57 protein-coding genes (1 of these 57 only partly in view) are annotated in these 54,977 nt (G+C 66.3%); 26 read left to right on the top strand and 31 right to left on the bottom strand.

Going from position 1 to position 54,977, the window contains the following annotated elements; all coding sequences use genetic code 11:
• Window positions 1-277, bottom strand: the 5' end (the start) of a protein-coding gene (locus tag F792_RS0103445) for a UvrD-helicase domain-containing protein (RefSeq protein ID WP_018168379.1). 1,775 nt of this gene lie to the left of the window's left edge; 277 of the gene's 2,052 nt are visible here — the first part of the coding sequence; it begins with the start codon at window positions 275-277; its stop codon lies off the left edge, out of view.
• An 86-nt stretch (window positions 278-363) separates the two neighbouring features.
• Between F792_RS0103445 and F792_RS0103440 the strand changes: the two genes are divergently transcribed.
• Genes F792_RS0103440 through F792_RS0103430 form a run of 3 tightly spaced genes read left to right on the top strand, consistent with a single transcriptional unit; the run spans window position 364 to window position 1,882 of the window.
• Window positions 364-747 (top strand): thioredoxin family protein, encoded by a 384-nt coding sequence (locus F792_RS0103440; protein WP_018168378.1) that lies wholly within the window; start codon window positions 364-366, stop codon window positions 745-747.
• Window positions 744-1,301, top strand: coding sequence for a 1,6-anhydro-N-acetylmuramyl-L-alanine amidase AmpD (ampD, locus tag F792_RS0103435; RefSeq protein WP_018168377.1), 558 nt, complete (start codon window positions 744-746; stop codon window positions 1,299-1,301). Before F792_RS0103440 ends, ampD begins: the two co-directional genes overlap by 4 nt.
• On the top strand, window positions 1,298-1,882 hold the full coding sequence (locus F792_RS0103430) for a histidine phosphatase family protein (RefSeq protein ID WP_018168376.1): 585 nt from the start codon (window positions 1,298-1,300) through the stop codon (window positions 1,880-1,882). Before ampD ends, F792_RS0103430 begins: the two co-directional genes overlap by 4 nt.
• 18 nt (window positions 1,883-1,900) lie before the next feature.
• On the opposite strand, the gene F792_RS0103425 is transcribed toward F792_RS0103430, so the two are convergent.
• A complete protein-coding gene (locus F792_RS0103425; protein ID WP_018144666.1) occupies window positions 1,901-2,218 on the bottom strand; it encodes a DUF2322 family protein in 318 nt (105 codons plus the stop codon).
• Between the two features lie 161 nt (window positions 2,219-2,379).
• Here F792_RS0103425 and F792_RS0103420 point away from each other — a divergent pair, with 161 nt between their 5' ends.
• Window positions 2,380-3,141, top strand: a complete 762-nt coding sequence (locus tag F792_RS0103420; protein ID WP_018168375.1) for an inositol monophosphatase family protein — start codon at window positions 2,380-2,382, stop codon at window positions 3,139-3,141.
• Between the two features lie 55 nt (window positions 3,142-3,196).
• Here F792_RS0103420 and F792_RS0103415 read toward each other — a convergent pair whose 3' ends face one another.
• From F792_RS0103415 to F792_RS0103340, 16 genes are all read right to left on the bottom strand, one after another.
• Window positions 3,197-3,523, bottom strand: coding sequence for a helix-turn-helix domain-containing protein (locus F792_RS0103415; RefSeq protein WP_018144664.1), 327 nt, complete (start codon window positions 3,521-3,523; stop codon window positions 3,197-3,199).
• Window positions 3,520-4,512: a tRNA dihydrouridine synthase DusB gene (dusB, locus tag F792_RS0103410; protein WP_018168374.1), complete on the bottom strand. Its 993-nt coding sequence runs from the start codon at window positions 4,510-4,512 to the stop codon at window positions 3,520-3,522. Before dusB ends, F792_RS0103415 begins: the two co-directional genes overlap by 4 nt.
• A 110-nt stretch (window positions 4,513-4,622) precedes the next feature.
• Window positions 4,623-5,270 carry a DUF3426 domain-containing protein gene (locus tag F792_RS0103405; RefSeq protein WP_018168373.1) on the bottom strand — a complete coding sequence of 216 codons (648 nt, stop codon included), beginning with the start codon at window positions 5,268-5,270 and terminating at the stop codon, window positions 4,623-4,625.
• Between the two features lie 228 nt (window positions 5,271-5,498).
• Entirely contained in the window at window positions 5,499-6,380 is an 882-nt protein-coding gene (gene prmA / locus F792_RS0103400; RefSeq protein WP_018168372.1) for a 50S ribosomal protein L11 methyltransferase, read from the bottom strand.
• Window positions 6,381-6,411: 31 nt separating this feature from the next.
• On the bottom strand, window positions 6,412-7,758 hold the full coding sequence (accC, locus tag F792_RS0103395) for an acetyl-CoA carboxylase biotin carboxylase subunit (protein ID WP_018168371.1): 1,347 nt from the start codon (window positions 7,756-7,758) through the stop codon (window positions 6,412-6,414).
• A 51-nt stretch (window positions 7,759-7,809) separates the two neighbouring features.
• A complete protein-coding gene (gene accB / locus F792_RS0103390) occupies window positions 7,810-8,268 on the bottom strand; it encodes an acetyl-CoA carboxylase biotin carboxyl carrier protein (protein WP_018168370.1) in 459 nt (152 codons plus the stop codon).
• A 9-nt stretch (window positions 8,269-8,277) separates the two neighbouring features.
• A complete protein-coding gene (gene aroQ / locus F792_RS0103385; RefSeq protein WP_018168369.1) occupies window positions 8,278-8,718 on the bottom strand; it encodes a type II 3-dehydroquinate dehydratase in 441 nt (146 codons plus the stop codon).
• Window positions 8,719-8,907: 189 nt separating this feature from the next.
• Window positions 8,908-9,570 carry an OmpA family protein gene (locus F792_RS0103380; protein WP_018144657.1) on the bottom strand — a complete coding sequence of 221 codons (663 nt, stop codon included), beginning with the start codon at window positions 9,568-9,570 and terminating at the stop codon, window positions 8,908-8,910.
• Window positions 9,571-9,672: 102 nt separating this feature from the next.
• Window positions 9,673-10,521 carry a shikimate dehydrogenase gene (gene aroE, locus F792_RS0103375; protein WP_018168368.1) on the bottom strand — a complete coding sequence of 283 codons (849 nt, stop codon included), beginning with the start codon at window positions 10,519-10,521 and terminating at the stop codon, window positions 9,673-9,675.
• A complete protein-coding gene (gene hemB, locus F792_RS0103370; RefSeq protein WP_018168367.1) occupies window positions 10,518-11,534 on the bottom strand; it encodes a porphobilinogen synthase in 1,017 nt (338 codons plus the stop codon). The genes aroE and hemB overlap by 4 nt, the downstream gene beginning before the upstream one ends.
• Before the next feature lie 23 nt (window positions 11,535-11,557).
• A complete protein-coding gene (gene hemF / locus F792_RS0103365) occupies window positions 11,558-12,487 on the bottom strand; it encodes an oxygen-dependent coproporphyrinogen oxidase (protein ID WP_018168366.1) in 930 nt (309 codons plus the stop codon).
• A 16-nt stretch (window positions 12,488-12,503) separates the two neighbouring features.
• Entirely contained in the window at window positions 12,504-13,109 is a 606-nt protein-coding gene (locus tag F792_RS0103360) for an L-threonylcarbamoyladenylate synthase (RefSeq protein ID WP_018168365.1), read from the bottom strand.
• Window positions 13,096-15,666 (bottom strand): DNA topoisomerase I, encoded by a 2,571-nt coding sequence (locus F792_RS0103355; RefSeq protein ID WP_018168364.1) that lies wholly within the window; start codon window positions 15,664-15,666, stop codon window positions 13,096-13,098. The genes F792_RS0103360 and F792_RS0103355 overlap by 14 nt, the downstream gene beginning before the upstream one ends.
• A gap of 141 nt (window positions 15,667-15,807) precedes the next feature.
• Window positions 15,808-16,293, bottom strand: a complete 486-nt coding sequence (locus tag F792_RS0103350; protein WP_018144651.1) for a DUF494 family protein — start codon at window positions 16,291-16,293, stop codon at window positions 15,808-15,810.
• Entirely contained in the window at window positions 16,290-17,429 is a 1,140-nt protein-coding gene (dprA, locus tag F792_RS0103345) for a DNA-processing protein DprA (RefSeq protein ID WP_018168363.1), read from the bottom strand. Before dprA ends, F792_RS0103350 begins: the two co-directional genes overlap by 4 nt.
• A gap of 21 nt (window positions 17,430-17,450) precedes the next feature.
• Window positions 17,451-18,617, bottom strand: coding sequence for a LysM peptidoglycan-binding domain-containing protein (locus F792_RS0103340; RefSeq protein WP_018168362.1), 1,167 nt, complete (start codon window positions 18,615-18,617; stop codon window positions 17,451-17,453).
• 142 nt (window positions 18,618-18,759) lie between these two features.
• Between F792_RS0103340 and def the strand changes: the two genes are divergently transcribed.
• The 13 genes from def (at window position 18,760) to msrA (ending at window position 32,955) form a co-directional block, all read left to right on the top strand.
• Window positions 18,760-19,293 (top strand): peptide deformylase, encoded by a 534-nt coding sequence (def, locus tag F792_RS0103335; RefSeq protein WP_018168361.1) that lies wholly within the window; start codon window positions 18,760-18,762, stop codon window positions 19,291-19,293.
• Window positions 19,293-20,258, top strand: a complete 966-nt coding sequence (gene fmt, locus F792_RS0103330; protein WP_018168360.1) for a methionyl-tRNA formyltransferase — start codon at window positions 19,293-19,295, stop codon at window positions 20,256-20,258. Before def ends, fmt begins: the two co-directional genes overlap by 1 nt.
• The gene (rsmB, locus tag F792_RS0103325; protein WP_018168359.1) at window positions 20,258-21,616 is read left to right on the top strand and encodes a 16S rRNA (cytosine(967)-C(5))-methyltransferase RsmB; all 1,359 of its coding nucleotides are present in this window, start codon (window positions 20,258-20,260) and stop codon (window positions 21,614-21,616) included. Before fmt ends, rsmB begins: the two co-directional genes overlap by 1 nt.
• A complete protein-coding gene (locus F792_RS0103320; RefSeq protein ID WP_018168358.1) occupies window positions 21,616-22,194 on the top strand; it encodes a DUF4390 domain-containing protein in 579 nt (192 codons plus the stop codon). Before rsmB ends, F792_RS0103320 begins: the two co-directional genes overlap by 1 nt.
• A complete protein-coding gene (locus F792_RS0103315) occupies window positions 22,179-24,380 on the top strand; it encodes an ATP-binding protein (RefSeq protein ID WP_018144644.1) in 2,202 nt (733 codons plus the stop codon). Before F792_RS0103320 ends, F792_RS0103315 begins: the two co-directional genes overlap by 16 nt.
• A complete protein-coding gene (locus tag F792_RS0103310) occupies window positions 24,377-25,756 on the top strand; it encodes a sigma-54 dependent transcriptional regulator (RefSeq protein WP_018168357.1) in 1,380 nt (459 codons plus the stop codon). The genes F792_RS0103315 and F792_RS0103310 overlap by 4 nt, the downstream gene beginning before the upstream one ends.
• Window positions 25,757-25,779: 23 nt before the next feature.
• A complete protein-coding gene (gene trkA / locus F792_RS0103305) occupies window positions 25,780-27,159 on the top strand; it encodes a Trk system potassium transporter TrkA (protein WP_018144642.1) in 1,380 nt (459 codons plus the stop codon).
• Between the two features lie 282 nt (window positions 27,160-27,441).
• Window positions 27,442-28,896 (top strand): TrkH family potassium uptake protein, encoded by a 1,455-nt coding sequence (locus tag F792_RS0103300; RefSeq protein WP_018168356.1) that lies wholly within the window; start codon window positions 27,442-27,444, stop codon window positions 28,894-28,896.
• 40 nt (window positions 28,897-28,936) lie between these two features.
• On the top strand, window positions 28,937-29,296 hold the full coding sequence (locus tag F792_RS0103295) for a tetratricopeptide repeat protein (protein WP_018168355.1): 360 nt from the start codon (window positions 28,937-28,939) through the stop codon (window positions 29,294-29,296).
• On the top strand, window positions 29,293-30,270 hold the full coding sequence (locus F792_RS0103290) for a lysophospholipid acyltransferase family protein (protein WP_018168354.1): 978 nt from the start codon (window positions 29,293-29,295) through the stop codon (window positions 30,268-30,270). Before F792_RS0103295 ends, F792_RS0103290 begins: the two co-directional genes overlap by 4 nt.
• 10 nt (window positions 30,271-30,280) lie before the next feature.
• Window positions 30,281-31,108 carry a DNA-formamidopyrimidine glycosylase family protein gene (locus F792_RS0103285; RefSeq protein WP_018168353.1) on the top strand — a complete coding sequence of 276 codons (828 nt, stop codon included), beginning with the start codon at window positions 30,281-30,283 and terminating at the stop codon, window positions 31,106-31,108.
• Between the two features lie 42 nt (window positions 31,109-31,150).
• Window positions 31,151-32,311, top strand: coding sequence for a PQQ-dependent sugar dehydrogenase (locus F792_RS0103280; protein WP_018168352.1), 1,161 nt, complete (start codon window positions 31,151-31,153; stop codon window positions 32,309-32,311).
• 11 nt (window positions 32,312-32,322) lie between these two features.
• Window positions 32,323-32,955, top strand: coding sequence for a peptide-methionine (S)-S-oxide reductase MsrA (gene msrA, locus F792_RS0103275; protein WP_018168351.1), 633 nt, complete (start codon window positions 32,323-32,325; stop codon window positions 32,953-32,955).
• A gap of 39 nt (window positions 32,956-32,994) precedes the next feature.
• Here msrA and F792_RS0103270 read toward each other — a convergent pair whose 3' ends face one another.
• Window positions 32,995-33,762: a gamma-glutamyl-gamma-aminobutyrate hydrolase family protein gene (locus F792_RS0103270; protein WP_018168350.1), complete on the bottom strand. Its 768-nt coding sequence runs from the start codon at window positions 33,760-33,762 to the stop codon at window positions 32,995-32,997.
• A 49-nt stretch (window positions 33,763-33,811) separates the two neighbouring features.
• Window positions 33,812-34,837, bottom strand: coding sequence for an amidoligase family protein (locus F792_RS0103265; RefSeq protein ID WP_018168349.1), 1,026 nt, complete (start codon window positions 34,835-34,837; stop codon window positions 33,812-33,814).
• 73 nt (window positions 34,838-34,910) lie between these two features.
• On the opposite strand from F792_RS0103265, the gene folB reads away from it, so the two are divergent.
• The 6 genes from folB (at window position 34,911) to fetB (ending at window position 39,696) form a co-directional block, all read left to right on the top strand.
• The gene (gene folB / locus F792_RS0103260; protein WP_018168348.1) at window positions 34,911-35,276 is read left to right on the top strand and encodes a dihydroneopterin aldolase; all 366 of its coding nucleotides are present in this window, start codon (window positions 34,911-34,913) and stop codon (window positions 35,274-35,276) included.
• Window positions 35,277-35,556: 280 nt separating this feature from the next.
• A complete protein-coding gene (locus tag F792_RS0103255; RefSeq protein ID WP_026305888.1) occupies window positions 35,557-36,270 on the top strand; it encodes a TorF family putative porin in 714 nt (237 codons plus the stop codon).
• Window positions 36,271-36,338: 68 nt separating this feature from the next.
• Entirely contained in the window at window positions 36,339-36,677 is a 339-nt protein-coding gene (locus F792_RS0103250; protein ID WP_012981610.1) for a P-II family nitrogen regulator, read from the top strand.
• A gap of 34 nt (window positions 36,678-36,711) precedes the next feature.
• Window positions 36,712-37,965 (top strand): ammonium transporter, encoded by a 1,254-nt coding sequence (locus tag F792_RS0103245; RefSeq protein ID WP_018144631.1) that lies wholly within the window; start codon window positions 36,712-36,714, stop codon window positions 37,963-37,965.
• A gap of 313 nt (window positions 37,966-38,278) precedes the next feature.
• Entirely contained in the window at window positions 38,279-38,899 is a 621-nt protein-coding gene (locus F792_RS0103240) for an ATP-binding cassette domain-containing protein (RefSeq protein WP_018168346.1), read from the top strand.
• Window positions 38,890-39,696 (top strand): iron export ABC transporter permease subunit FetB, encoded by an 807-nt coding sequence (gene fetB / locus F792_RS0103235; RefSeq protein ID WP_018168345.1) that lies wholly within the window; start codon window positions 38,890-38,892, stop codon window positions 39,694-39,696. The genes F792_RS0103240 and fetB overlap by 10 nt, the downstream gene beginning before the upstream one ends.
• 138 nt (window positions 39,697-39,834) lie before the next feature.
• Here fetB and F792_RS0103230 read toward each other — a convergent pair whose 3' ends face one another.
• From F792_RS0103230 to speE, 3 genes are all read right to left on the bottom strand, one after another.
• Window positions 39,835-40,119: a type II toxin-antitoxin system RelE/ParE family toxin gene (locus F792_RS0103230; RefSeq protein WP_018168344.1), complete on the bottom strand. Its 285-nt coding sequence runs from the start codon at window positions 40,117-40,119 to the stop codon at window positions 39,835-39,837.
• Window positions 40,119-40,346, bottom strand: coding sequence for a ParD-like family protein (locus tag F792_RS0103225; RefSeq protein ID WP_018144627.1), 228 nt, complete (start codon window positions 40,344-40,346; stop codon window positions 40,119-40,121). Before F792_RS0103225 ends, F792_RS0103230 begins: the two co-directional genes overlap by 1 nt.
• Before the next feature lie 293 nt (window positions 40,347-40,639).
• A complete protein-coding gene (speE, locus tag F792_RS0103220; protein ID WP_018168343.1) occupies window positions 40,640-41,491 on the bottom strand; it encodes a polyamine aminopropyltransferase in 852 nt (283 codons plus the stop codon).
• Window positions 41,492-41,808: 317 nt separating this feature from the next.
• Between speE and speA the strand changes: the two genes are divergently transcribed.
• The 3 genes from speA (at window position 41,809) to typA (ending at window position 46,235) form a co-directional block, all read left to right on the top strand.
• Window positions 41,809-43,713, top strand: coding sequence for a biosynthetic arginine decarboxylase (gene speA / locus F792_RS0103215; RefSeq protein WP_018168342.1), 1,905 nt, complete (start codon window positions 41,809-41,811; stop codon window positions 43,711-43,713).
• A gap of 4 nt (window positions 43,714-43,717) precedes the next feature.
• A complete protein-coding gene (locus F792_RS0103210) occupies window positions 43,718-43,960 on the top strand; it encodes a YcgL domain-containing protein (protein WP_018144623.1) in 243 nt (80 codons plus the stop codon).
• A 457-nt stretch (window positions 43,961-44,417) separates the two neighbouring features.
• Entirely contained in the window at window positions 44,418-46,235 is a 1,818-nt protein-coding gene (typA, locus tag F792_RS0103205; RefSeq protein ID WP_018168341.1) for a translational GTPase TypA, read from the top strand.
• A 385-nt stretch (window positions 46,236-46,620) separates the two neighbouring features.
• Here typA and F792_RS0103200 read toward each other — a convergent pair whose 3' ends face one another.
• From F792_RS0103200 to F792_RS0103165, 8 genes are all read right to left on the bottom strand, one after another.
• Entirely contained in the window at window positions 46,621-47,427 is an 807-nt protein-coding gene (locus tag F792_RS0103200) for an NF038132 family protein (protein ID WP_018168340.1), read from the bottom strand.
• 380 nt (window positions 47,428-47,807) lie between these two features.
• On the bottom strand, window positions 47,808-48,227 hold the full coding sequence (locus F792_RS0103195; RefSeq protein ID WP_018168339.1) for a type IV pilin protein: 420 nt from the start codon (window positions 48,225-48,227) through the stop codon (window positions 47,808-47,810).
• Window positions 48,228-48,267: 40 nt separating this feature from the next.
• The gene (locus F792_RS0103190) at window positions 48,268-51,540 is read right to left on the bottom strand and encodes a pilus assembly protein (RefSeq protein ID WP_018168338.1); all 3,273 of its coding nucleotides are present in this window, start codon (window positions 51,538-51,540) and stop codon (window positions 48,268-48,270) included.
• A 69-nt stretch (window positions 51,541-51,609) separates the two neighbouring features.
• Window positions 51,610-52,128, bottom strand: coding sequence for a PilX N-terminal domain-containing pilus assembly protein (locus tag F792_RS0103185; protein ID WP_018144619.1), 519 nt, complete (start codon window positions 52,126-52,128; stop codon window positions 51,610-51,612).
• Window positions 52,129-52,141: 13 nt separating this feature from the next.
• The gene (locus tag F792_RS0103180; RefSeq protein ID WP_018144618.1) at window positions 52,142-53,248 is read right to left on the bottom strand and encodes a PilW family protein; all 1,107 of its coding nucleotides are present in this window, start codon (window positions 53,246-53,248) and stop codon (window positions 52,142-52,144) included.
• A 2-nt stretch (window positions 53,249-53,250) separates the two neighbouring features.
• A complete protein-coding gene (gene pilV / locus F792_RS0103175) occupies window positions 53,251-53,718 on the bottom strand; it encodes a type IV pilus modification protein PilV (RefSeq protein WP_018144617.1) in 468 nt (155 codons plus the stop codon).
• Window positions 53,719-53,736: 18 nt separating this feature from the next.
• A complete protein-coding gene (locus F792_RS0103170; protein ID WP_018168337.1) occupies window positions 53,737-54,219 on the bottom strand; it encodes a GspH/FimT family pseudopilin in 483 nt (160 codons plus the stop codon).
• Window positions 54,220-54,360: 141 nt separating this feature from the next.
• Window positions 54,361-54,885, bottom strand: a complete 525-nt coding sequence (locus F792_RS0103165; RefSeq protein ID WP_018168336.1) for a GspH/FimT family pseudopilin — start codon at window positions 54,883-54,885, stop codon at window positions 54,361-54,363.
• Window positions 54,886-54,977 lie beyond the last annotated feature (92 nt).

Here is a 54,977-nt window from a genome sequence, read left to right as displayed (position 1 = left end):
GGAAATTGAGCCCGAAGGTGTGAAAGGTGGAGACGCTAAGCCCGCGTGCCTGCTCGCGCGCCAGGCGGCCCTGCACCCGCTCGCGCATCTCGCGCGCCGCCTTGTTGGTGAAGGTGATGGCAACAATGCGGCGCGCCTCGAGCCCGCGCTGCTCGATCAAGTGCGCGATCTTCTCGGTGATCACGCGCGTCTTGCCCGACCCCGCTCCGGCCAGCACCAGCAGTGGGTGGTCCGTGGTGGTCACGGCGGCCTGTTGTTGAGGATTCAGTTCAGACACCGGGGTGATCGATTCCTTCTCAGCGGGGCGCGTAAACTAACCCACGATCCAGCATTCATAAAGACAGTAACGGTGAGGGTAAGCCATTGACCGATGTGTCGGGCACTGCAGCCGCGGCCGGGACGGACGGGTCGCTCCCGCGTCTGACCCAGTTTGATTTTCATCAGCGCCTGATGGATGTGCCGGGCTCGGCGGTGATTCTGTTCACGCGCCAGGGCTGTGGCGCCTGCAAGGTGATGGGTCGGGTCCTGGCGGAGTGGCAGGCGGCCGCGGATGCGCCTGCCTTGTTCGTGGTGGACGCCGAGACGGATACCGCCCTGGTGCGCGAATTCGAGGTCTTCCATCTGCCGGCGCTGTTCGTGTTCCAGGCGGGCGCCTACCACGGTCGCCTGGAGGCCCCGCCCCGGTTGCCCCTGCTGCGCGAGGCGCTGACCGCCTGCCTCGCGCGCCCACCCGAGGAGGCACCATGACCTCGAGCGACATCGACTGGTGGCCGCCCGCGCGCGTGGTGGAAAGCCCGAACCAGGATGCCCGCCCGCCGGGACAGGACCCGGAGTTGATTGTGGTGCATGCGATCAGTCTTCCGCCCGGCGAGTTCGGCGGACCGCATATCGCCGAGCTCTTCCAGAACCGGCTGGATCCGCAGGCCCATCCCTACTTTGCCGAGATCGCGGCGTTGCATGTCTCCGCCCATGTGCTGATTAACCGCGACGGGTGGGCCACCCAGTTCGTGCCGTTCTCCCGCCGTGCCTGGCATGCAGGGGCGTCGCAGTGGTGCGGACGCGAGCGCTGCAACGATTTCTCCATCGGGATCGAACTCGAGGGGACCGACGAGGATCCGTTCACCCCGGCGCAGTACGCCGAACTGGCGCGGTTGGTGGGCTGGCTCCGGGCACGCTACCCCGGTATTGGCGCGGATGGGCTGGTGGGTCACAGCGACATCGCGCCGGGGCGCAAGACGGACCCCGGGCCCTGCTTCGACTGGACGCGCCTGCGGCGGGAATTGCAGGCGGTGACGGCATGATCGTGGATTTGTTGCGCCACGGGGAGCCGGAGGGCGGTCAGCGCTATCGCGGTCATGGCTGCGACGATCCGCTGAGCCCGCGCGGGTGGGCCCAGATGGAGCAGGCGGTGAAAGGCGAGGCCGGCTGGCAGTACGTGGTCAGTTCGCCGATGCAGCGTTGCCGCGCCTTCGCTGAACGCTTCGCCGCCGGACAGGATTTACCGCTGTCCCTGGCGCCGGATCTGCGCGAGGTGGGCTTCGGCGACTGGGAGGGGCGGACCCGGGTTGAGCTTCAGCGTGACCGGCCGGAAGAGTACCGCGCCTTCTACGCCGACCCAGTCCACGCGCGGCCGGCAGGGGCCGAGCCGCTGGCGGACTTTCGGCGGCGGGTGGAGACCGGCTTCGAGGCGGCGTTGCGGCCCCTGGAGGCCGAGCGCGTGCTGCTGGTCGTGCACGCCGGGGTGATCCGCGCCCTGGTGGGCTGGGTGATGGGGGTGCCGGACGCGCGGCTGTTCCAGTTGGAATGCGACTATGCCAGCCGCACCCGCCTGCACCGGCACCCGACCCGGGGCTGGCGCCTGATCCACGCCAACCGGGTTTGAGTCGGACGCCGCTCCGGTCTACCCGGCCTGGTTGCTGCGTTTGGGGACGGCCTTCACCGACAGGTAGAAGTCGTTGTTCAGCACGTCGATCAGACGATCGATGTTCGGGTGCTTGCCGGGGTTGGCGCGGGCGTCATCGGCGTGGTTGCCGTACATCAGCAGCCCCGAGTTGGCCGCCTTGGGGCCGATGCCGCCGAAGTCCAGCGCCAGCTGATAGTAGATCTGCAGCGACAGGCTCTGGCCTTCCACGTTTTCGATGGTCGCGGTGGGGTTGTAGTCTTCGCCAAACAATTCCAGGCGTTCGATATTGCTGACGTCGGGCAGCTTCTTGGACATGTCGGGCTCCTCGAAATAATGGCGGCATTATCGGGGCATGACCCGGTGGCGACAACCAACCCGCGAAGGCGGCAGGGTCGCGCCGGGTCAGCGACGAAGGCGCCACATGCTAAGATAGCGGCTTTTGTCGAGGGGACACGAACATGTCGCGAAGCGCGTTCATGGAGGCCGCCCAGGCCGCCGCCGATGCCGCCGAGAAGGTAATCCGCCACTATTACGAGGCGGGTGTCGACGTCGAAACCAAACCCGACGATACCCCGGTGACCCGGGCCGACGTGGAGAGCGAACAGGCGATCCGCCAGGTGATCCGCGAGCACTTCCCGGATCACGGTTTCTACGGCGAGGAGACCGGGCAGTCGGACATGGATTCCGACTATGTCTGGCTGATTGACCCGATCGACGGCACCAAGAGCTTCGTGCGTCGCTACCCGTTCTTCTCCACCCAGATCGCGCTGATGTACAAGGGCGATCTGATCCTGGGGCTGTCCAATGGCATCCAGTTCGGCGAGCGGGCCTGGGCGGAAAAGGGCCAGGGCGCGTTCCTGAATGGCGACCCGATCGCGGTCGAGAAGACCACCGATCTGGGGCGGGCCTCCCTGTCCACCGGTAACCTCAAGTCCCTGGCGCAGAATGCTGAAGGCTGGAAGGCACTGGGCAGCATCACGGCCGAGGTGAACCGCACCCGTGGCTACGGCGACTTCTACCACTACCACCTGCTGGCGCGCGGCAGCATCGACCTGATCGTCGAGTCGGACGTGAATATCCTGGATATCGCCGCACTGGCGGTGATCGTGCGCGAGGCGGGGGGCGTGTTCACCAACCTCTCTGGCGGCGAACTGGACCTGCAGACCGCGAATGTCCTGGCCGCGGCCACCCCGGAACTGCATCGTACGGCCCTGACCCGCTTGGGCTGGAAGGGCTAGTCAGCGCCTTCCCATGCGCCCCGATCGGGGCGCATGGGGTTGCCGGCGCCGGGGGTTATTCTCCGGCGCCGTTCCCGTTGGTTCCCACCAGTCCGTGGGTGCGCAGCTTCTTGCGCAGGGTGGCGCGGTTGAGCCCGAGCAGGGCCGCCGCGCGGCTCTGGTTGCCCCCGCAGCGCTCCAGCACGCTGGCCAGGAGGGGACGCTCCACCTCGTTCATCACCAGCGCGTATAGATCGTGGCTGCTCTGCCCATCCAGGGTCTCGAAGTACTGGTCCAGTGCATGGCGCACGGACTCGGCCAGCACACAGTCGGACGGGAGGACGCCTGCAACCGGCGTCTCGTGGACCTCTGGGTCCTGTTCGAGTGGCATGTTCATGCTCATGCAGCCTCGCTTGCGATTCCCGTCAGGTGGGCCCGAAGGCGCCACAGTTGTTCGCTGGCCGTGGGGGCGGCGAGAAGATCAGCCCGGGCCGCCCGGGTGCGGGCCTCGTCGAGACCCAGGCCCTGAAGATACCAGCCCAGGTGCTTGCGCGCGATGCGCACGCCCTGCGGTTCGCCGTATTGGGCGTGCAGTTCGCCAATGTGCTCCTCGATCAGGGCCAGGCGGGCGGCGCGCCCGGGTGCCGGCGGTATCGGTTCGCCCGCCAGCGCGGCCCGGATCTGGCCCGGGAGCCAGGGCTGGCCCTGGGCGGCACGCCCGATCATCACGCCCGCCGCACGGGTCGTATCCAGTACCTGCAGGGCCTTTTCGGGGCCGGTGATGTCGCCATTGGCGAGCACGGGGATGGAAACGGCCCGGACGATGCGCGCGATGGCGGCGTAGTCCGTCTCTCCGCGATAGGCATCGGCCCGCGTGCGGCCATGCACGGTCAGCATCGCAATGCCGCAGTCCTCGGCAATGGCCGCGATGGTCTCGCCGTTGATCCGTTCGCGGTCGAGGCCCAGGCGCATCTTCAGGGTCACCGGGACCGTGACCGCGGTGGTGAGCGCCTGGAGCAGTTCGCGCACCCGTTCCGGCTCGCCCAGTAGCGCCGATCCGGCGGCCTTGCTGCAGACCTTCTTGGCCGGACAGCCGAGGTTCAGATCAATCACGTCGGCACCGCGGCGCACGTTCTCGCGCGCAGCCTCGGCCAGGGCCTCGGGTTCGTTACCCAGCAACTGTACGATGCGCGGGCGCGGCTCCTGGCGATGATCCAGGCGGTGGCGGCTCTTGTCGCTGGTCCATAGTCGGGTGTCGGAGGTCACCATCTCGGATACCGCCGCGCTGGCCCCCATGCGGCGGGCCAGTAACCGAAACGGACGGTCGCTGACCCCGGCCATCGGCGCCAGAAACACGACAGGGTCGGGGAAGTGGTGAGTTCCGAGCTGCATCGGGGCTATCGGGTCGGGAGCAAGCGGGCCAGTCTAGCAGCTAACCTGCGCGGTTTCCGGTGCGGTCGATCGCGAAACCATGTGAATGCGCGCGAGCTTGGACCCGAGAATTACCGTGGCTGGATTTCGATGCCGGTGATGTGGCCATGAGGGCTGGCAACGGCCAGACGCACGGAATGGGGGGAGTGGGCATTCATCGGTGCGTGGGTGTCGGTGTAGTCGTCGGGGGTTAGCCGGAGGGTGCCATGGGGCGTCCCAAGCTGGTCGGTCAGGCGAATATCGACGATCGGCCAGGCCTGCCGGATCGGGCTCTCGAGCACGAATTGCAGGTGCAGAGTGCCATCGCTGGTGGTGAAGAAATCGGGCGCCGAGGTGCGGACTTGGCCAGGGGCGCGCCGCGGGTGCCAGGTCGGGCAGGGGATGGCCGCGCACACTTGCGCCCGGGCTTGGTCCAGCTGGGGACTCTGGTCCGGTGCCACGGGCGGGATTGCCAGTAGTTGCGCGCCCAGCAGCAGCATCAGGGCGGCGGCCAGCATGACCCCCGGCCAGGAGCGTCGGCGTATCGTGTTTGCCGAGCCCAGGGGGCTTGCGTGGCGTTCGATGTTGAGGGGTATTGCAGCGCCCGGGGCCCGCTCGATGGCGTGGAGGGGCGCCTGCCGTGCCGGGAGGAGCCCCTGGCCCAACACGCGTTCGCCCGCGCCGCCGATCTCCAGTGCCGGGAACAGATCGAACTCGGCATCGCAATTGGAGCAGTGCACTCGCCTCTGGCGGAGCTTGGCCCCGCGGGCGAGGGCGTGGGTGACGCCGCATTGGGGGCAGCGGGCCAGCATCCTACGGGCTGGGCGTCAGGTGTCGCGAGGATTCGCCCGATGGGGCCTGCTGATGGGCTTGCGGCGCGTTGCTGCAGCCGGGCGATCCTGTGCTTGCGGCGCCTTGCCGTTGAGAGCGATCGACTCGGCCGGGCGCGTCCATGACTCAGCGTCTCCCTAGCGCCGGCGGCCGCCGAGCAGGGCCCAGCCTTCGCGGCAGTCCTCGACGCCGATATCGAAGGTGTCAGAGTAGGCCGCGATGACTTCGTCTGCCTGGCGTTCGAGCAGCCCGGCGAGCAGGATGCGTGCGCCCGGTTTCGCCGCCCGAGCCAACTCCGGTGCCAGATCGATCAGCGGCTTGGCGAGGATGTTGGCCAGCACCAGGTCATAGGCCGCGTCGGGCACAGGGTGATCGGTCAGCCCCGTCTCCAGCTGTGCGGGCGGGATGGCGTTGGAGTCGGCATTGCTGCGGGTGGCTTGCACGGCCTGTTCATCGATGTCGATGCCCAGTGCATGGCGTGCGCCCAGCTTCAGGGCGGCGATCGCGAGGATGCCTGAGCCGCAGCCGTAGTCGAGGACCTCTTGATCGCGCGGTGGCTGCTGGGCCAGGGCGGCCAGGCACATCGCGGTGGTCGGGTGATTGCCGGTCCCGAAGGCAAGGCCGGGGTCCAGGCGCACGAAGGTGCCTTCCTCGATCGCCGGTTCGTCCTCCCAGGAGGGCACGATCCAGAGTGCGCCGCCGCAATGGATGGCGCCAAGACCGTCCAGCCCGGCGCGGACCCAGTCCTGGTCCTCGATCGCCTGGACCTGGATCGCCTCCGGGGCCTGCGCTTGGCGCGCCAGCGCGGCGGCGGCGAGGTCCGCCTGGGTGGTGTCCGGGAACACCGCCTTCAGGCGCACGGTGGACCACAGGGGATGGGTGCCCAGGGGCGGCTCGAAGAGGGGTTCGTCTGCGGCGTCGAACAGCTCGACGCTGACGGCACCCAGTTCGAACAGGGTGTCCTCCAGCGGCTCGGCTTGTTCCGGGCTGATCTGGCATTCAAGTTCGGCAAGGCTCATGGCATCAGGCTCGTGGCGCGAGGGGGAAGGGTCAGGCCTGTGCCTTGAGCTTCTTCTCGAGATAGTGGATATCGGTCTCGCCGCGCTGGAAGTTCGCGTCGATCATCAGGTCGTGGTGCAGCGCGACGTTGGTCTGGATGCCGTCCACCACGATCTCGCCCAGGGCGCCGCGCATGCGCGCCAGCGCGATCTCGCGGCTGTTGCCGTGGGCGATCAGCTTGCCGATCATGGAGTCGTAGTACGGCGGCACCATGTAGCCGTTGTAGATGTGGGTATCCATGCGGATGCCCGGTCCGCCCGGCGCGTGGTATTGCTGGATGGTGCCGGGGCTGGGCATGAAGGTACGGGGGTCTTCCGCATTGATGCGGCACTCGATCGCGTGACCGGTGATGCGCACGTCGTCCTGCGTGTAGCCCAGGGGTTCCCCGGCGGCGATGCGGATCTGTTCGCGCACCAGATCGATGCCGGTGACCTGCTCGGTGACGGTGTGCTCGACCTGCAGCCGGGTGTTCATCTCGATGAAATAGAAGCCCCCGTTCTCGTACAGGAACTCGAAGGTCCCGGCGCCGCGGTAGCCGATCTCCTGACAGGCGCGGATCAGACGTTCGGCCATGGCCTGGCGCTGGTCATCGGTAATGCCAGGGGCCGGTGCCTCCTCGATGACCTTCTGGTGGCGTCGCTGCATGGAGCAGTCACGTTCGCCCAGGCACACGGCGTTGCCGTGGCTGTCGGCGAGGATCTGGAACTCCACGTGGCGCGGGTGTTCCAGGTACTTCTCCATGTACAGGGCATCATTGCCGAACCCCTGCTGCGCCTCGTTGCGGGTCAGCGATATGGCGTTCAGCAGCGCGCCCTCGGTGTGTACCACACGCATGCCGCGCCCGCCCCCGCCGGCGGCGGCCTTGATGATGACCGGGTAACCGATCTCGCGCGCCAGCGCCAGGTTGGTGTCCGCGTCGTCGCCCAGGGCGCCGCCGGAGCCGGGGACGCAGGGCACGTTGGCCTCCAGCATCGACTGCTTCGCGGAGACCTTGTCGCCCATCAGACGGATGGTCTCGGCGCGCGGACCGATGAAGGCGAAGCCCGAAGACTCCACTCGTTCGGCGAAGTCCGCGTTTTCCGACAGGAAGCCGTAGCCCGGGTGGATCGCTCCGGCGTCGGTGACCTCGGCGGCCGCGATCAGCGCGGGAATGTTCAGGTAGCTCTCGCCCGAGGCCGCGGGGCCGATGCAGACCGACTCGTCCGCCAGGCGAACGTGCTTCAGGTCGCGGTCGGCGCTGGAATGCGCGGCGACGGTGGCAATGCCCATTTCGCGGCAGGCACGCAGGACCCGCAGGGCGATCTCGCCGCGGTTGGCGATCAGAATTTTCTCAAACATGCTCGAACCTGTTTCCAGCGAAGCCGGGGATGTGACGCCCGACGGATGGGTTCATCCGATGATGAACAGCGGCTGCCCGTATTCCACCGGGTTGCCGTTCTCGACCAGAATGTCGCGGATGGTGCCGCCCTGGTCGGCCTCGATCGGATTGAGCATCTTCATGGCCTCGATGATGCAGAGGGTCTCGCCGGCCTCCACCGTCTGGCCGACCTCGACGAATGGCTTGGAGCCCGGGCTCGGGGCCCGGTAGAAGGTGCCGACCATGGGTGCGGTGACCCGATGACCGTCCATTTCCGGTGCGGCCTCCGTCGCGCCCGCCGGGGCTGCGGTCGGGGCCGCCGCGGCGGCGGGCGCCGCTGGGGGCAATGGGGCCGCCGGGGCGGCGGCCATGGGCGTCCCACTGGCGGAGCGGGTGATGCGCACCGACTCCTCGCCTTCGTGGATCTCGATCTCGTGGATGCCGCTCTCGTCGAGCAGGTCGATCAGTTTCTTGACCTTGCGAATGTCCATGGAAGCCTCTTAGTCCTTGATAGCTGCAAGCGCCGCATCCAGCGCCAGCCGGTAGCCAATGACGCCAAAGCCACTGACCAGGCCGGCGGCGACATCGCTCAGGCGCGAGGTCTGGCGGAAGGGCTCGCGGGCGTGGATGTTGCTGATATGGATCTCGTAGAACGGGATGGCGACGCCCAGCAGGGCATCGCGCAGGCTGACACTGGTGTGGGTCAGGCCGCCCGGATTGATCAGGATGTGCTCCACGCCCTCGCCGGCGGCGGCGTGGATGCGGTCGATCAGGTCGCCTTCGTGATTGCTCTGGAAGCAGTCGAGGGTTGCGCCGGTCTGTTCCGCCCGGGCTTTAAGGTCGGTCTCGATGTCCGCCAGGGTCTGTACGCCGTAGCGCTCCGGCTCCCGCTGTCCCAGCAGGTTCAGGTTGGGGCCGTTGAGCAGCAGTATGGACGCCATGGCAGGGGGAATCGGTAGCGATCCTGTCGAGAATGGACGCGATTGCACCGAAAAATCACGATGCAGCGAATGATCGGGATTCTGCCGCAGGAAGGGTAGGAGTGTCCAGCGCGAGGCGCTGGAGACGTCGCCAGAATGGGGTCGGCCCGGCCTCGGCGAGCGTCGGGGTGCCGGGCCGGAACGTGCGGGTTAGTCGGCGGTGAGCGGGAACAGGGTGAGTTCGACGCGGCGGTTCTGTTCGCGGCCCGCATCGGTGTCGTTGGTAGCGACCGGCTGGTGCGGCCCGAGGCCGATGGTGTGCACCCGCACCGGCTGTACGCCACGGCGGATCAGGGCCTGACCCACGCTCTCGGCACGGCGCTCGGAGAGGTCCATGTTGTATTCCACCCGGCCGGTGCTGTCGGTGTGCCCGGCGACCTCGATCCCGGTCTGGTCGAACTCCTCCAGCACCAGTGCGACCGAGTCGAGGACGTCATGGAATTGCGGCTTGATCTCGCTGCGATCGAAATCGAAGGTGATGTTGCTTGGCATGTTGAGGATGATGTTGTCGCCATCGCGGGTCACGCTCACGCCGGTGCCGCGCAGCTGTTCGCGCAGGGCATCCTCCTGGCGGTCCATGTAGTTGCCGATGGCGCCACCGGCCAGGGCCCCGATGCCGGCGCCAATCATGGCGCGCTGGGTGCGGTTGCGACTGCTGGTGACGCTGCCGAGCACCGCACCGGTGGCGGCCCCGATGCCGGCCCCGATGGTGGCTCGGGAGACGCGTTCTTCCCCGGTGTACGGATCCGTGGTGGTGCAGCCCACCACCAGTACCAGGGCGCTGGTGACGGCCAGGGCGAGAATGCGTTGCATGATGAATCTCCCAGTATTCGCTGGCCCCGTGCGGATACGGGGCAATAGGTTCAGCTTGCGCTGTGGCGCGTGAACCGTCCATGAACCCGGGTTGTGGGTGGGCTATTCGGGAGCGATTTCGTGACGCAGTTGACGCAGAATGGGATCCGTCTCGGGGTGCACCCCGCGCCAGATGGAGAAGGCCTCGGCCGCCTGTTCCACCAGCATGCCGAGGCCGTCGCTGCCGCGTACACAGCCTGCGCCGGCGGCCCAGTCCAGGAAGCGCTTGGCGCCGGCGCCGTAGACCAGGTCATAGGCCAGGCTGTCCGCGTGGACGAGCTGGTCGGGGAGCGCCAGTGCATCGTCGCCGAGGCCGGTGGCGGTGGCGTTGACCACCAGGTCGAACGGGCCCTGCGGCAGGGCGTCCAGGCCGCAGGCGGAGAGCCGGGTGGCCGGGGCGATATCCCGGAAGGCATCCACCAGTCCCTCGGCGCGGGCCACGGTGCGGTTGGCGATGATCAGCACCTCTGGTGCGCCTTCCAGCAGGGGCTGCAGCAAGCCGCGGGTGGCGCCTCCGGCCCCCAGGATCAGGACCTGGCGATTGCGCACGTCGAAGCCGAGGCGGTCGAGATCCCGACAGAATCCGACGCCGTCGGTGTTGTCGCCGTGGATCCGGTGGTCGCCGTCCCGCCACAGGGTGTTGACTGCCCCGGCATGGCGCGCCCGGTCGCTCAGCACCCGGGCCAGGGCGAAGGCCTCTTCCTTGAATGGAACGGTCACGTTGAGGCCCTTGAGCCCCTCGGCGAACCAGGCGTTGACCTCCTCGGCGAACTGCCCGGGGGTGCCCTGGCGGGCTTCGTACACGAGGTGTTGCCCGGTCTGTTCGGCGAACAGGGTGTGGATGCGCGGGGACAGCGAGTGGTGAATGGGGTTGCCCACCACCGCGTAGCGATCCGGACGCGGCTCGCTCATCGCGCCGCATCCTCCACCAGCCATTCGGCCACGGTGCGCGCATAGTAGGTGAGGATGCCGTCGGCCCCGGCGCGCTTCATGCCGGTCAGGGCCTCCAGCACGCAGGCACGCTCGTCCAGCCAGCCGCGCTCAGCGGCGGCCTTGAGCATCGCGTACTCGCCGGAGACGTGGTAGACGAAGGTCGGGCGCCGGAATTCGTCGCGGATGCGGCGCACCACGTCGAGGTACGGCATGCCCGGTTTGACCATCACCATGTCGGCCCCCTCGGCGAGATCCAGCGCGACCTCGTGCAGGGCCTCGTCGCCGTTGGCCGGGTCCATCTGGTAGGTCTCCTTGCCGCCCTTGCCGAGGTTGCCGGCCGAGCCCACCGCGTCGCGGAACGGGCCGTAGAAGGCGGAGGCGTATTTCGCGGAGTAGGCGAGGATGCGCGTGTGCACGTGCCCGCCGTCCTCCAGGGCGCCGCGGATCGCGCCGATGCGCCCGTCCATCATGTCGGAGGGGGCCACCACGTCGGCACCGGCCGCTGCGTGCGACAGCGCCTGCTTCACCAGGGCCTTGGTGGTGATGTCGTTCACCACGTAGCCGTCGTCGTCGATGATGCCGTCCTGACCGTGGGTGGTGAACGGGTCCAGGGCGACGTCGGTGATCACGCCGAGATCCGGGTGCGCCGCCTTCAGTGCGCGCACCGCGCGCTGGGCGAGGCCCTCGGGGTTCCAGGCCTCCTGTGCGTCCAGGCTCTTCTTCTCGCCCGGAACCACCGGAAACAGCGCCAGTGCCGGGATGCCCAGGCGCACGGCGGCGGCCGCCTCTTCCAGCAGCTGGTCGATGGAGACGCGTTCCACGCCAGGCATCGACGGCACCGCCTCGCGCACGCCCTCGCCCTCGGTGACGAATACCGGCAAGATCAGGTCGTCCGCGCGCAGGTGGTGTTCGCGCATCAGGCGGCGGGAGAAGCCGTCGCGGCGCATTCGGCGCGGGCGGCCGGCGGGATAGGGGGCGATCGGTGCGGTCATGCCAGGTCCTTGCGTGTTTGGAGTCAGCCGGCAGTCTCGGCGAGCCAGTCGCGCGGCTTCAGATAGCGTTCGTACAGTTCGGCCTCGGGCGTGCCGGGCGCCGGCTGGTAGTTGTACTCCCAGCGTACCAGCGGCGGCAGCGACATCAGGATCGACTCGGTGCGCCCGCCCGACTGCAGGCCGAACAGGGTACCGCGGTCGTAGACCAGGTTGAACTCGACATAGCGCCCGCGGCGGTAGAGCTGGAACTGGCGCTCGCGCTCGCCAAAGTCGGTGGCGCGGCGGCGCTCGACGATCGGGGCGTAGGCGTCGAGGTAGGCGTTGCCCACGCTCTGCATGTAGCCGAAGGCATGCTCGAAGCCGCCCTCGCTGAAGTCGTCGAAGAACAGCCCGCCCACGCCGCGCGGTTCGTCGCGGTGCTTGAGGTGGAAGTACTCGTCGCACCACTTCTTGTGCGCCGGGTAGATGTGCTCGCCGAACGGGCGGCAGGCGGCCTCGGCGGTACGGTGCCAGTGGGTGCAGTCCTCGTCGAAGCCGTAGTAGGGCGTCAGGTCGAAGCCGCCGCCGAACCACCAGATGGGGTCTTCGCCGGGCTTCTCGGCGATGAAGAAGCGCACGTTGGCGTGCGAGGTCGGAACAAAGGGGTTGTGCGGGTGGATCACCAGGGACACGCCGGTGGCCTGGAACGAGCGCCCGGCCATCTCCGGACGGTGGGCGGTGGCCGAGGCCGGGAGGTTGTCGCCCATCACGTGGGAGAAATTCACCCCGGCCTGCTCGAACACCGCGCCCTCACGCAGCACGCGGGTGCGCCCGCCGCCGCCGGCGGGGCGCTCCCAGGCGTCCTCCTCGAAGCGGGCCCGGCCGTCCAGGCCCTCGAGGCCCTGGCAGATGCGGTCCTGCAGGCCCTGCAGGTAGTCGATTACGCGCTCGATGGAGACGTTGTCCTGGCTCATGCTGCGTCCCGGTTGATCAGTGGTGGGTGTTCGCGTCGGGTTCCGGTCCGCCCCGGAGCCAGGCCCCGGTGCGGGCGTCGCGGATCGCGCTGGGGGCTTCGCGCCCGCCACATTCTGCCTGCAGGATCGCATCGATGCCCGCCCCGAGTTGTGAGGTAACGCAATCCCAGGTGCGGCAGGGCGCCGCGCCGGCGCGGTTCGCGCTGGTCGAGACCAGCGCGCTGTCGGCGGCGGCGCACAGCGCACGTGTGGCTGGATGGGCGGTTACGCGCACGGCCAGGCTGTCGTGTTCGCCACGCAGTAGGATGGGGCAGTCAGGGGTTACGGGTAGCAGCCAGGTTGTGGGGCCGGGCCAGCTCGCGTCGATCTCGGCCTGGCGGTCGGCGGGCAGCGGGGCCAGCCAGGGGGCAAGGCGGTCGAGCCGGTCGCTGACCACGATCAGCCCCTTGGCCGCCGGTCGACCCTTCAGTGTCAGGATGCGTTCGATGGCCTCCGGCGCGTCCGGGCGGCAGCCAAGGCCGAAGACCGCCTCGGTGGGGTAGGCGATCACCCCGCCGTCGCGCACGTGGTGCGCGACGGGATCGATCTCGGCGGTCAGCAGCGGGGCGTTATTCCGATCCACGATCGCCGGAGGGCTCGGCACTCAGGCGGTTGTCGCCAGCGCCGGCGGACTTCGCAGTAGACGATTTCTTCGCCGGGGTCTTCTTGGCGGTGGTCTTCTTCGCGCCCGTCTTGCTGGCGGTGGCCTTCTTCTTGGTCGCCGGTTTTTTCGCGGATGTCGACTTGGCGGTCGACTTGGCCGACGTCTTGCTGGCGGTCTTGCCCTCGGTCTTGCTAGAGGACTTGGCAGCGGTCTTGCCCGTGGACTTGGTCGCCCCCTTGCGTCCGCGGCCCTTGCGTTCCGGGGCGGCGGCGATCAGTTCCTGGCACTGTTCCAGCGTCAGGGACTTGGGGTCGGTCTCTTTCGGGATCTTGGCGTTCTTGTTGCCGTCGGTCACGTAGGGGCCGTAGCGCCCGTTCAGGACCTGGATGCCTTCCGCGTCGAAGCTCTTGATGAAGCGTTCGGCGTCCTTTTTCTTCTTCTCGGCGACGACCTCCAGCGCGCGTGGCAGCTCGATGCTCCAGACATCGTCGTCCGGGCCCAGCGACGCGTACTTGGAGCCGTACTTCACGTACGGGCCAAAGCGGCCGATGTTGACCACCACCGGTTCGCCCTCGGGGGTCTCGCCGAGATCGCGCGGCAGCTTGAACAGCTCCAGCGCCTCCTCGAGGGTGACCTTGTCCATCTTCTGCCCGGGCAGCAGGCCGGCGAAGCGCGGCTTCTCTTCGTCGTCCTTGGTGCCGATCTGCACGATCGGTCCGAACCGGCCCAAGCGTACGCTGACCGGGCGCCCGCTTTGCGGGTCGGGGCCCAGCTCGCGCGATTGCACGGCCTCGGCGCGGGTCACGTTCTCTTCTTTTTCCTTCACCCGGTCGCGGAAGTCGCCCCAGAACGCTTCCAGCACCGGGACCCAGTCCTTCTCGCCGCGCGAGATGGCATCCAGCTCGTCTTCCAGCTTCGCGGTGAAGTCATAGTCCACGTAGCGGTCGAAGTGCTGGGTCAGGAAGCTGTTCACGATCCGGCCGGTGTCGGTCGGGATGAAGCGCTTGCCATCCATCTCCACGTACTCGCGCGACTGCAGGGTGGAGATGATGCTGGCGTAGGTGGAGGGGCGGCCGATACCGTATTCCTCCAGCGTCTTCACCAGGCTGGCCTCGGTGTAGCGAGGCGGCGGCTCGGTGAAGTGCTGGTCGGCGGTGACTTCGTTCAGTTTGACGCTGTCGCCCTCGGCCATTTCCGGCAGGCGCTTGTCCTCGTCGTCGTCCTGCGTGTCGTCGCGGCCCTCCTGGTAGACCGCGATGAAGCCGGGGTCGACCAGGGTGGAGCCGGTAGCGCGGAACTGGTGCTGGGTCTCGCCCGGGACCAGGTCAGCAGCGACGGTGTCGAAGGTCGCGTGGATCATCTGGCAGGCGACGGTGCGCTTCCAGATCAGGTCGTACAGGCGTGCCTGGTCGCTGCTCAGGCGATCGCGTATCTCGTTCGGCACGTGGCGCACGGAGGTCGGGCGGATGGCCTCGTGGGCCTCCTGCGCGTTCTTGGACTTGGTCTTGTACTGGCGCGGGCTGTCGGGGACATTGTTGGCCCCGTAGCGCTCCTCGATCAGACCGCGGATTTCGCCGATCGCCTCGCCGGCCAGGGCCACCGAGTCGGTACGCATGTAGGTGATCAGGCCGATCGCGCCGGAGCCGAGGTCGATTCCCTCGTAGAGCTGCTGGGCGGTGCGCATGGTGCGGCTGGCGGTGAAGCCGAGCTTGCGCGAGGCCTCCTGCTGCAGGGTCGAGGTGGTGAACGGCGCGGCCGGGTTGCGGCGGCGCTGCTTCTTCTCGACCTTGGCGACCCGGAGCTCGCCGCTGGCGGCGTCGGTCAGGCGTTTCTGGGCGTCGTGCGCCAGCTCGGTGCTGTTGAGGTCGAACTGGTCCAGCTTGTTGCCGTCCAGGTGGGTCAGGCGCGCGGTGAATGACTGGCCCTGGCGTTCGGTCAGGGCGTCGAGCGTCCAGTACTCGCGTGCGACGAAGGCCTCGATCTCGTTCTCGCGCTCGGCAATCATGCGCAGGGCCGGGCTCTGCACGCGCCCGGCGGACAGGCCGCGCTTGATCTTGCGCCACAACAGCGGCGAGAGGTTGAAGCCGACCAGGTAGTCCAGCGCGCGGCGCGCCTGCTGGGCGTCGATCAGCGGCTGGGCCAAGTCGCGCGGGTGCTCGATCGCTTCCTGGATCGCCTTCTTGGTGATCTCGTGGAACACCACCCGGTGCACGTCGCGGTTTTCCAGCAGGCCGCGTTCGCGCAGGACCTCGTGGAGGTGCCAGGAGATCGCCTCGCCTTCACGGTCGGGGTCAGTCGCGAGGATCAGGTCGTCGGACTTCTTCAGCGCCTTGGCGATCGCCTCGATCTGTTTCTCGCTGCGCTCGATGATGTCGTACTTCATCCGGAAGCCGTCTTCCGGATCCACCGCGCCCTCCTTGGGTACGAGATCGCGTACGTGGCCATACGAGGCGAGGACCTGGTAGTCGGGACCCAGGTACTTCTCGATGGTCTTGCCCTTGGCGGGGGACTCTACAATGACGAGGTGCTTGCTCATGTGGCTCGGGACCGTCTCCGTGGCAGCGGGTTCCGTGTCGGGGCGGTGGCGGTTGCAAGAGTGCAACCGGGTTCACGGGCGCTAAAGACTAGATGAGGAAAACGCCCGTGGCTACCGCGTAACCATCGAAAGACGGTGAAGTCAGTGCAGATAATCCACGGCACTGGGGCCCGAGTCGTCGCGCATGACCTCTTCCAGGCGGGAATAGGCGATCGCGTCGTCGGGCTGGTTGAACAGCACCATCAACACCACCCAGCGCAGCTGGTCGAGGTCGATCTCCTCGGCATCCAGCTCCATGACGCGATCCAGCACCAGCTCGCGGGTGCCGGCCGTCAGCAGGCCGTTCTGCTCCAGGTGCAGCAGGAAGCCGTGAGACTCGGTGTCCAGGCGCTTGCGCTCCTCGGGGGCGTAGATCCGCTGGGCGGCACCGTCCCCGCCGCGGCCTGCCAACGGGGCCTCGCTCATCAGGCGGTCCAGCCAGCCGAGGGCGCGATCGATCTCGCGCCGGGCGAAACCGGCCTCCACCAGGTGGCGCTCCAGTTCCGAGCGGTCCGGCTCCTCGTCGGATTCCTCGTCGATGGTGTGCTCAAAGAGATACATGAGCACATCCAGCACGTTCTCGTTCATGATTCGGGGGATCCTGCGTCGAGGCGCTGGAAGCGCCCGTGGTCGAGGGCGGCCACGCGGCCATGGAGTTCAAGCAAAACCAGCATGGATGAAAGCTGTTCGATGGTCAATTTGGTGCGCTCGCGCAGGGTTTCCAGTGGGACCGGGTCGAAACCCATCGCGTTCAGAACGCGTTCCTGCTCCGGGTCCAGCGGTTCGCTGGTGGGTTCCGCCGGAACAACTGGGGCGTTGGGCGCCACGCCTAGCCAGTCCGCGAGGTCGTCGAGGATCTCGTCGGCCGACTCCACCAGTTGGGCGCCGTCGCGGATCAGTTGGTGGCAGCCCCGGCTGGCGGGGCTGAGTACCGAGCCCGGGACCGCATAGACCTGGCGCCCCTGCTCGGCGGCCAGCCGCGCGGTGATCAGCGAACCGCTCTTCAGGGCCGCCTCGACGACCAGGGTGGCCAGCGAAAGCCCGCTGATCACCCGGTTGCGCTGCGGGAAGTTCCGCGCCAGTGGCCGGGTATCGGTGGGCCATAACGAGACGACCAGGCCATGGTCCGCGATGCGATGGGCGAGCCGGCGATGCTGGGCGGGGTAGATGCGGTCGGGCCCGGTGGCGACCACCGCGATGGTGCGCCCGCCGGGTGCGGCCAGGGCGCCCTCGTGGGCCGCGCCGTCGATGCCGCGCGCCAGGCCGCTGGTGACCGTGAGCCCGGCCGTGGCCAGCTCGCGCGCGAATTCGCTGGCCAGGCGCTCGCCCTGCGGGGTCGCCTCGCGGCTGCCGACGATCCCTACCTGCGGGGCGCGCAGCAGTTCCGGGTTGCCGTTCAGGTACAGCACTGGCGGTGGGTCGGGGAGCTCGGCCAGCAGGGGCGGATAGGCGGGGTCGTCGAGGCACAGGAGGTGATGCCGGGGATCGGCATCGAGCCAGGCCCGGTCGGCTTCGGCCCCTTTGTCGCGGGCCTGGCGCGCGGCATCGTCCAGCCGGAGGTCGATGCCCGCGCGCTGCCATTCGGCGGTGGGGGCGTCGAGGGCGTTGCCCGGAGTGCCGAAGGCCTCGACCAGTTGCAGCATGCGCCGCGGGCCGAGGCCGGGGGTGTTGATCAGGCGTAGCCAGTCCTGGTGCGGAGCGGCCGCCGTTCCGGCATCACGCATGAAGCCGGGCCGCAAGTCCGGTCAGGGGGCGCGAACCTTGTCACCCTCGCGCAGGGTGCGTTCGGCCTCGGTTACCAGCACGTAGGAGACCTTCTCGAAGGTCTGGAAGACCATCACGGTGCCGACTTCTTCTTCCGGCAGGGTGACCACGTCGTTGGCGCGATCACTGATCGGGTCGCGCACCTCGCGTCCGGCGGTGAAGGCCGCAAAGACGTGACCGTTCTCGATGCCGTCGCGCTCGCCGCGGTTGATGATGGCGGCCTGCAACTGGCCGATCTGGCTGATGGCGTCGAACAGCGAGATGATCGTGCCCTCGGCGCCGGCCGGCGCGCGGCCAATGTCGAACAGCCGGTCCTGCTCTTCGGCATACGGCACCAGGCGGTCGCCACGGATGGCCTCGCGTTCGCCCTTGCGGATATCGGCGCGGGCGACGTTGCCCGGCTCGATGATCTCCGCCTCGCCCACCGGCAGGGTCGCGACGCCCAGCTCCTCGCCGGTATCCGGGTCGATCAGCATGCCGTCGTGGCGCACGATGTGGTAGAGCTCGTACTGTTCGGTGTCTTCGGCGTTGCGCACGTAGACGCGGTCGCCGGGGCCGAAGATCACGCGCTCGTCCTGCGAGGCGAGGACATACGGCGCGTTCTCCAGGGTCTCTTCGTCCAGCACCTGCGGCCGGAACATGAACGACTGCAGGGTGGAGATGGGGGAGATGTCCTCGTCGCGCTCCACCACCCGGGCCTCGGGCGACAGGCGATGGGTCGGGCGCACGCGCGGGCCGCCGTCGACCATGATGCGCGGCTGGCCATCCACGTAATGAATGCTCAGCACGTCACCCGGATAGATCAGGTGGGGGTTCTCAATCTCGGGGTTGACCAGCCAGATCTCCGGCCAGTACCAGGGGTCCTGCAGGAACATCGCGGAGATATCCCAGAGCGTGTCGCCCTTCTTGACGACGTAGCGTTCCGGCGCGGATTCGCGGATCTCCGGCTCGGCCTCGGCCTCGGCGGAGCTGCGTCGTTCCAGTGCGTTGCGCGACTCGCGGGCGGCAGCTTGCGTTTCGCTGGTGTCGGATACAGCCGTTTCGGCGCTGCCATTCTCTGGCGTGGCCGCGCAGGCGCTCAGCAACAGCGTTACACTGAAGAGAATGCCCGGCAGAACGAAGGTCGTGGTGGCCCTGGTCTTGTACATTTTAGTGTCCCCTGTCAGGTCCGCGCGCTCCCCGAGCCTTCCTGTGGCCCGGCCCCAGTCGGATGACGCAACTCCGCGGATATTGCGGTCCAACGTTAGCAGAATTGCGACGTCTGTACAGTACAAAGTTTGAGGTTTTTTCATGGCCAAGCGTGAAATCCTGCACTTCCCCGATCCCCGGCTACGCCTGAGGGCCGAGCCGGTCGCCGAGGTGGATGACGAGATCCGTACCCTGGTGGACGACATGTTCGAGACCATGTACGAGGCCCCGGGCATTGGCCTGGCGGCCACCCAGATCAACGTGCAAAAGCGAGTGCTGGTGGCGGATGTCTCCGATGATCAGAGCGCGCCGCATGCCTTGATCAACCCCGAGATCCTGGAAACCTCCGGCGAGGAGGAGATGGACGAGGGCTGCCTGTCCGTGCCCGGTTTCTACGAAAAGGTGCAGCGTGCCGACCGCATCCGCGTGCGCGCCCTGGGGCGCGATGGCCAGCCCTTCGAGCTGGACATCGACGGGCTGCTCGCGGTGTGCATCCAGCACGAGATCGACCACCTCGACGGCAAGCTGTTCGTCGATTACCTGTCCAGCCTGAAGCGCAGCCGCATTCGCAAGAAGCTGGAGAAGCAGGGCGTCCGCACCGGGGCGGGTGACAAGGCCGCGGTCCCCGCGGTCTGATGGGGGTGGCGGACACGGACGTCGACTCCCTGCGCATCGTCTATGCCGGGACGCCCGATTTTGCAGTCCCGGCGCTGAAGGCCCTGATCGAGAGCGGGCATGCGCCGGTCGCGGTCTACACCCAGCCGGACCGCCCGGCGGGGCGCGGGCGCAAGCTGCGCCCCGGGCCGGTCAAGCAGGTCGCCGAGGCCGCGGGGCTGCCGGTGGTGCAGCCGGAGAGTCTCAAAACCCCTGAGGCCCAGGCGGCGCTCGCGGCCTGGCGCCCGGATATCCTGATCGTGGCGGCCTACGGGCTGATCCTGCCGCGCGCGGTGCTCGCGATCCCGCCGCTGGGGGGGCTCAATATCCACGCCTCGTTGCTGCCGCGCTGGCGCGGCGCGGCGCCGATTCACCGTGCCATCCTCGCGGGGGATGCCGAGACCGGGGTCTGCCTGATGCAGATGGCCCCGGGGCTGGATACCGGCCCGGTGCATGCCTGCCGGGGTGTGACGATTACACCGGAGACCACCACTGGAAGCCTGCACGACGTTCTCGCCCGTGAAGGCGCCGAACTGCTGGTCGAGCAGCTCCCGGCGATTGCCGCGGGCGAGTCCGCGCCCTGGCCACAAGATGACGAGCAGGCCACGTATGCCCGCAAGCTGGAGAAACAGGAGGCCTGGATGGACTGGTCGCAACCGGCCGTCGCCCTGGATCGCCAGGTACGTGCCTTCAACCCCTGGCCGGTGGCCCAGACCGGCTGGCAGGGGCAGGTGGTGCGGGTGTTTAACGCGACCCCTCTTGCCGAACCGGCCGATGCGGCGCCGGGGACGATTCGAAATACTGGGGTGGACGGCGTCGACGTGGCCACGGGCGACGGCATCCTGCGGCTGCAAACGGTGCAGCTGCCGGGACGTCGCCCGGTCGCGGCGGCCGACTGGGCTCGTAATGCCGATCTGGTTGGCCAGACCCTGACGGGGGCGGTCTGATGGCAGGCAAGCAAAAGCGTGTGGTGCCCTCGCGGGTGGATTCGCGTTCGCCGCGTCAGCGTGCGCTGGAGGCGGTCGAGCGCGTGGTGCTGCAGGGGCAGTCGCTGACCCGGGCGGTGGAGCTGGTGACCGAGGGGCTCGCGTCGCGCGATGCCGCCTGGGTGCAGGCCCTGGCCTACACCACCCTGCGCTGGTATCCGCAGCTGGAGGGGCTGGTCGGCGGGTTTCTCGAGCGACCGCTGCGCAAGAAGGATGCCGTGATCGGCGTGCTGCTGGCGCAGGGCCTGGCCGAGGTGCTGCATTTCGGTACGCGGGATCATGCGGCGGTGCGCGAGACGGCCGAGCTGGCGCGCGAGATCCATCGACCCGGCGCGGTGGGGCTGATCAACGCGGTTCTGCGCCGTGCCCTGCGCGAGCAGGATGCGCTGGCCGCCCGGATCGAGGCGGAGCCGGGCCTGCGCTATGCGGTTCCGGCGTGGCTGCTGGAGGCGATTCGCGACGCCTGGCCCGAGGACTGGGAGGCGTTGCTGGAGGCCTCGACGCTGCCGGCGCCGATGACCCTGCGGGTGAACCTGCAGCGCGGCAGCCGCGAGGCGGCGCTGGAGGCGCTGGCCGCTGCGGGGACGCCGGCGCGGCCGCACCCGGTGCTCGCCAGCGCGCTGACCCTGGAGAATCCGGTCGACGTCGGGGCGCTGCCGGGGTTTGCCGACGGGGCGCTGTCGGTCCAGGACGCCTCGGCGCAATGGGCCGGGCACCTGCTGGATCCGCAGCCGGGCGAGCGGGTGCTGGATGCCTGTGCGGCCCCGGGCGGCAAGACCGGGCACCTTCTGGAGCGCGCCGGTGGCCAACTGGACCTCACCGCGCTGGACAACGACCCGGAACGCCTGGAGCAGGTGCGCGAGAATCTCGACCGGCTGGGCTTCGACGCCCGGCTGGTCGCCGCCGACCTGGAGGCCGCCGACGACTGGTGGGACGGCCAGGCCTTCGACGCGATCCTGCTGGACGTGCCTTGTTCTGCCACCGGCGTGATCCGGCGTCATCCGGATATCAAGACCCTGCGCCGAGCCGAGGACATCCCGCGTCTGGCGGCGGAGCAGGCCCGCCTGCTGGCCGGCGCCTGGCAGCTGCTGCGCCCGGGCGGGCGGCTGCTGTATGCCACCTGCTCGCTGCTGTCGCCGGAAAACGAGGCCGTTGTGGCCCCGTTCGTGGCCGCGACCGCGGATGCGCAGGTACTTCCCGTGAATGGCGATGCGGGGATCCCCGGAGGCCGGCCGCGCGAGGTCGGCGTGTCGCTGCCGCTGGGGCTCGAGGGCGGTGACGGCTTCTACTATGCGCTCCTGGAGAAGCGGGCCCCCTGATGCCGAGCGGCGCCTCCCCGTGGCGCGGGCCCTTCGTGGCGCTGTGCTGCCTGTTTGCTCTGCTGGCGCTGCCTGTGCCGGCCGCGGCGGTGGAGATCCGCGGCGCCAATCACCTGTGGCTGGACGACACCACCGTGCTGGTGCGTCTCGATATCGACATGCGTCTGCCCGCCGTGCTGGAAGCTGCCCTGGCCAACGGAGTGACCCTGGAGTTCGAGGCGGAAACCCGTCTGGAGCGCGGTCGCCGGGTGGGGCGCGACACCCTGGCGAGCGAGACCCGCCGGGTCCAGCTGCAATACTTTGCGCTGAACCGGCACTACCTGGTAACCGCGGTGACCGACGAGCGCATGGATCTGAAACCGACCCTGGGGGATGCCCTGGACCAGGTCGCCCGGCGGCTGGGCCGGCTGCGCCTGGACGGCATTCCCGCTTCGGCGCGCCCGAATCCCGGGGAGTTCGACCTGGCGGCGCGCCTGATGCTGGTGTACTCGGCGCTGCCTCTGCCCCTGCAGCTGGATGCCGGGTTGCGCGGTGATCTGACGACACGACAGGAGTGGCGGCGATGGTCGCTGGACTGAGGGGCTTCCCGTGGGGGCTGTTCGGCATCGGGCTCCTGTTCGTGCTGCTGCTGACCTCGCTGGTGGTGATGGGCGATGCCGCCCAGAACCAGGCGCGCTTCGAGCAGCTGTTTCTGTGGCTGCTGGTGTTCCACGTCGCCGTGCTGGTGGCGCTGGGCGGGCTGATCATCTATCAGGTCGCGCGCATGGCGATCCAGTATCGCCGCGGGGTCCCCGGCAGCCGGCTGACCCTGCGCCTGGTTGCGGTGTTCATGCTGGTGGCGGTCCTGCCGGTGTCCGTTGTCTATTACTTCTCCTTCAAGTTCCTGAACGAGGGCGTGGATTCCTGGTTCGACGTGCGCGTGGAGTCGGCGCTGGAGGATGCGCTGGAGCTGTCGCGCTCGTCGCTGGATCTGCGGGTGCGCCAGCTGGCGAACGAGACCCAGGAGCTGATGAGCGATCTCGAGGGGGTCTCGGAGGGGCTGGTGCCGCTGGCCCTGAACGACTATCGCCGCCAGGTCGGGGCGCAGGAGCTGACCCTGGTCGGCTCCAACAACCGCATCATCGCCTCCAGTACCGACAGCCCAATCCGTCGTCTGCCGACCCCGCCCGGGTCCGACATTCTGATGCGGGTACGCCCGGAACAGCCGTATTCGCGGCTGGAGCCGCAGCCCGACGGCTCGCTGATCATCCGCGTGGTGGCCACCACCAGCAGCCGCCGCCCGGGCTCGGAGAACCGTATCCTGCAGGGCATCTATCCCGTGGACCCGCGCATGAGCGCGTTGTCGCTACGGGTGCAGGACGCCTTCGCCGACTATCGCGAATTCGCCTACCTGCGCGGGCCGATGATCCAGGGCTTTGTGTTCACCCTGTCACTGGCGCTGGCGATCTCGCTGATGGCCGCGCTCTGGGCCGGGCTGCTGGTGGCGCGGCGCATGGTGCGCCCGATCTCCGACCTGGTGCAGGGCACACGCATGGTCGCCCAGGGCGACTACAGCACCCGCCTGGCGGTGCAGCGCGCCGACGAGCTGGGTTTCCTGGTGCAGTCGTTCAATACCATGACGCGCACCCTGAACGAGGCGCGCGACGAGGCGGAACGCAACCGCCGCCTGCTGGACGCCGAGCGCGCCTATCTGGAGAGCGTGCTGCAACACTTGCGCTCCGGCGTGCTGGCGCTGGATGGCAGCCTGCGCCTGCGTACCGCGAACGCCGCAGCCAGCGAGATCCTGGAGTGCGACCTGCAGCGGGCGCGCACCCGGGTGATGTCGGAGGTGGGCGCTGAGTGCCCGCTGGTGGCGCAGTTTTTCGAGGCGATCAGCGATGCCCTGGTGCGCCAGGAAGAAGAATGGTCGCGCCAGGTGGTGGTGTTCACCCGCAGCGGGCGCAAGGTGCTGATGACCCGCGCCGTGTGGCTGCCGACCTCGGGGTCCAGCCGCGGTCTGCACGCGATCGTGTTCGACGACATGACCGAGTTCCTGAAGGCCCAGCGTGACGCCGCCTGGGGCGAGGTGGCGCGCCGCCTGGCGCACGAGATCAAGAACCCGCTGACCCCGATCCAGCTGTCCGCCGAGCGCCTGTCGCGGCGTCTGGGCAAGGTGCTGGAGGGGGCGGATCGCGAGGTGCTGGATCGCGCCACCGGTACCATCGTGCAGCAGGTGGAGGCGATGAAGACCCTGGTCAACGCCTTCCGCGACTATGCCCAGGCCCCGCAGCTGGAGCGCGCGTCGGTGGATCTGAACCAGCTGATCCGGGACGTCTGCGAGTTGTACCTGGACCAGGACGGGCGCTCGCGGGTCGATGTCACGCTGGATGCGTCCCTGCCGCGAATCCATGGCGACGCCGGGCGTCTGCGCCAGTTGCTGCACAACCTGATCAAGAACGCCCTGGAGGCGGGCGAGGGCCACGAGGACATGGAGGTGCATGTCGCCACGGCGTATCTCGACGACTCGGCCGGGCCGCATATCGAATTGCGTGTGATCGACACCGGCCCGGGCATCAAGCCGGAGTTCCTCGAGCGCATCTTCGAGCCCTACACCACCGACAAGCCGCGTGGAACCGGTCTCGGTCTGGCCGTCGCGCAGAAGATCGTGGAGGAGCATGGCGGCATGATTGAGTGCCATAATGCAGAGTCCGGGCCGGGCGGGGCGGTCTTCCGCATCCGCATCCCGGTGGAGCATGGTCCGGTGGTTCACGAGGAGCCCGAATGAGCGAAGCCTACATACTCGTGGTCGACGACGAGCCGGACATCCGCATGCTGCTGCAGGATGTGCTGGAGGACGAGGGCTATCAGGTAGCACTCGCCGGCTCCGTGGCCGAGGCCAAGGCACAGCGTCGCAGTCGCCGCCCGGACCTGATCCTGCTGGATGTCTGGATGCCGGACGGTGACGGGATCTCCCTGCTCAAGGAGTGGGGCGATGACGAGGGGCTGCCCTGCCCGGTGGTGATGATCTCCGGTCACGGCAACGTCGAGACCGCTGTGGATGCCACGCGCCTGGGTGCCTACGACTTCATCGAGAAGCCGTTGTCCATCGACAAGCTGCTGATCACCCTGAACAATGCCCTGGAGGCCGCACGCCTGCAGCGCGAGAACGTGGGCCTGAAGCGCCACGCCGGTACGGTGGCCGACCCGGTGGGCGACAGCGCCACCATGGTGAACCTGCGCGACCAGGTGCAGCGCATGGCGCAGCACGATACCTGGGTGCTGATCACCGGCGAGCCAGGCGTTGGCAAGCAGACCTTCGCGCGGCTGCTGCATGCGCGCAGTGCGCGCCGCGAAAGCCCGTTCATCGTGGTCTCGGTGGGGTCGCTCTCGGGCGAGGAGGCGATCGCCGAGCTGTTCGGCAGCGAGCAGGGAGAACATGTGCGCTATGGCCTGCTGGAGCAGGCGGCGGGTGGCGTGCTGTTCCTGGACGAGGTCGCGGAGATGGATCTGCAGACCCAGGGGCGGTTGCTGCATGCGCTGGATACCCAGCGCATCACCCGCATCGGCGGCAACCAGCCCATCAGCGTGAACGTGCGCGTGATCGCAGGGAGTCAGTACGACCTGGCCGAGGCGGTCAAGCAGGGCCACTTCCGCGAGGACCTGTACTACCGGTTGAATGTCCTGCCACTGACCATCCCGCCCCTGCGCGAGCACCCCGAAGACATCCCGGAACTGCTGGAGTGTCATATGCGCCACCTGCACCAGCAGGAGGGGCTGCCGCCGCGCGCCTTCCAGCGTCCGGCCCTGGAACGGCTGCAGCAGTACCACTGGCCGGGCAACGTGCGCGAACTGCGCAACCTGGTGCAGCGGCTGATGATTTTGGGCTCCGGCGACGAGATCACCCGCGACGAGGTGGAACGTACCCTTAGCGGGCAGCCGCAGCGCGCCGAGGAGGGCGGCGAGGGGACGGTCGCCATCCCCGATCTGCCGCTGCGCGAGGCGCGCGAACAGTTCGAGCGCGAATACCTGCAGCAACAGCTGGAGCGCTCCGAGGGCAACATGACGCGCCTGGCGGAACGGGTGGGGCTGGAGCGCACGCACCTGTACCGCAAGTTCAAGGCGCTGGGGATCGACCCCAAGCGCGTGAAATCCGATAGCTGAACCCGCTTCGGGACGGGAGACGCATGAAGCACATCATCATCCTCGGGGCCGGGCAGGTCGGGCAGTCGCTGGCGGAGGCGCTGAGCGCCGACGGGATCGACATTACGGTGGTCGATTACCGCGCCGAGATGCTGGCGGAGCTGGAGGATCGTTTCGACATCAAGACCGTGCACGGCTTTGCCGCGCACCCCTCGGTGCTGGAGGCAGCCGGTGCGCAGGACGCGTCCATGCTGATCGCGGTCACCAACTCGGACGAGACCAACATGGTCGCCTGCCAGGTGGCCTCCACGCTGTTCAATATCGAGACCAAGATCGCCCGGGTGCGGGCCCGCGACTACCACGAGACCCCGGCGCTGTTCGCCCAGGACGCGATGCCGGTGGACATGCTGATCTCGCCCGAGGCCATCGTGACCAGCCACATCCAGCGCCTGATCGAGCACCCCGGTTCGCTCCAGGTGCTGGAATTCGCCGAGGGCCGAGTTTCGCTGGTGGGGGTGCGCGCCTACTACGGTGGCCCGCTGGTCGGGCACGAGCTGAAGAATCTGCAAAACGACATGCCGGGCATCCAGACCCGGGTGGCCGCGATCTTCCGCAAGGATCGCTCGATCCAGCCGGATGGTTCCACGGTGATCGAGGCCGATGACGAGGTGTTCTTCGTCGCGGCGAAGAAGAACATCCGCGCGGTGACCTCGGAGCTGCGCAAGCTGGAAAAGCCCTACAAGCGGATCATGGTGGCCGGTGGCGGCAACATCGGCGAGCGCCTGGCCGAGACGCTCAGCAAGCGCTACCGGGTCAAGGTGATCGAACGCGATTCCGAACGGGCCGATCATCTGGCGCGGACGCTACCCAGCAATGTCCTGGTGCTGCACGGGGACAGCTCGGATGACCGCTTCCTCGAATCCATCAACGTCGAGCACAGCGACGTGTTCTGCGCGGTCACCAACGACGACCAGGCGAACATCTTCGCCGGGATGCTGGCCAAGCGCTGGGGCGTGCGCAAGGTGATGTCGCTGATCAATCGGCCGAGCTACGTGGACCTGCTGCAAAGCGGGACCATCGATGTCGCGATCTCGCCACAGCAGGCGACCATCGGTGCGCTGCTGGCGCGGGTGCGCGAGGGCGGAACCGCCACCGTGCATGCCCTGCGCCGCGGTGCGGCCGAGGCGATCGAGACCGTGGTCAACGGCGATGCCCGGACGTCGCAGGTGGTCAGCCGCCGGATCGACGAGATCGACTTTCCCGAGGGCACTCGCGTCGGAGCGGTGGTGCGGGGCGAGGAGGTCATCATCCCCCATCGCGACACGGTCATCGAGGCCGGCGACCACGTGATTCTATTCGTGACCGATCGGCGCAAGGTGAAGCAGGTGCAGCGCCTGTTCCAGCCCACGGCGCTGTTCTTTTAGGGAAACACTGATCAATGTACACACTCGCGTTGGTATCCCAGGTTCCCCGATCCTGCGTTGCGGCCCTTGCCGGTAGAACCACTACCGGCTGCGCACCGCGCCTTGTCTCGGGGAACCTGGGTTACCAACCCCGCGGGGCTCGGCCGCTTTTGCGCGCGCACGGCGTTGCGGTTCCCTTGTGCAGAATGACTGCACGGCAGTCACCGCGCCTTGTTCGCACGCAAAAGCGACTCGAGCGCGAGTGCGTACATTCATCAGTGTTTCCCTAGGCGGAGCGCGCGGATGCTCCATCTCGCCTCCACGGCCCGGCTGCTGGGTGTCCTGCTGACGCTGTTCAGTCTGGCGATGCTGCCGCCGGCGGCCATCGGCTTTCTGTACGGGGAGTCCACCGCGTACGTGTTCCTGCAGGCCTTCGCCCTCCTGTTGCTGATGGGCGGGCTGCTGTGGGCGCCGTTGTACCGCATGCGCCAGGAGCTGCAGGCGCGCGACGGCTTCATCCTGGTGGTGCTGTTCTGGCTGGGACTGGGGATCGCCGGGGCGACACCGCTGTACCTCGACCCGAGCCTGCAGGTGTCCTTCACCGATGCCGCCTTCGAGTCGATGTCCGGCCTGACCACGACCGGCGCCACGGTGCTGACCGGGCTGGATGATCTGCCGCGGGCGCTGCTGTGGTATCGCCAGCAGCTGCAGTGGATGGGCGGCATGGGGATCATCGTGCTGGCGGTGGCCATCCTGCCGCTTCTGGGCGTGGGCGGCATGCAGCTGTTCAAGGCCGAGACCCCGGGGCCGATCCGCGACAACAAGCTGACGCCGCGAATCGCCGAGACCGCGCGCAACCTCTGGTACATCTACCTGGGCCTGACCGTGGCCTGCGCGCTGGCCTACTGGGCCGCCGGCATGGATGCCTTCGATGCGATCGCGCACTCCTTCACCACCGTGGCGATTGGTGGCTTTTCGACCTATGACGCCAGCATCGGTCATTTCGACTCCGTGGCGATCGAGATGGTCGCCATCGCGTTCATGGTTCTGGGCGGGATGAACTTTGCTCTCCACTTTCTGGTGCTGCACCGCGCGACCTGGAAGCCTTACCGGCGGGACGAGGAGTTACGCGCCTACCTCCTGGTGCTCGGCTCGGCGATCGTCCTGGTGGTCGGTTTCATGCTCTGGAGCGGGTTTACCGATCAGTTCGGGGATGCATTGCGCCGCGGGGTCTTCCATGTCGTGTCCATTGCGACCACGACGGGATATGCCACCGACAGCTTCTACCTGTGGCCCGGTTTCCTGCCTGTGTTGTTGATCCTCCTGTCGTTCATCGGTGGCTGTACCGGTTCCACCGGTGGTGGCATGAAGGTGGTGCGCGTGCTGTTGCTGGTGAAGCAGGGGCTGCGCGAGATCAAGCGTCTGATCCACCCGCACGCGCGGATCGCCGTGAAGGTCAACGGGAAGGAGGCCCCGGATCGCGTCGTGCAGGCGGTGTGGGGCTTCCTGGCGGCCTACGTGATGGTGTTCGTAGTGATGATGCTGGGGCTGATGGCATCCGGTCTGGATCAGGTGACCGCGTTCTCGGCAGTGGCGGCCTCGCTGAACAACCTGGGTCCCGGTCTGGGCGAGGTCGGGCCCAACTTCCAGTCGATCAACGATTTCAGCAAGTGGGTCCTGGTGGTTGCGATGCTGATGGGGCGCCTGGAAATCTTTACCGTGCTGGTGCTTCTGTCGCCCGCCTTCTGGCGGCGTTAGCCTGACTGTACGTATCGGCACGCGCCGAGGGAGGTACCCCATGAGCGACATGATCGAACGCTTCCAGAATATGCTCGACGGCGGTCAGGATTCCGCCATGCTGCGTTTCTCGCTGGGCAATGCCCTGGCGACCGATGGCCAGCTGGAGGCCGCAGTGCCCCATCTGCAGCGGGCGCTGGATCTGGACGGCGGTTATTCCGCGGCCTGGAAGCTGCTGGCGAAGACGCTGGTGGAGCTGGAGCGCCCCGAGTCGGCCCTGTCCACCTGCGAGCGCGGTATCCGCGTGGCCACCGAGAAGGGTGATCTGCAGGCCGCGAAGGAGATGGAGGTCTACGCCAAGCGCGCCCGCAAGCAGCAGGCCGCCACGGACGGGCCCGCCGACGGTACCGGGGGCGCATGAGCGCTGTCGACGACGAAACCGGGCGGCGCGAGGACGCTGGTGCCTACCAGGCCCCGCTGACCGCCGCGCACTTCGCCCCGCGTTACTGGGGCAGCTGGCTGTTGCTGGGCCTGGCCTGGGTGCTGCAGGAGCTGCCGCGACCGGCCGTGCGCGGTCTCGCCGGCGGCCTGGGCCGGCTGATTCGCCGGCTGGCCGGGCGCAGTCGGGCGGTGGTCGAGCGCAACCTGGAGCTGTGCTTCCCGGCGATGACCGCCGCGGAGCGCGCCCAGCGCCTGGAGGCCTATTACCGCTACCAGGCGCAGACGGCGCTGGACTACGGGTTGCTGTGGTTCGGCAAGCCCGGCCAGCACGCCGCCCGCATTCGCATCGAGGGTCTGGAGCACTACGAGCGCCTGCGCTCCGGCGGGACGCCAGTGATCATCCTGGCGCCGCATTCCCTGGGGCTGGATTACGGCGGCGTGCGCATGAGTCAGATGTTCGACGGCGTGTCCTTCGCCAAGCCGATGAAGAACCCGGTGCTGGAGTGGATCAACCACCGCAGCCGCACGCGCTATTCCGGCGATATCTTCGCCCGCGACCAGGGCCTGCGCCCGGCCATTCGCCAGCTCAAGCGCGGTCGCTTCTTCTATTACCTGCCGGACGAGGACCTGGGCGCCGAGGGCGCGGTATTCGTGGATTTCTTCGGTGTTCAGAAGGCCACGCTGACCGCGCTGGCGCGCCTGGCGCGCATGTCGAAGGCGGCGGTCCTGCCCAGCTTCGCCTGGTATGACGCGGCGGCGGACCAGTACGTGATGCGCCTGTGGCCGCCCCTGGAAGACTATCCCTCGGGGGATGATGCCGTCGATGCGCGGCAGATGAACGCCGCCATCGAGCGTGGCATCGAGCAGGCCCCGGCGCAGTACCTGTGGTCCATGCGCCTGTTCCGCACCCGGCCCGAGGGCGAGCCGCGCCTGTACCCCGCGCGCGAGCGCTGATCCCGCCCTCATGCCCGAGGGCGACACGATCCACAAGCTGGCCGCCGCGTTGCGGCCGGTACTGGAGGGCGCAACGCTGACTGCGGTAGCGACCCGCGCCCGGCGCGGCGATCCGTTGCTCGAGCATGGCGCGATGACCGCCGGGACCGTGCAGGCCCGGGGCAAGCACTTGTTGCTGGATCTTGCAGCTGCGGATGGCCGGCCGTGGCAGTTGCGCACCCACCTGGGTATGTACGGGACCTGGCACCAGTACGCCCCGGGTGTCGCCTGGCACAAGCCGGCCTCCAGTGCCTGGGCCATCCTCAGCCTCCCGGAGCGGGTACTGGTCTGCTTTCACCCTCGCGAACTGCAGTGGCGCCCGCGCACGGCGGGGGCGGCGGATGTCCCGCGTCTGGATGCCCGTGTCGGCCCTGATCTGCTGGACCCGGCGATCGACCTGGATGCCGTGGTCATGCGGGTGCGGACCGTCGCGGACCCGGCGCGCCCGATCCTGGATGTGCTGCTGGATCAGTCGCTGGCGGCGGGCATCGGAAACATCTACAAGTCAGAGGTGCTGTTCCTGCAAGGCTGTCACCCGCTGTGGCCTCTCGGGCAGGTGTCGCAGCGAGTGCTGGCGGGGCTGTACCGCGATGCCGAGCGGTTGCTGCGGCGCAACTTGAAGCCGGGTCCGCGCATCACCCGCGAGCGCGCGGAGGAGGGGGCGTTCCTGAACGTCTATGGCCGCCGTGGCGAGCTCTGCCGGCAGTGCGGCGCACCGGTCGAATATGCCCTGCTGGGCGAACACGGCCGCTCGACGTACTGGTGCCCTGTCTGCCAGCCGAGGGAACCCGCCGCCTGAACACAGGTACCAATGGACATCGGACCGAACAAGGAGCGAGCCATGAGCAAGCGCAAACATATCCTGGGACGTGTAACGGTGGTTCCCATGACCGTGGGCCTTCTGGTGGCATGCACCGGGTCCTCCGGGGTCTCGGCCGAGGGCCTGGAGGGCGGGCAGCAGGATCTGCAGGTCAGCGTGCTGCACGAGGAACTGAATCACCCCTGGGCCATCGCCTTCCTGCCCGAAGGCGGTGCACTGATCAGCGAGCGCCCGGGCACCCTGCGCTGGTTCGAGGACGCCGAGGCCTTCGACGGGCGGGGCGCGCTGGTCCCGGGGTTGCCGGACGACCTGCAGGCGCGCAACCAGGGCGGTTTGCTGGATCTTGCCCTGCATCCGGAGTTCGCCGACAACCGCTGGCTGTACTTCACCTACTCGGCGAGCGTGGAGGGCGGACTGACGACCCGCCTGGCGCGTGGGCGCTTCCAGGATGGCGAGCTGCAGGACGTGGAGACGCTGTTCACCGCCGAGCCGGGTGTCAGCGGCGGCCGCCACTTCGGCAGCCGCATCGTGTTTGACCAGGCCGGGTACGTGTACATCAGCGTGGGTGACCGCGGCGATCGCGATCATGCGCAGGACACCTCCACCCATATCGGCAGCATCATCCGGCTGCATGACGATGGTTCGGTGCCGGATGACAACCCGCTGGTGGATGAACCCGACGCCCGCCCGGAGATCTGGGCCTGGGGTGTGCGCAACCCGCAGGGCATGGTAATGGACCCCGAGACCGGCACCTTCTGGCAGAACGAGCATGGCCCGCGCGGGGGTGACGAGGTCAACATCATCGAACCTGGCCTGAATTACGGCTGGCCGGTCATTACCCACGGCGAGGAATACCGTGGCGGCCAGGTGGGCGAGGGCCTGACCGAGAAGGAGGGGATGGAATCACCGCTGCATCACTGGACGCCTTCCATTGCCCCGTCCGGCATGGCGATCCTGCGCGATCCGGCCTTTGCCGACTGGGATGGTGACCTGCTGGTCGGCGGACTGGTGCACCAGACGCTGCGCCGCCTGACCTTCGACGGGCGCGACCTGGTCAATGAGTCCGAGGTGCTGCCGGATCTGGATCGCCGTGTGCGCGACGTGCGCGTGCACGAAGGCGCAATCTACGTACTTACCGACCACAACCCGGGGGAGCTGATCCGGCTCACCCCGGCTGACTGATGGAGTCGCCGATGTTCGCATTTTCCGAGCCGCGCATGCCTGCGCCCGAGCAGGCCTTGCCCGGGCGCGAGGAGCCGATGCCGGTGCCCGGGCGCCACATGGTGCTGGGAACCCCGTTGGCACCGCCGTACCCCGAGGGCATGCAGGTGATCCAGTTCGGCATGGGCTGCTTCTGGGGCGCCGAGCGACTGTTCTGGCAGCTGGACGGGGTGTACTCCACCAGCGTCGGTTACGGCGGCGGCTATACCCCGAATCCGACCTATCGCGAGGTATGCAGCGGCCAGACCGGGCACACCGAACTGGTGCGTGTGGTATTCGATCCGCGGCGAGTCGACCTGGATGCGCTGTTCCGCACCTTCTGGGAAGGCCACGACCCGACCCAGGGCATGCGCCAGGGCAACGACGTCGGTACCCAGTACCGCTCCGCGATCTACACCACCGATGCGGACCAGCTGGCGGCCGCCGAGACCAGCCGCCAACGCTTCCAGGCCGCGCTGGACAAGGCTCGGGGCGGAACGATCAGCACGGAGATCGTCGAAGGGGCGGCGTTCTATTTCGCCGAAGAGGATCACCAGCAATACCTGGCCAAGGTCCCCCACGGCTACTGCGGCCTCGGCGGCCTCTCCGTGCCGTACCCGGCCTGAGCGCCTGCCCTTCTTCGTGTCTTCTTGGTGAATCGGGTTTTAGCCGGTATTGGCGGCGGCCCGAACCAGGGCGTGGAACAGACGCTGGTGGCGACGCTTCTGGGGCAGGTATTCCGGGTGCCACTGCACGCCGATGCACCACCCGCGGTCGGCCTCGATCGCCTGTACCACGCCGCTGCTCTCGCGGCCGGCGACCCTTAGCCCGCGACCCAGGCCATCCACCGCCTGATTGTGCAGGGCGTTCACGTGCAGCGTGGCGTCGCCCAGGATGTCGGCCAGGTGGCTGCGCGGCTCCAGCTGCACCGGCTTGACCGGCAACAGGCTGCGGGCCTGTGGTGTTTCCACGTAGAACTCGGCCAGATCGCGCTGCAGCGTGCCGCCGCGCACCACGTTGACCAGCTGCATGCCGCGGCAGATGCCGAGGATCGGCCGATGATCGTCCAGCGCGCGGTGGATCAGGGCCTTCTCCAGGCGGTCGCGGTCGACGTCCAGTACGCCGCCGTGCGACTGGAACAGCCGGCGCAGCAGCCACAGGGCCGGGTAGAAGAGATAGCCGATCAGGCGCTGCGAGAGGCGGCGCTCCGCCTGGCGGATGGCGGCCGCATCCGGCCCATCGGGCAGGGTCTCGCCGTAGAGCTCGGGGTCGACATCCGCCCCGCCGCCCACGATCAGTCCGTCGAACGGGCAACGGCCGCGCGGCTTTCCCGGGCGCAACCGCAAAGGGCGGCCTCCCGCGCGCCACACCGCCAGGGCGGTGAACAGCCAGGCCGGACCCCCGCCCTGGTCCGGCCCGGTGATCGCGATCACCGGGCGACGGGCTTGGGGCGTGACCCGGCTGGTTGCATTGGGAGCCGAGTCAGAACCAGTCACGGAGGCGCTGGCTCCAGTCGTCGGCCCAGCGGCCGAGGGCCTGGCCGGGGCGGTCCAGGTATTCCCGCGACAGGCGCTCCAGGCGTTCCGGATCCGCCGCCAGACGTTCCACCTCGACCCAGCCATTGAACGGTCGCGCCAGGCTCCAGTCCGGGTCGTCGATCTCGCAGTTCGGCAGGCGGTAATGGAAGGCCGGGCGCGGTTTGATCAAGTCGTGTTCCACCGGTGCGGCGTTGACCCGTTCCGGGTCCAGGTGGGCAAACAAGGGCAACAGGTCCAGTGGTCGGTTGCGCGTCGGGCTGTGTGCCAGGTAGGCATCGATCAGGCCGGCCTGATCGGGTTGGAAGTCCGGGTCCAGCATGTGGCGTACAAAGGGCCCGGGAAATGCCCGAATGTAGGGCGACAGTCGCCGTGCCAGGTCGATTGCGCCGGCCGCGGTGAGGGCCTCGGCCATCAGCAGGAAGCTGCGCAGGATCGCCAGCAGCCACTCGGCATCGGTGCGGTGGATCTCGATATTGATCTGCAACCCGAAGGCGTACAGAAACGACCGTTCGGTGCCCTGGGCGCCGGCCTCTTGCAGGGCCGCGCGTACCCGGTCGAGGCGGGGCAGGTCGGCCACCGGGATCGGCGGGGCCACGATTTCATGCGGCACCAGGCGGCCGGCGGCGTCGGCCAGCCAGCGATCCAGCGCCGCCTTGTCGGAGTCGTCCAGCGAGATGCCGAGGCGCGCGAGATGCTCGCGGTAGGCCCGGTCCTTCAGCACCCGGGCGTCCAGTTCCAGCTGGAAGTCGCCGACGTCGGTATCGCGCACGCGGGCGACGAACGCATTGTCCGGTTCGATCTGCCCTCCGAATTCGGCCTTTACTGCTTCGGCCATAATCTCCAGCGAGACCCCGGCCATCTCGATCTCTACCCCGATGCGACGCGGTTCGCCCTCGGGGCTGTCGGGCCACGGGAGGTCGTGGAAGGGCTCGCTCATGCGTGTCTCGAAGCCGTGCAAGGAGAGCTCCATGATAACGGCTCGGTGTACCTCGTGCGGCCCGGGCAGTAGGATAGGCGCCGACCTACAGGAGCCCGCCGAGCCCATGGATCGAATCTATCTGCGCGACCTCGAAATCGATGCCGTTGTCGGTGTCTACGACTGGGAACAGCGGATCCAGCGCCGCCTGCGATTCGACATCGAACTGGCGGCGGATACCCGCATCGCCGCCTATTCCGGCGAGATCGGCGATACCGTCGATTACGAGGCGGTGGCCAACGCGGTGCGGGCCATCGTCACGCGCGAGCCGCACGCGCTGCTGGAATCCCTGGCCGAAGAGATCTCCGAGGCCCTGATGGCCCAGTTCGGCACCCCCTGGGTGCGCATCAAGCTGGGCAAGCCCGGGGCCGTTCCCGGTGTACGCGAGGTCGGCATCGAGATCGAGCGCGGCACCCTCGCGACGGCCGACTAGCCCCTCTTCTCCTACGGGCCCTTCCGGCCCGCTTTCCTGCCTCTTGTTCCGCGTCTGCCCCGTGCGGGGACCGGACCGTGTTCACACTTTTTGTTGATTGCACGCTTTTGGTGCGTGTGCACTTTTAGTGCGCACCATCCAGAGGCAAAACCTCGTGGTTCGGCCGCAACACGTGTTGTGAAAAGCCGATTTTGCTCCCTTTTGGTACTTGGCACAGCCCGTGCAAGGACCGGGTGTCGACTACGCGACACTCGATTGACCAATCTGGGAGATGACCAACATGAAGAAGTTCACCCGTTCCGCGCTGGCCGCTGCTGTCCTCACCGTAGGCTCCACCGGTGGCATCGCGTTTACCTCCACCGCCGCCGCGGAGCTGTCCGTGAACATTGGTGCGGTGTCCAACTACTACTTCAGGGGCTTTTCCGAAAGCGATGACGGTGCGGCCATTCAGGGCGGCATTGATTACGAGCATGCCTCCGGGTTTTACGCCGGAACCTGGCTGTCGAACGTCGATTTTGGTGATGACACCAGCTACGAGCTCGATCTCTATGCCGGATTCGCCGACGAGTTCGCCAGCGGGTTCGGATACGACGTTGGCTACATCTACTATGCCTACCCCGATGCCCGTGATGACACCGGCTCCCTGAGCGCCGACTTTGGCGAGATCTACGGGGAAGTCAGCTTTGATACTGGCACCGTCGGTCTCTACGGCGGTATGGCCTATGTTGTTCACGACAGTGATGACTCGGCCTTGCAGGATGACGACATGTACTTCTACGCCGGTCTGGATATCCCGTTCATGGATGTCTACAGCGCCGGGTTCCTCGTGGGTCGTACCAGCTTCGACGATTCCGATGCCGAAAACTACACCCATTACACCGCCAGCCTGGCGCGCGACGCCGGGGACTGGGGCGAGTTCAGCCTTAACCTCGAGTATGTCGACGAATCCGACGAGGACCTGGGCGCCTGGGTGGGCTGGTCCAAGACGTTCTGAAGCCGGCTATTACCTCTTAATGCAAAGGCGGGTCCGTGGATCAGCGGACCCGCCCACAGGAGTCTGACATGAAGATGATTACCGCCGTGATCAAGCCGTTCAAGCTTGATGATGTTCGCGAGGCGATCTCGGAGATCGGCGTGCAGGGCATGACCATGACCGAAGTGAAGGGTTTTGGTCGCCAGCGCGGTCATACCGAGTTGTATCGCGGTGCCGAGTATGTAGTCGATTTTCTGCCCAAGGTGAAGCTTGAAGTGGCCGTTGACGAAAACCTGGTCGACCAGGTCGTCGAGGCCATTTCAAAGTCCGCCAGCACGGGCAAAATCGGCGACGGCAAGATCTTTATTACGCCGGTGGAGCAGGTCGTGCGCATTCGCACGGGCGAAACCGGACCGGAAGCGCTTTAAACCTTTGCCTTCCAGCGAATGAGGAATTTCAATCATGGAAATTGAACAGCAAGTTGTCGAACTCGCCTATGCGATGGACACCTTTTACTTTCTGGTGGCCGGTGCACTGGTGATGTGGATGGCCGCGGGCTTCACCATGCTCGAGGCCGGTATGGTGCGCACCAAGAGTGTGGCCGAAATCGCAACCAAGAATATCGCCCTGTATTCGATCGCCAGCATCATGTACATGCTGATCGGCTACAACATCATGTACAGCGATGGTCTCAGCTCCATTATCCCGGGGCTGGGCTTCCTGATCAGCGGCGACAACGCAGTCGCGGACGTGCTGGGTAGCGGTGGCGACATCTACTACTCGGATCGTGCCGACTTCTTCTTCCAGGTCGTGTTCGTCGCCACCGCGATGTCCATCGTCTCGGGTGCCGTGGCCGAGCGCATGAAACTGTGGGCCTTCCTGGCCTTTGCGGTCGTGCTGACGGGCTTCATCTACCCGATCCAGGGCTTCTGGAGCTGGGGTGGCGGTATCCTCGACCAGATCGGCTACCTGGACTACGCCGGTTCCGGCATCGTCCACTTCACGGGTGCCGCTGCGGCGCTGGCCGGTGTGTTGCTCCTCGGGGCGCGCAAGGGCAAGTACGGCGCGGATGGCAAGATCAACGCCATTCCGGGTTCCAACATGCCGCTGGCCACGCTGGGTGTGCTGATCCTGTGGCTGGGTTGGTTCGGCTTTAATGGCGGGTCCGAGCTGAAGGTGTCGGACATCGAGTCCGCCAATGCCGTGGCCGCCGTGTTCGCCAACACCAACCTGGCCGCGGCCGGGGGTGTGGTTGCCGCGCTGATCACCACCCGTCTGATCTTCGGCAAGGCCGACCTGACCATGGCGCTGAACGGAGCGGTTGCGGGGCTGGTGTCCATCACTGCCGAGCCGCTGATGCCCAGCCCGGTCCTGGCGATGATCATCGGTGCCGTGGGTGGTGTGATCGTGGTGTTCTCGATCGTCGCCCTCGACAAGCTGAAGATCGACGACCCGGTTGGTGCGATCTCCGCGCACGGGACGGCCGGTATCTGGGGCGTGATGGCGGTCCTGCTGTCGAACCCGGATGCGACCTTCTTCGGGCAGATCGTGGGCCTGCTCGCCATCTTCGTTTTCGTCTTCGTGGCCAGCCTGATCGTCTGGGCGATCCTCAAGGCGGTGATGGGCATCCGCCTGAGCGAAGAGGACGAGGCCATGGGCGCCGATATCGCCGAGTGCGGTCTCGAGGCCTACCCGGAGTTCACCGGGAAGCAATAAAGCCTCGTTAACCTGAAACCGGGGTCGGGCCGTAACCCGGCGCGATCCCGACACATCGTCTCCTCCGACGCCGACAAGACAGTCTCCCAGGACTTGGATGTTGGCCTTTCGGCGCCCCTTTACCGGGCGCCTTTTTTTGTTCGGTATGCGGGCCGAACGGGGCTACCCGCGCCGGACTTGCAGGTAACATCCCGCTGCAACCCGATCCCGGTTCCGAGCCTCTCCCTCAAGCAGCGTCTCCCGGTCCGGCCATTCATCCCCGTACCCCGGCTTCGGTTACGATCCCGCTTTTGCCGCACCGGAACCCTGTCGCATGGATCGCCTGCTGGACGTCCGACAACTGCAAACGCCACAGCTGGGCCCGCTGGATCTGGCGGTTCAGCCGGGCGAACTGGTGCAGGTCACCGGCGCCTCGGGTGCCGGCAAGTCCCTGCTGTTGCGCGCTCTGGCGGATCTCGACCCCAGCACGGGGGAGGTGATGCTGAACGGCGAGGCGCGCGACGCCATGCTGCCGGTCCAGTGGCGCCGGCGCGTGGCCTATGTGCCGGCCGAGACCGCCTGGTGGGGCGAGCGCGTGGACGAACACCTGCCCGCCGATTTCTCGCGCGAGGCGGCCCTGCACCTGCTGGAACAGGTCGCGTTGCCCGAGGCCTCGCTGGGGTGGGAGGTCGAGCGTCTCTCCAGCGGCGAAAAACAGCGCCTGGGTCTGGTGCGCGCGCTGCTGAACCGGCCCCGTGTCCTGCTGCTGGACGAGCCCACCGCCAACCTGGACCTGGAGAACACCAAGCGCATCGAGCGCGCGGTGCGGGCGTACTTGGCCGAAGAAGAGGCGGCGGCACTATGGGTCAGTCATGACACGCTGCAGCGCCAGCGTCTGGGCGGGCGCATCCTGACCATCCGCGATGGCCAGTTGGAGGCCAACGCATGGACCTGATCTCGCTTTCCGCACTGGATCTGACGCTGGCGGCGCTGCTGGTTGTCGCCCTGGCTGGCCTGACCATCTGGGCGCGCATGGGGCTGGGGCGCAGCCTGCTGATCGCCGGGGCGCGCACCGTGATCCAGCTGCTGCTAATCGGCTTGGTGCTGCAGACGCTGTTCGACCACGCGCACCTGGGCTGGGTGGCGCTGATGGCGCTGGTCATGGTGTCGATCGCGGGCTACGAGGTGATGGCGCGTCAGCAGCGCCGTTTTGCCGGGTTGTGGGGCTACGGGATCGGTGCGGTCACCATGTTCGTTTCGGCCTTTGCCGTCACCGTGCTCGCGCTGACCACGATGGTGGGACCCTCGCCCTGGTGGGAGCCGCAGTACGCCATCCCGCTGCTGGGGATGCTGCTAGGCAACACCATGACCGGCATCGCGCTGGGGCTGGACCGCCTGACCCAGACGGTCTGGCGCGAGCGCCGCACCATCGAGGCCCGCCTGGCGCTGGGCTCGGGCTGGAGCGAGGCCGTCGCCACCATGCGCCGCGAGGCCGCCCGTTCCGGCCTGATGCCGACCATCAATGCCATGGCCGCGGCCGGTATCGTCAGCCTGCCGGGCATGATGACGGGCCAGATCCTCGCCGGTGCCCCGCCGGTGGAGGCGGTCAAGTACCAGATCCTGATCATGTTCCTGATCACTGCCGGCACCGGCTTCGGCACCCTCGGCGCGGTCTGGTTCGCCTCCCGCCGCCTGTTCGACACCCGCGAACGCCTGCGCCTCGACCGCCTCAAGCCGGGCCGCCACACGTAGCCATATCCACCACGAACGGTGCATTTCGCATTCGCTCAATGCGCCCTGCGACGCGCGGCCGAGCCCTCGTAGGATGCGCTGAGCGCAGCGAACCGCATCACATGGCGTGTGTTTCGCGACCCCCTGCGCGTGCAGACCCTACGAGCCGCGTTTCAAATCTCGGTAGAAGTTTTCGTGTGTGCCCAGCAGTAGCAGGAGGCGGGTGGTGGGGTCGTAGTCGTAGGCGAGCAGCATCAGTTGCTCGCGCGACTTGAACTTGTAGACCATGACCCCGGCCAGATCGCCTTTCTTGCTGGTGCCGATCTCGGGGTTGCGGACGATCTCGGCAACCGCTTCGTCCACGTCGGTTTTCTGGGCGGGATGGAGGCGCTTGTAGGCACGCCGGAAGCGAGTGCTTTGAAGCACCTCCACGTCCGCGGCCATTAGTCGCGTTTGCCCTCGGGGGTGAACGGGGTGGCGAGTTCCCGGCCCTCGGCGCGAGCGATCAGCAGCTCGCAGACGAAGTCGATGGGCAGGTCCGGGTTGTCCATGGCGGTGCGCCCCACTTCGGCCCAGAACTCGATCTGACCGGCGATGGTCCGGTGCTCGGCCTTGGCGTGGGCCCGGGCCTGCTGATACAGCGTCTCATCAATGCGGACGGGCAAACTCATGGCGTGCCTCCTCTACTACAAATGTAGTCAGATTAGCGCGGCCCTGCATGGTTCGCAATGACGGGGCCAGCAAGCACCGTCATCGCGAGGAGCGCAGCGACGTGGCGATCTGCGTGGGCGCCCCAGCGCCGGCCCGGGCAAACGTCGGGGTTGCGTCGGGAGGTTATTCGCTGCGCTCGCCCTTTGGGCCGGCCTGCGGCCGTTCAACGCGCTTCGCGCTTTTGTGCCACGGCCCCTGGCGGGGCCTCGCAATGACTGGTTCCTGGAGGGCCGCGCCAGGGGGCTGCCCGGGATCAGGCGAACAGCTTGCGGCGGAAGAACTCGGGCGTGGCCCCGGCGGCGCGGTGGATGGCGGCGTTGTAGTAGTGGGTGACAAACGTCGCCTCCTCGGCTGCTTCCTCGCGCAGGAAGGATACCGGGGCGTCCTTCGCCGCGATGGTGCAGGTCCACCAGCCGGAGGGGTAGGTGGGTTGTGGGAAGTGCATCGTCAATGCATCGATGAAGCCGGCCGCGCGCAGGCTGTCGTGCATCGGGCGGATGATGCTCTCGGTATGCAATAGCGGCGATTCGCTTTGCTGTACCAGCAGGCCGTCCGGGCCCAGGGCCTTTACGCAGTCCTTGTAGAAGGCGGTGGAGAACAGGCCTTCGGCCGGGCCCACCGGATCGGTGGAGTCGACGATGATCACGTCGACGGAGCCGGGTGTGGCGTCCTGCAGGTACTGCACGCCGTCGTCGAACAGGAGCTCGGCGCGCGGGTCGTCGTTGGCGTCGCACAGCTCCGGGAAGTACTGCTCGGCCAAGCGGGTGACGCGCTCGTCGATATCTACCTGCACGGCCTTTTGCACTTCGTCGTGCTTGAGCACTTCGCGCAGGGTGCCGCAGTCGCCGCCGCCAATAATGACCACGTTCTTCGGGGCGCTGTGCGAGTAGAGCACCGGGTGCGACATCATCTCGTGGTAGATGAAGTTGTCGCGCCCGGTGAGCATCACGCAGCCGTCGATCACCATCAGGTTGCCGAAGGCCTCGGTCTCGTAGATCTCGATCTTCTGGTACGGGGTCTGTTCTTCGTGCAGCTTCTGCTTGATGCGCAGGGACAGCGCCATGTTTTCGTGCGGTTCGCTGAACCAGTTGTTGTCGAGTGCCATTGGGCGGCTCCCCTTGCGGATGCGGTGGACGGTATGATGCGCCGCTATGATAGTGCCCTGTATCCTGCGGGCAACTCTGAACCTCCCCGTCATTGCGAGGAGCGAAGCGACGCGGCAATCGCTTTCCATGTCCACCGGAACGCCGAGGGCGAGCAGCGCAACCAAACGCACGGCCCTCGTTCAGGAGATTACTCGCTACGCTCGCCCTTCGGGCCGGCCGGCGGCCGTTCAACGCAGCTTCGCTGCTTTTGTGCTTCGTCGCCTGCGGCTCCTCGCAATGACGGGCGAGATGTCTTCGTAGATCCCAAGGAATCGCCATGACCGTCACGCCCTGGAATCTGGATGAGGCCCGCGCCACCTACGGGATCGACCACTGGAATGGTGGCTTTTTCGATCTGAACGACGCTGGCCATGTGGTGATGCGGCGACCGGATTGGCCGGATCACCCGGGTGTCGATCTGCATGAGCTGGCCGGGCGTCTGCGCGAGGAGCATATCGGGCCGCCGGTGCTGGTGCGTTTCCAGGACGTGCTGGACGGGCGTGTGCGCCGCCTGGCGCGGGCCTTTGATGCGGCCGCACGCGAGCTGGACTACCAGGGCGCGTTCACGGCGATCTATCCGATCAAGGTGAACCAGCAGCGCAGCGTGGTGGATCAGATCCTGGCGGCGGGCGACACGCCGGATGCCGATGGCTTTACCCCACGGGTGGGGCTGGAGGCGGGCAGCAAGCCGGAACTGATGGCCGTGCTCGCGCAGTCGCGCCCGGGCGCCGCGATCATCTGCAACGGCTACAAGGACCGCGAATACGTGCGCCTGGCGCTGATCGGGCGCCAGCTCGGGCATCGCGTGTACATCGTGATCGAGAAGCCCTCGGAGCTGGAGGAGGTCATCCGCCAGGCCGAGCACATGGATATCGCACCCCTGCTGGGGCTACGCGTGCGCCTGGCGTCGATCGGCAAGGGCAAGTGGCAAAACACCGGCGGCGAGAAGGCCAAGTTCGGCCTCTCCGCGGCGGATGTGCTGGGCATCCTCGAGCGCCTGCGCGGCCTCGGCTGGCTGGATCGGCTGCAGCTGCTGCACTTCCACATGGGCTCGCAGATCGCGAACATCCGCGATATCCAGAACGGCATGGGCGAGGCGGCCAGCTACTTCGCCGCGCTGACCGAAGCGGGTGCCGCGCTTCAGGTGGTGGATGTCGGCGGCGGCCTGGGTATCGACTACGAGGGGTCGCGCTCGCGCAACGAATGCTCCATCAACTACTCGGTGGAGGAGTACGCGCTGAACATCCTGCGCCCGCTCAAGCGCATCTGCGAGGAGCATGATCTCGCCATGCCCGAGGTGTTCAGCGAGTCGGGACGGGCGCTGACCGCGCATCACGCGGTGTTGATCACCAACGTGATCGACTGCGAGCCAGCCCCGGGGGATGGTGCTATACCGCCGGCGCCGGACGACGAGCTGCCCGAGATCGCCGCGATGCGCGCGCTGCTGGACGAGCGCGACCGCCCGGCCTCGGAGATCTATCACGACGCCGCCTTCGGCCTGTCCGACCTGCAGGCGCGTTTCGCCCGCGGGATGCTTTCGCTGGCGGACCGGGCCCGCGCCGAGGCGATCTATTTCGCCCTGTGTCAGCGGCTGCTGGCACAGCCGGATGCGCTGCCGGCCGAGATCCATGCGGAGCTGACGGACAAGCTGGCGGACAAGGTTTTCTGCAATTTCTCCGTGTTCCAGTCGATCCCGGATACCTGGGCGATCAACCAGATCTTCCCCATCATGCCGCTGCACCGCCTGGACGAGGCCCCGACCCGCCGCGCCGTGCTGCAGGATCTGACCTGTGACTCCGACGGCCACATCGAGCATTACGTGGAGCGCGAGGGTACGCACACCACCCTGGCGCTGCACCCGTGGAAAACGGGCGAGGCCTACTATCTCGGCATCTTCCTGGTCGGGGCCTACCAGGAGATCCTCGGCGACTTGCACAACCTGTTCGGCGACACCGACACGGTGAACGTGGAACTGACCGAGCAGGGCGGCTACCGCCTGCTGAACCCCGAGCGCGGCGACACCGTGGATGAACTGCTCTCCTACGTGCACTTCGCCCCGGACGACCTGCGCCGCGCCTTCCGCGCCAAGATCGATGCCATCGGCCTGCGCGGCGAGGCCGCCGGGCGCCTGCTGGCGGAACTGGAACACGGCCTGACCGGCTACACCTATCTCGAGGACTGAACCCATGCAGTGTTACGTCTATCGCGCGACCAAGCGTGCCGATACCTATGTGTATCTCCCGGAGAAGGATGATTTCTCCGAACTCCCCGAGGGCGTGGTTCGGGCGCTCGGTCGCCTGGAGTTCGCGCTGGAGTTCGAGCTGACCCCGGAACGCACCCTGGCCCAGGAAGACCCGCAGAAGGTCCTCGCCAACCTCGATGAGCAGGGCTTCCACCTCCAGTTCCCGCCTCCGGAAGAAGACCGCTAGCCCTGACCTAGCCGCTTGGGCCCTTGCCGTCGACCTGGGGGGGGGGCTCTCCGTCACCCCGGATCGTTGCATATCGTCGTCACCCTGCCGCTGGCGCCCTCTTCGGCGTCCTGGGCACCGGCCTCTCCCCCGTCATCCCGGACACCGCGCAGCGGTGATCCGGGATCTTGTGCGCCGTGGTCTGGCCAGGCCTTGGGGGTATCCGGCGTGGGAGATTCCGGCTCTTCGCTGCGCTGCGGCCGGGATGACGACGTGGGAGCACCACATGGTCGCGGCGAGCGGCGGCCGGGATGACGAGGTCGCTCGGCATTGTCGGGGCGCGAACTGCGCCGCGCTTTGGCCGGGATGACGGGCGCAAGCGTGCGGAGCCTGCGCTGAAAACGTGGAAGTCTCAGCGCGCCAACGCATAACTCTGTATAGTGTCGGCCCTTTTGCCAGTATCTAGAGTTTGCATTCCATGACCGAGAAGCTTCGCAATATCGCCATCATCGCCCACGTTGATCATGGCAAGACCACGCTGGTCGACCAGCTCCTGCGCCAGTCCGGCACCCTCGACAAGCGTGGCGATCACGGCGAGCGGATCATGGACTCCAACGCCATCGAGAAGGAACGCGGGATCACCATTCTCGCCAAGAACACTTCCATCGAATGGAAGGACTACCGCATCAACATCGTCGACACCCCCGGACACGCCGACTTCGGTGGCGAGGTCGAGCGTGTGCTGTCGATGGTCGACTCGGTGCTGCTGCTGGTGGACGCGGTGGATGGCCCGATGCCGCAGACCCGCTTTGTCACCCAGAAGGCCTTCGCCATGGGCTTCAAGCCGATCGTGGTGATCAACAAGGTGGACCGCCCCGGCGCGCGCCCCGACTGGGCCGTGGATCAGGTCTTCGACCTGTTCGATCGCCTGGGCGCGACCGACGAGCAGCTGGACTTCCCGATCGTGTTCGCCTCCGCGCTGAACGGCTTTGCCGGCATGGATTCCAGCGTTACCGAAGGCGACATGACCTGCCTGCTGGAGACCATCGTCGAGCATGTGTCCCCGCCGAACGTCGATGCGGAAGGCCCGTTCCAGATGCAGGTCTCCTCGCTGGACTACAACAGCTATCAGGGTCTGATCGGCATCGGCCGCGTGAAGCGCGGGCACATCAAGCCGAACAGCCCGGTGAAAGTGGTGGACCGCGAAGGCGGCGTGCGCAATGGCCGCATGCTGCAGATCATGGGCTTCCACGGCCTGGAGCGCGTGGAGGTCGAAGAGGCCCGCGCCGGCGACATCATCACCTTCACCGGGATGGACAAGCTGTTCATCTCCGACACACTGTGTGATCCGAACCACGTCGAGGCGATGGAACCGCTCACCGTCGACGAGCCGACCGTGAGCATGACCTTCCAGGTCAACTCCTCGCCGTTCGCCGGGCGCGAAGGCAAGTACGTTACCTCGCGCGTGCTGCGCGATCGCCTGCAGGAAGAGCTGAAGCACAACGTGGCGCTGCGCGTCGAAGAGGGCGAGGACCCGGACAAGTTCAAGGTCTCCGGCCGCGGCGAGCTGCATCTCGGCATCCTGATCGAGAACATGCGTCGCGAGGGCTACGAGCTCTCCGTTGCGCGCCCCGAGGTGGTCATCAAGGAAGTCGACGGCGTGCGGCAGGAGCCCTACGAAGCCGTCACCGTGGATGTCGAGGAGCAGCACCAGGGCACGATCATGGAGAAGCTCGGCGAACGCCGCGGCGACATGACCAACATGGTCCCCGACGGCAAGGGCCGCGTGCGCCTGGACTTCATCATCCCGTCGCGCGGGCTGATCGGCTTCCAGACCGAGTTCATGACCGCGACCTCCGGCACCGGCATCCTGCACCACATCTTCGACCACTACGGCCCGTACCAGCCCGGTTCGGTCGCCTCGCGCCAGAACGGCGTGCTGATTGCCAACGCCACCGGCAAGGCGCTGGGCTTTGCCCTGTTTAACCTGCAGGACCGCGGCAAGATGTTCATCGGCCCCGGCGAAGAGGTCTACGAGGGCATGGTCATCGGGCTGCACTCGCGCGAGAACGACCTGGTCGTGAACGCGCTCAAGGCCAAGCAGCTCACCAACGTCCGCGCTTCCGGCACCGACGAGAACATCCAGCTCACCCCGCCGATCCGCATGACGCTGGAACAGGCCATCGAGTTCATCGACGAAGATGAGCTGGTCGAGGTCACCCCGGAGAGCCTCCGCATCCGCAAGAAGTTCCTGGTGGAGCACGAGCGCAAGAAGGCCTCCCGCGCCTCGGCGTAACCGCTAGCGCCAACGCCCCTTCAGGGGCCAAGGCAAAAAAAGCGCCCGGTCGGTTCATCCGCCGGGCGCTTTTTGTTTGGGCATCGGGCCGCTGCAAACAACGCCTACGTCATCCCGGAAATCGCAGCGCGATTATCCGGGATCTCCATAGGGCGCCCCGCCCGGGGGCAGGGCAGGAAAGGCGTCCTACTGAAAGAGACCCCGGTTCACCGTTTCGCGGCCCGGGGATGAAGGCGTGCAGCGCGCGCGGGATCCAGCGTCACGTCACCGACAATATGCCTTTTGACTCGCGCTGTCCGGCTAGCAGTCGCTCGGAGCAAAAGGCAAGGTTTGACCCTGTAGCCGCTGTAGCCGTGTGGTGCACATGAATTGATATGTGGTGTGGTTACGATGCCTGGAGATCCTTCCGACGAATTCCAACCAGCGCGACCAGGCCAGTGAAGAACAGAGCGAGTGTTGCCGGAACAGGGATTTCGTTCGGCGGTCCGTTACCACCAATCGCCTCTCCCGCAATCGTGGCCCCGTCGAACGCCAGTCCCGACTGGTATGCCGTATCCGACCAGTTCACTACGCCGAACTGCAGGGCGTAGTTCCCGGTCTCCAGGAAACTAAAGCTGCTGTTGATCCAGCCGGTGTAGCCACAGCCACCCGACCAGCAAGTCCCTGAGCTGTCTCCCAGAGGAGACCAGTCCGGGGCGCCGGCAATGACCGGGGTTTCGGATGGGTCGAGCGATACTTCGGCATCCGGTTCGGGAAGTCCAAAACCTGGCACGGTGTCACCGTCTGGCGTCGTGCGGGCCGTAAAAAGCTGGAGCGCCGGGTTCAGGTTGCTATCCAGGAGCAATGCCCAAGCATAGTCGGTGAAGGTGCCTCCATCCGATGTGACGTAATTGAAGAAGAAGCTCAACTCGTCGCCTTCGTTGGCGCTGAACAGGGGCGAGGTAATCGTGGATCCGGTCGTTTCCGATCCGACGTCCAGGCCGTCGATCGACGGGCCATTGCTGGTCGATATCCACCCATATTGGGAACTACCGAAGGGCGAAAGCGTTACGTCCCCATCCGCAGTGGACGTGCCGCATGACCCGACACAGGTCCAGCTGGAAATGTCGATTGGCGCGCTGTGTGCTGGTTGCATCCAGCCAAATGCGCCCAGGGCGCCAACCAAAGCCAGGTACTTTATGGATCGTTTCATTACCGTCTCTCCCTTTGACGTTGTTAGAACCTCGGTCCACGAACGGGTTGGTCCCGCCACGTGAGGCCCCAGCAATTTTGGCGCCAGAACTCGTAGGCCAATGAAAAGAGAGACGTTTATTTTTCCGGGGGTGCTTTGGCATCGGTCGAGTGCAAAAAAACCTGACAAGCTGTTCTGGCGCTGCCCGCTCGGGGAATGGGAGAGATAAACTGGCTTTGGTCCTTGCGAAGCGTCGTTGACGCTCAAGGGGCGTGTTAAGGCCGAACGGGGATCCGGCGGACTGGTGTGTGCACCGCAGAGGTAATGGGGCAAAAGGCAAGGTTTGACCCCGTAGCCGCAACCTGGGGGTCTCCTCGTGTCGTGGCCAAGGGAGCTGAAGGTCAGTTCCAGCAGTTTGTTTCGGCCGCCCCGCGGTCTCCTGTGCTGTCAAGCGTTAGCGTACCGCAGCGGTGCCCCGTCTGAGGGCCGGTTGGAATGGCCTGCAGGGTGAACGAATTCGGGGCAGGGCCTGCCTGGAACGAGAAGGTGTAGACCGTAGTGCCGCCGTCCCGAGGGGATGCCTGAAAGGGTAGATCCCCTGCATCGCTCACGTTGGAGTTGTACCGGTTGTTCACTGAGTACTGGCGTTCCATAAACTGAGCCAGTTCCATCAGATCCCCCTGAGCGGTTGCCATGCGGCTGTTCTCGACGAATCGGTTGTAGGCGGGATAGGCGATCGCGGCGAGAATGCCAATCACTGCAACCACGATCATGAGTTCGATCAGCGTGAAGCCGGCTGAAGGCTTTCTGGGTTGGTTCATTGGTCGGGCCCCATCTGGTTGGCTTTGCTTCGAGCGGGTGTCATCGGATCTGTTCCCAGGATTGGCGCCCCATCTCGACACCGCTTGCGGCCTCGTCGATCGTGGTGATTTCTCCGCTGGCGCCACTGAGGTACTTGTGTTCAACCTCACCGCCGGTGTCCATGACGAATGGGGACGTTACCAGATCGTTGATTCGGCGCCCGCCACCGTGGGCCATTTCGCCGTCGGTCCCAGGGATGCTGATCCGGTCGCCAGCATCAAAGCTGCCATCCCCGTCGATGTCGAAGACGGCGTAATCCAGGCGCGAGCCGTTGATTGCGTCGAGCTCGTTGAGCCAGCTGAAGCCGCCGGTGGAACAGGGTGTGGCGGACGGGGTGACGCTGACGAAGATGATGCGGTCATCTCGAAGCACTGCCCGGCTGATGACCCGCTCGCCATTGGGCCCCTCGACAGGGGATTTCAGATCCAGGTACCACCCGCTCCGTGTGGAATACGACACTTGGTTGTCGGAATAGATGCGATAGTCCGCAGTCGAGTCCTGGGAGGCGGAGCCTTCGAACTCGATCGTCTGCTGTTGAAGGTTGTCCCGGCTACCGACCGGCGAGTTTCCGTTGTCGTCGCGTATCCCATAAAACGTCTGTATGGACGGATCCGAGGGGACCAGGTTGGCCCCGGTCTCGTAGAATTGGCCGGTTCCGAAGAACACCATTTGGCCGCCATCCGGATGTCGTCCTACCTCGGGGCGTACGGTAATGGGCTGGGTGCGGCCGTCAGGTGCCGCTGCCGTGAACAATGGCAGTGGGGTCTGCCCTGACCGGTAGGCCGATCGCCAGTTGTCCTGGTTGTTGGTGTCGAAGGCCCAAAGATTGCCGAGCCGGTCGCCCGCATAGATACGGTCCGTCACCCGGTCGCCATTCAGGTCGACCGGGACAGGGGTCGCCAGGCCGTTGCTATTGTCTTCGTCTTCGTCGCCGCCTCGCTCCGTATTAATCCGACGGTGGAGACTTCCGTCCGCAAGGTTGACCATGAAGAGTTGAGCCTGGTGTGAAACGCTGTTATAGCCGTTGCCAAACAGGGCGACCCAGTTTCCGTCTGGGAGTCGTGCAATAGCAGGCTGTCCGATCGCGACACCGAGTTCGTCATGCGTGAACTCCCACATGACATCGTTGGCGTCGAAGTTTTCGGGATCGGTGACGTCCAGTGCGAAGATCGCACCCTTGCTACCGGTTTGGCCTTCAAAGGCGCCGGTGCTGCCAACCAAGATGCTGCGCCAGCCCCCGCGTTCGGGCAGGTATGCATCCACGACCCGTGGAGCCCCATCGACGAAAAACCGGTGGTTGTACCCGGGACGTGTTAGCTGCTCGAGATAGGGAAAGACGGCGTCCGGGACGTAGGCGAACAACTCTGTGCCGGTTTCGGCATTGAAGGCATGTAGCATGCCGTCGTTCGCGCCCACAAACAGGACCGGGGTGCGTCCGCGTTTGGTTTCGACCAAAAAGGGGCCATAGTGGTCGGCCTCGTCCTCGCTGGGCAGCCGCTGGTAGCCGAAATCCTGCTCGCCCATGAAGGCCGGGTCCGAGTTGATGATGTCGCCCAGGATGCGACTGCGTACGCGGAAGCTGCCGCCGTCCTGGTTGAGTTCGTTGGACTGGTCGCCCCTGAGGAATTCCAGACGCTGCTGACCGAGGGTGGCGTCATTTTCTGCGAGGGCCTCCTTTTGGTCCGGCGTCAGCGCACCCCATTGGAAGGCGATCCCGTTAGCCGCATCGGGATCAAACGTGAAGATTCTCCGATCCTGATGGACCGGCATCTGTTCGGCGGCGCTCCATTCCTGGTCGTCCACGCTGCCGTCCGATTCGTTGATGACCAGGGAGATTAGGTCGCCTGTCCAGTCCGTGCTGTCGAAAAGCGCCTGATAGATCCGGGTTCCGGCATCCAGGCGGGTCGAGTTGGCCGTGATGGCGGCTCCCGATGCCCGGCCCACGTCGAGCACTTGCCCAAGCGCATCGCGGAATGCCCCGGCCAGCTCGGATGCATTGCGGGCTGCAAAAAACTCGCCGCCCCCCTGGTCCACGGTGTCTTGAAGCAGGGGGTCGTTCAGGACATCGTCTTCGCCGAAGCCAATCAGGTAGCTGCGGATGTTGTTCTTGACCGGTTCTCCATCAAAGTCGGTCAAGTCGGGGCGCAAGTCGATGTCGAACAGTGCCATCGCAATGTCATCGAGGTAGTCGCTGCCCAGGCTCTCGTAGCTTTGGTGCGGTTTCCGGTCAAACGTATCGCAGTTCGCCCCGGTGCCGGTGCCGGTGCAGTCGCCGTCGTAGTCGATGTATTGGGGGATGTTGTGGGTGCTGAGCGCCCGGTCCGCCTGGGGGCGGCCATCCGTCATCGTGACGATGAAATTGGCCTGGCAGAACTGCTCGATTGGAGAGTTGGAGGAGACACCCGGTTCGTATGTCGGTTCGATATTGAAGATGTCGTACGCATTATGCGTAGAAGGCTCGAACGGCCCTCCGTCGGGGTGGAGGGTGAGTTTGTTATTGTGTCCTTGGACGAAATATCGGCCGAGTGAGTGTAGCGATTCGGCCAAGGGGGTGAGCGCGTTGGCGGGCAGGCCCTGGATCTCGTTCAGGAGCGCAGTTCGCGTCTGGTCAATGTCGTCGATGCCGACCAGGATATGCGCCGGCAAGTAAGTATCGGTACTGTCATCGGGTTCGTCTGAGTAGCGGGCCAACCCCATGCGTACATTGTTGGTCGTTTCAACAATCGCGGCCGCAGCGGCGCGCGCGACTTCGAGCCGTGTTTCGGTCAAGGAATTGTGCCGTTCACCGCTTTCGAAGGTGTCGAAATACCAGTTCAAGTAATGGCCGCTGTATGACGCAGGGAGGTAGTTTCCCGGTACCCGGGTGCCGTCGTCTGCATCCATATCCGCGTGCAGCCTTGCGTTGTAGGTTTGATCGGGGTCGAAGCAGGCTTCTACACCCCACAGATAGTTACTGTTCTGTTGTTCGATCTGGACCGTGGTGCCGTCGATAAGGATATCGATCTGGTCACTGCTGCCGGAGTATTCGAGCGTAGTGCCTGCCGAACAGAAAATGTTCGCGTTCGGATCGTAGGGCTTGTCTTCCACGATGTTCAGCATGGAGCCCGACGTGTCGAAGAGCATCATCACGTTGGGGGGAACGTTGGTCCCGGCCAGCAGAACTGGACTCTGGGCGATGCTCACGGAGGCTTGGGCGGCGGCCCCGAAAGAGGTCAGCGCCAGTGCCAAGCCTGCGCTTGCTAGCTTATTCAGGGTCTTGTGGCGATATGACATGGTGTTTGGCTCCAGAGGTGCATATGGCGCCCAGCAAATGGGGTCTCCCCATTACGGGCTGCCAAAGAGTTAGTCACGTCGGTATGACGTTTGCAGCCGGACGATCGCGCCTTCGCTCCCGCCCCATCCGGTGGCAGTGATCCGGTACATGCGGGTTTCGGGTGCGGGCTCGTCTGCAGCCAGATTCAGCTCGTCCGAGGCGATCCCGAGTTCTTCGATGATGTAGGCCGGATTGCGGACCAGCTCGGTGCCTGTCTGCGAGAACGTGACTGAGGTGGCACTGGAACCCAGCCAGTCAACGGTATCCCATACGGGCGGGTCCCCGGGCTCCGCTGGGTCCAGAAATCCCGCCGTGCTGCTGGGGTTCGAGAGAAAGGATTCTCCCTCACGCAAGGCCGCTTCCGCCGCCTCGAACGCCATTTGCCGGTCGCGGGTGTTGCCCGCCATGCGTTCTTGGAGAATCGTGGTCTGCATGGCGGTGACACCAATCAGCGTCATCAGCAGCAACATCACGAGTGCGACGATCAGCGCGCTGCCACGTTGTCGGGAAGTGGGGCAGATTACGCCGATTCTGGGATGTTCTTGCATGGGGGGCATTCCCTTAGTCCAGACGGTTGCGCAGGCCGATGGTCGTGGTCGCTACCTGCCGGATGCGTCGGTCGGCCTGGTCGCGGTCGATCTGCGTTCCGAGCAGGGTGTGAGTGCGTGATTCCGCCTGGCTATTCACGCGGTCTCCGCTTGCCATGAGGAGGGACAGGCGGACGCTCACGACTTGGTCCCAGTCTGTGACGTCGGCGGCGGTGATGTACTGGTTGGCGCTTTTGTTGTTATTGGTATCCACTCCGTACAGTACCTGCATGTTTTCGACCGCCTCGACTAGTTCTTCTTGGGGCCAGCCACCCGTTGGTGCCCCGGCACCTCCGACGCGCTGGCGGAAGAGTGCCGGTTCCCCGTTGGCTCCGGTCCCGATGAAATAGGCAACACTCACCCATTCATAGATGCTTGCGTTGTTGTCGTAGACTTGGGAGAAACCACCATCGGGCGTTATATTCCCAGGGTTCCCGCCCACACCCTTGGGTAGGCTCACAGCAGTGCCTTGGTTTGTTTTTTGCCAGATGTCGCCGCCGGAACACGTGGCGGTTACTGCCGCAATGATCGTGCCTTGGGGTATGCCGCTCGCTCCATCCGTGTTGATGGTGTTCGCTGGGGGGCTGGGGTTCCCGGACAATGTTACATCCAGCCTTTCTGCTCGATTGAGGACCAGGACATCGGAGCCCGGGCGGGCGGCATCTGCGATCGTTGCGCTGAGTGCTTCGCCGGCCCCGTTGGTCCAGCTTCCCGTGGTGCCAAGGGTGTAGGAATCGCCCGGTCCGGTGTTGGAGAATTCCCATCCGGCGACTGGCATTCCGCCCATCAGGGCGTCGCTGTATTCGGAGCCGTCTGGGTCCAACCAGTTGAAGAGGTTGCGCGCACAGCCGGTGAAGCCGGCCATCCGGACGTCTCGTTGCATGGTTTCCATGCCGAATCGGACGTTCTCCTGGACGCGAGACATGCCTTCGTGGAGGCGATAGGTCTGGCTGGTGCCCAGGAAAATCTGAATAGCGCCCGCGATCAGCATTAAGCCAATCAGAAGCGCGATCATGAGCTCGATCAGGGAGAGGCCTCGGCTGCGCTTGGATGCGCGGGAGTGGCTAGCGTGCGTCATCATGTTCAAAGTCTCGTGCGGAAAACGAAATCGCGCTGGTTGTCTGGATTGTCGGCTTCTCGCTCGGTCCAGCGAACAGTGATGGTTAGGGTGTCTCCGTTGCGCTGTATCTGGCCGTCGCCTTGCGGCAGGTAGCAGGAAAGCTGGTTGCGCCATTCGTCCAGATCGCGAGCAGCGACAGAGGAGGCAGTCGAAACGAATCCGTCGGTGCATGCGGACTCGGTGAACGATGACTCATAGCTGTTGGTTGTTCGTGCGACTTCGCGGTTGGCGCGCATGCGGTCGGCCATGTCGTATGCCAGAAGCGTGGCTTGCGTTCGTAGCTGGGCATCATGGTTGTGCTGCATGGAGGTGGTTTGCAGCCCTGCAAGCCCCAAGAGCCCGATCGCCAGTACGAGGACCGCGATAAGAACTTCGATCAGGCTGAAGCCACCGTTCTGGGTGCGGGTGGGGTGCTGTGTCGGTTGTCTCATTATCGATTCCGCTCCTCCCTAGCAGTCGGCCCGGCTCACGCTGACGCGCCCCGTGTTTACGATCTGGATCTGCCTGGCGCGTTCGGAAGCGCCAGCAGGGCAGTCTTCAGGCGCCACGGTGAGCGTGAACGCACCCGCGGGCTCGGACTTTGCCCCCCGGTCATCGAAGGTGATCCGGTCTGTTTCGGGGGAGGAGGTAATGCTCATGCTTGTGGCCTGCCCATATTGTCGGATGATGTTGTCGCCGCTGCAGTTGTCCCCTGCGTGGACGCACCAGCCGGACGCGAAGTTACCGGACGCCGTGACGCTGACTTCCACGCCTTGCTTGATCGCTTCGCTACGAGCAGAGTTCAGTGCGGTAACTAGCTCGTTGGTCTGTGTGGTCGTGCGATTGTTTTCGACAAGATTTTGAAAACCAGGCACCGCGATCGTCGCCAGAATGACGAGAACCGCGAGGGTGATCATCAGTTCGATGAGGGTGAATCCGAGGGGTCGGGTCATTAGGCGTCAGCCGTTCGGAGTTTCCGTAACCTTAGTGATAAGCATGCGGCCGCTGCACCGCAAGGGTTGGTCGGCTTAGTGGTCGAATCGCGCCGACGAGCGGTTCGGGAGACGCGGCTCGAGGAGGCCCCGGGGGCGGGCTCAGGTACAGTCGGTCGTTTCGACGCGGGGCCGGCCGGCGCTACTGATGACGACGGCGCGGCCTTCGTCGCCTGTGGCGCAGATAGTGATGGTGCCCATGAGCAGGGCGCCCGAGAGACGTTCAGTCTGGCCGAGGGCGTTGTAGGAAACGCGTTGGCTTACGGGCTGATTTCCGGTTACCGCGATGCTCGGGTTGGTCCAGGCGCTGCCGATACGCAGGATGCTGTCGGGGCCGGATGGCTGGTTGGCTCGGCTTGGATTGGCGAAGAGAATCCAGCCGGCATCCCAGCTTGTGCCGGTGCAGGTGGCACCGTCGGTGGAGGTGCACAGCGTGACCAGGGCGCCGCGGCGGATGGCCTCGCTGCGGGTCATGTGCAGGGTGGTGAGGAACTGGTTGGTCGTGGTGGTGAGGCGGGTCTGTTCGATCAGGTGACCGAAGGCGGGCGCGCCGATACCGAGCAGGATCGACGCCACGAGCAGGGTGACCAGCAGTTCCACCAGCGTGAATCCACGCGTGTGCGGCATGTTCGACTCCTCCCTGAGTCCAAACAAGATTCGGAGCGTAAAATGGCGACACGACGTGTGCAAGCGCGGCGGTGCCCTGGGCGAACCTCGGG

Origin of the sequence: Thioalkalivibrio sp. ALMg9 (genome assembly GCF_000380625.1) — a bacterium.
GTDB lineage: Bacteria > Pseudomonadota > Gammaproteobacteria > Ectothiorhodospirales > Ectothiorhodospiraceae > Thioalkalivibrio > Thioalkalivibrio versutus.
Note: the sequence above shows the minus strand (reverse complement) of the source record. Positions and strands in the feature narration are given on the sequence as shown.

What these genes read in the sequence shown, in the direction of transcription:
- ampD (WP_018168377.1), top strand. Translation starts at nt 744, where the DNA reads ATGACCTCGAGCGACATCGACTGGTGGCCGCCCGCGCGCGTGGTGGAA.
- F792_RS0103430 (WP_018168376.1), top strand. Translation starts at nt 1,298, where the DNA reads ATGATCGTGGATTTGTTGCGCCACGGGGAGCCGGAGGGCGGTCAGCGC.
- F792_RS0103425 (WP_018144666.1), bottom strand. Translation starts at nt 2,218, where the DNA reads ATGTCCAAGAAGCTGCCCGACGTCAGCAATATCGAACGCCTGGAATTG.
- F792_RS0103420 (WP_018168375.1), top strand. Translation starts at nt 2,380, where the DNA reads ATGGAGGCCGCCCAGGCCGCCGCCGATGCCGCCGAGAAGGTAATCCGC.
- F792_RS0103415 (WP_018144664.1), bottom strand. Translation starts at nt 3,523, where the DNA reads ATGAGCATGAACATGCCACTCGAACAGGACCCAGAGGTCCACGAGACG.
- dusB (WP_018168374.1), bottom strand. Translation starts at nt 4,512, where the DNA reads ATGCAGCTCGGAACTCACCACTTCCCCGACCCTGTCGTGTTTCTGGCG.
- prmA (WP_018168372.1), bottom strand. Translation starts at nt 6,380, where the DNA reads ATGAGCCTTGCCGAACTTGAATGCCAGATCAGCCCGGAACAAGCCGAG.
- accC (WP_018168371.1), bottom strand. Translation starts at nt 7,758, where the DNA reads ATGTTTGAGAAAATTCTGATCGCCAACCGCGGCGAGATCGCCCTGCGG.
- accB (WP_018168370.1), bottom strand. Translation starts at nt 8,268, where the DNA reads ATGGACATTCGCAAGGTCAAGAAACTGATCGACCTGCTCGACGAGAGC.
- aroQ (WP_018168369.1), bottom strand. Translation starts at nt 8,718, where the DNA reads ATGGCGTCCATACTGCTGCTCAACGGCCCCAACCTGAACCTGCTGGGA.
- F792_RS0103380 (WP_018144657.1), bottom strand. Translation starts at nt 9,570, where the DNA reads ATGCAACGCATTCTCGCCCTGGCCGTCACCAGCGCCCTGGTACTGGTG.
- aroE (WP_018168368.1), bottom strand. Translation starts at nt 10,521, where the DNA reads ATGAGCGAGCCGCGTCCGGATCGCTACGCGGTGGTGGGCAACCCCATT.
- hemB (WP_018168367.1), bottom strand. Translation starts at nt 11,534, where the DNA reads ATGACCGCACCGATCGCCCCCTATCCCGCCGGCCGCCCGCGCCGAATG.
- hemF (WP_018168366.1), bottom strand. Translation starts at nt 12,487, where the DNA reads ATGAGCCAGGACAACGTCTCCATCGAGCGCGTAATCGACTACCTGCAG.
- F792_RS0103355 (WP_018168364.1), bottom strand. Translation starts at nt 15,666, where the DNA reads ATGAGCAAGCACCTCGTCATTGTAGAGTCCCCCGCCAAGGGCAAGACC.
- F792_RS0103350 (WP_018144651.1), bottom strand. Translation starts at nt 16,293, where the DNA reads ATGAACGAGAACGTGCTGGATGTGCTCATGTATCTCTTTGAGCACACC.
- dprA (WP_018168363.1), bottom strand. Translation starts at nt 17,429, where the DNA reads ATGCGTGATGCCGGAACGGCGGCCGCTCCGCACCAGGACTGGCTACGC.
- F792_RS0103340 (WP_018168362.1), bottom strand. Translation starts at nt 18,617, where the DNA reads ATGTACAAGACCAGGGCCACCACGACCTTCGTTCTGCCGGGCATTCTC.
- def (WP_018168361.1), top strand. Translation starts at nt 18,760, where the DNA reads ATGGCCAAGCGTGAAATCCTGCACTTCCCCGATCCCCGGCTACGCCTG.
- fmt (WP_018168360.1), top strand. Translation starts at nt 19,293, where the DNA reads ATGGGGGTGGCGGACACGGACGTCGACTCCCTGCGCATCGTCTATGCC.
- rsmB (WP_018168359.1), top strand. Translation starts at nt 20,258, where the DNA reads ATGGCAGGCAAGCAAAAGCGTGTGGTGCCCTCGCGGGTGGATTCGCGT.
- F792_RS0103320 (WP_018168358.1), top strand. Translation starts at nt 21,616, where the DNA reads ATGCCGAGCGGCGCCTCCCCGTGGCGCGGGCCCTTCGTGGCGCTGTGC.
- F792_RS0103315 (WP_018144644.1), top strand. Translation starts at nt 22,179, where the DNA reads ATGGTCGCTGGACTGAGGGGCTTCCCGTGGGGGCTGTTCGGCATCGGG.
- F792_RS0103310 (WP_018168357.1), top strand. Translation starts at nt 24,377, where the DNA reads ATGAGCGAAGCCTACATACTCGTGGTCGACGACGAGCCGGACATCCGC.
- trkA (WP_018144642.1), top strand. Translation starts at nt 25,780, where the DNA reads ATGAAGCACATCATCATCCTCGGGGCCGGGCAGGTCGGGCAGTCGCTG.
- F792_RS0103300 (WP_018168356.1), top strand. Translation starts at nt 27,442, where the DNA reads ATGCTCCATCTCGCCTCCACGGCCCGGCTGCTGGGTGTCCTGCTGACG.
- F792_RS0103295 (WP_018168355.1), top strand. Translation starts at nt 28,937, where the DNA reads ATGAGCGACATGATCGAACGCTTCCAGAATATGCTCGACGGCGGTCAG.
- F792_RS0103290 (WP_018168354.1), top strand. Translation starts at nt 29,293, where the DNA reads ATGAGCGCTGTCGACGACGAAACCGGGCGGCGCGAGGACGCTGGTGCC.
- F792_RS0103285 (WP_018168353.1), top strand. Translation starts at nt 30,281, where the DNA reads ATGCCCGAGGGCGACACGATCCACAAGCTGGCCGCCGCGTTGCGGCCG.
- F792_RS0103280 (WP_018168352.1), top strand. Translation starts at nt 31,151, where the DNA reads ATGAGCAAGCGCAAACATATCCTGGGACGTGTAACGGTGGTTCCCATG.
- msrA (WP_018168351.1), top strand. Translation starts at nt 32,323, where the DNA reads ATGTTCGCATTTTCCGAGCCGCGCATGCCTGCGCCCGAGCAGGCCTTG.
- F792_RS0103265 (WP_018168349.1), bottom strand. Translation starts at nt 34,837, where the DNA reads ATGGAGCTCTCCTTGCACGGCTTCGAGACACGCATGAGCGAGCCCTTC.
- folB (WP_018168348.1), top strand. Translation starts at nt 34,911, where the DNA reads ATGGATCGAATCTATCTGCGCGACCTCGAAATCGATGCCGTTGTCGGT.
- F792_RS0103255 (WP_026305888.1), top strand. Translation starts at nt 35,557, where the DNA reads ATGAAGAAGTTCACCCGTTCCGCGCTGGCCGCTGCTGTCCTCACCGTA.
- F792_RS0103250 (WP_012981610.1), top strand. Translation starts at nt 36,339, where the DNA reads ATGAAGATGATTACCGCCGTGATCAAGCCGTTCAAGCTTGATGATGTT.
- F792_RS0103245 (WP_018144631.1), top strand. Translation starts at nt 36,712, where the DNA reads ATGGAAATTGAACAGCAAGTTGTCGAACTCGCCTATGCGATGGACACC.
- F792_RS0103240 (WP_018168346.1), top strand. Translation starts at nt 38,279, where the DNA reads ATGGATCGCCTGCTGGACGTCCGACAACTGCAAACGCCACAGCTGGGC.
- fetB (WP_018168345.1), top strand. Translation starts at nt 38,890, where the DNA reads ATGGACCTGATCTCGCTTTCCGCACTGGATCTGACGCTGGCGGCGCTG.
- F792_RS0103230 (WP_018168344.1), bottom strand. Translation starts at nt 40,119, where the DNA reads ATGGCCGCGGACGTGGAGGTGCTTCAAAGCACTCGCTTCCGGCGTGCC.
- F792_RS0103225 (WP_018144627.1), bottom strand. Translation starts at nt 40,346, where the DNA reads ATGAGTTTGCCCGTCCGCATTGATGAGACGCTGTATCAGCAGGCCCGG.
- speE (WP_018168343.1), bottom strand. Translation starts at nt 41,491, where the DNA reads ATGGCACTCGACAACAACTGGTTCAGCGAACCGCACGAAAACATGGCG.
- speA (WP_018168342.1), top strand. Translation starts at nt 41,809, where the DNA reads ATGACCGTCACGCCCTGGAATCTGGATGAGGCCCGCGCCACCTACGGG.
- F792_RS0103210 (WP_018144623.1), top strand. Translation starts at nt 43,718, where the DNA reads ATGCAGTGTTACGTCTATCGCGCGACCAAGCGTGCCGATACCTATGTG.
- typA (WP_018168341.1), top strand. Translation starts at nt 44,418, where the DNA reads ATGACCGAGAAGCTTCGCAATATCGCCATCATCGCCCACGTTGATCAT.
- F792_RS0103200 (WP_018168340.1), bottom strand. Translation starts at nt 47,427, where the DNA reads ATGAAACGATCCATAAAGTACCTGGCTTTGGTTGGCGCCCTGGGCGCA.
- F792_RS0103195 (WP_018168339.1), bottom strand. Translation starts at nt 48,227, where the DNA reads ATGAACCAACCCAGAAAGCCTTCAGCCGGCTTCACGCTGATCGAACTC.
- F792_RS0103190 (WP_018168338.1), bottom strand. Translation starts at nt 51,540, where the DNA reads ATGTCATATCGCCACAAGACCCTGAATAAGCTAGCAAGCGCAGGCTTG.
- F792_RS0103185 (WP_018144619.1), bottom strand. Translation starts at nt 52,128, where the DNA reads ATGCAAGAACATCCCAGAATCGGCGTAATCTGCCCCACTTCCCGACAA.
- F792_RS0103180 (WP_018144618.1), bottom strand. Translation starts at nt 53,248, where the DNA reads ATGATGACGCACGCTAGCCACTCCCGCGCATCCAAGCGCAGCCGAGGC.
- pilV (WP_018144617.1), bottom strand. Translation starts at nt 53,718, where the DNA reads ATGAGACAACCGACACAGCACCCCACCCGCACCCAGAACGGTGGCTTC.
- F792_RS0103170 (WP_018168337.1), bottom strand. Translation starts at nt 54,219, where the DNA reads ATGACCCGACCCCTCGGATTCACCCTCATCGAACTGATGATCACCCTC.
- F792_RS0103165 (WP_018168336.1), bottom strand. Translation starts at nt 54,885, where the DNA reads ATGCCGCACACGCGTGGATTCACGCTGGTGGAACTGCTGGTCACCCTG.